Below are 56,109 nucleotides of genomic sequence, written 5' to 3'. Positions count from 1 at the left end.
GGGGTACCTTTTCGTGAAGCCCCTGTGGGCATTTGCATTCGGTCAACTTGCTCCTTCGCTCGATTCGAAAGTTTGTTCGAATAGAGTACCCACAGTCCACCGACATTGGTGACACTCAGCGAAACGCTGGCGAGTACGATGGCTACAGTTGTGGCTACAGTCGCGGCCGGAGTCGGCCCCTGAAACACAAAAAGCCCCCAGCAAGAACATGACGTTCAAGCTGGGGGCTTCGAGAAAAATGTGTTGCCATCAGGCAAAAAAGAACCCCCGCAAGTAGAAGCCTTGCGAGGGTTCGGAGTGGGCGTAATACTCCCACAGTGGCTCCGACCGGCATCGATCCGGTGACCTTTCGATTTTCAGTCGAACGCTCTACCAACTGAGCTACAGAGCCAGGCACTCACCTTATGGCGATCGCCGGGAGATGAAGAAGCCCTTCCGAAGAAGGGCTTCTCACCTTGGCGACCCTGACGGGACTTGAACCCGCGACCTCCGCCGTGACAGGGCGGCGCGCTAACCAACTGCGCCACAGGGCCATAGTGCATTGCTATTCAATTGTGTTTGGTAAAGCGTGACCCCAACGGGATTCGAACCCGTGCTGCCGCCGTGAAAGGGCGGTGTCCTAGGCCGCTAAACGATGGGGCCGAAGCAATTTCTCGCTTGCTACCGAGATGAAATCTTACGGGGGTTCTCCATGCACACGCAAATCGAGCCAGCAAAAGCGGGATCTCTGGCGTGTCGCACCGGCAACGGGGATGCGAATTTCACGCATCGAACGCCCGACATCCGCGGAAACACGGGCGACGCGACGGGGGTCACTCCCCCGTTCGGATCTTCCCAAATGTCCGTGGTCCGTGGCACTCTGAGAGCGATGCGACCGCGACGTCGCACCCCCGAGATCGCGAAAGATCGGAGCACCATGGCTTCCCACCCGCTTGACTCCCTGTCCGCCGATGAAATCGCCGCGACCTCGGCGCTGCTCACCGCCGAGCACCAGATCGATGGCGGGTGGCGGTACGCCTCGATCATCTTGCACGAGCCGCCGAAGGCGCAGGTGCTGGCGTGGGTCGAGGGCGACCCGATCGAACGCCGCTCCCTCTCCGTCGTCTGGAACAAGTCGAGCAATGAGGTCTACGAAGCGATCGTCAACCTCTCCGATTCCACCGTCGAGTCCTGGGAGCACCGACCCGGCGTCACCCCGAACTTCACCGTCGACGAGTACCACGATTGCGATGTCGCCCTGCGTGACAATGCCGAGGTGCGCGCGGTGCTCGAGGCGCGCGGCATCGATCCTGCCCTCGTGCTGTTCGACCTCTGGACGTACGGCAACGCCGTCATGCCGCCGCAGTGGCGCGACCGGCGCCTCGGCTGGGTCGACATCTGGAAGCGCGCAACACCGCAGGGCAACCCCTACGCGCACCCGGTGAGCGGCCTCAAGATCATCGTCGACGTCAACACCATGGAGGTGCTGCAGATCGACGACGGTCACGACCGCGGGTTCCCCGAGGTCGACGCCGAGTACGTGCCCGAGTTGCGCGGCGAGCCCGAGCGACAAGACCTGAAAGTGCTCGACATCGTGCAGCCCGACGGGGTGTCATTCGATCTCGAAGGATCCCGACTGCGCTGGCAAGACTGGGAGTTTCGGCTCGGCTTCAACTACCGCGAGGGCCCGGTCATCTACCAGGTGAAGTTCAAAGACGGTGACGAGTACCGCGACGTCGCGTACCGCATGTCGCTGGCCGAGATGATCGTCCCTTACCGCGACTCGAGCTTCGACCACTACCGCCGTACCGCGTTCGACATCGGCGAGTGGGGCCTTGGGTACATGTGCACGTCGCTCGAGCTCGGTTGCGACTGCCTCGGCGAGATCACCTACCTCGACGGGGTGCTGCCGAACACCGCGGGTGATCCGGTCGTCACGAAGAACGTCATCTGCCTGCACGAAGAAGATGACGCGGTGCTCTGGAAGCACGTCGACCCCGATGCCGGCACCGAGGTGCGCCGCATGCGCCGTTTCGTCGTCTCGGTGCACGCCACCGTCGCGAACTACGAGTACCTCGTCTACTGGCGCTTCTACCCCGACGGCAACATCGAGTGCGAGATTCGGGCGACCGGCATCATGGTGTCCACTCCGATGGAGGATCACGCCGCGACGCACGCCACCGGCGCCGTCATCGACCAGCGCACCTACGCGCCCCACCACCAGCACTTCCTGGTGGCTCGCCTCGACCTCGACGTCGACGGCGACCGCAACACCGTCGTCGAATCCGATTCGCTCCCAGCGCCCATCAGCGACGCGAACCCGTTCGGGCTCGACCTGAACACGCGGGGCACCGTGATCGCGTCGGAGAAGGACGCCGGGCGCCTGTACAGCTGGGATCGGCAGCGCGCGTGGAAGGTGCAGAACCCCAACCGCCTCAACGCGTGGGGCGCTCCGACCGCGTACAAGCTCGTACCCACCGGTTCGTTCCCGGCCATGTTCGACGAGTCGTCGCCGATTCTGCGCCGCAACCCCGTCATCGGCAACACGCTCTGGGTGACGCAGCACCACGACACCGAGATGTGGCCGGCCGGCGACTACCCCACCCAATCGGCGAACGACCAGGGCAACGGCATGAGCGCCTGGATCGCCGACGACGAGAACCTCGTCGACACCGACGTGGTGCTCTGGTACGTCTTCGGCATCCACCACATCACGCGCGCCGAAGACTGGCCGATCATGCCGGTCGACAAGGTCGCGTTCACGCTCAAGCCGTTCGGGTTCTTCGACCGCAACCCGTCGCTCGACGCCCCGCGCTCGCAGCCCAAGGGCGGTGGCGCGTGCTGCGTCGGTGGCGCCGCCGGCGGCGCGGGCTGCACCTGTGAACACGGGCACGGGGGTGGCGGGCACGCGCATGAACACGGGGGTGACGTGCCCGGCCATAGCCCAGACGCGTCGGGCGCGTAGAGCACGCGATTCACACGCTGAGCCCCTCTCAAGTTGCCGAGCCCCTCCAATCTGCACGCGCAGAAGGGAGGGGCTCGGCAACTTCGGAGGGGTTCGACGAGGCGATCTGGCACGACTCGCCGAGACAACCGCCAAGCAGACGGCGCCTCGACCTACCAGTGGCGGTGCTCGTGCGTCCCGGCGAGGTCGGCGCGGTAGTCAGGCCAGGGGAGGTCGATCGGCGGCTCGAAGTCGGCTGGCAGCAGCGCGGGCACCGGCTCGGCGGCGGTGCGCTCGGCGAACTCGCGCTGCGCCTCCTCCAACACCGAAGGCTTTGTCAGCAGGTCGAGGAACGTGCCGGCAACCGTCTTGCCCGCCGTCAGAATCGTCGGCGCGATCGTCTCGGGGATGCCGCCGAGCGCGTTCATCACCCACGACGGGTACGGGCCGGCTCCGGGCACGGGCTGCAGCGCCGGGCGCGACACGTAGAAGCGCACGAGCGGCGCATAGTGGCTCATCTCGACGTAGTCGTCGCTGGTCCAGTTGCGCTGCCAGGCGGGCATGTGCTCGCGCAGCCCGCGCTCGGCCTCCTGCGGGGTGACGAGCTGCTCGGTCTCGGCGAGGAACGGGCGCTCACTCGGCGTGAGCCCGAGCGAGCGCTGCACCTCCTGCGCCACCCCGATCGCCTCGGGCCCGTAGGAGGGCGCCCCGACCTCGGAGAGGTTCTCGAACAGCACCGTCGCCATCGCGTGGTTGGTGCGGCCGGGGCGGCTGCGGGCGATCCACCGCTCTTCGAGTTCGCAGTGACCCATCGTCGCCGCCGCGGCCGCGTTGCGGTCGAGCACGGCGAGGATGTGCTCGGCCATTTCGATGTCGGGCGTGCGCCACGAGAGCTGGATCCGGGCGACGCGCTGCGGCAGGTTGTCGGCTGTGGCCTGGCCGTCGCTCAGGATCGCGTCGGAGAAGCTCCACCCGCCCGCCGCGGGCAGCATTGCGTCAAGCATGCTGCGCGACGCCGAGTACATCTGCACGAGCGACAGGTTGGCTCCGGGCGCGCGGGCGGCCGAGTGCGATGCCGGGATCGGGGAGTTCGGGTCGGCGCTCGAAAGCTGCCATTGCTCCGGGTGGTCGCAGACGAACGAGTAGACCTTGCTGTAGTACGCGCCGCACTGGGTGTCCCAGCGCGCGGTGTTGCAGAGCGGCAGCATGTAGAACGGGTGGAACGACACGATGGCGTCGGCGTCGTCGTAGTAGCCGCGCAGGCCGTGCACGACCTTCGAGCCGTGCATTTTCTCGGCGGGCTCTCCGGTGTAGTGGAGGGTGCCGGTGATGCCGTGCTGCTCCATCGCGTGCTTCGTGGCGAGCACGCCGGCGAGCGTCGAGATGCCGAGCACCGAGTGCGGGTCGGTGTGGCCGGGGGCGAAGCGCGAGAGCCCCTCGCGCGGAGCCTCGGCGGTGGTTGCGGCCTGGCTGTTGCCGGGCACGGCGTCGTACTCGGCGTAGGTGAGCAGGGTGGGTCCGTCACCGTTCGACCAGCGCGCGCTGAACGCGGTCGGCATGCCCGCCGAGCCGTCTTCGACGTCGAACCCCTCGGCGCGGAGGCGCTCCACGTACCACTGCTGCGAGCGGTACTCGCGCCAAGCCGGCTCCGCGAGCTCCCAGATGTGCGTGTGCCACTCGGTGAGCTGCTGCAGGTGGTCGTCGATCCAGGTCTGCGCGGTGCGCTTCGCCTCGGCGGTGAGTTCGGCGGTGAGTTCGGTCACGATGACGGGTCCTTTCGAGATATGCGGGGTCGGTCGAGCAGCCCCGTCACTGATGGGGCGCAGGGCGGGCGGCAAACAGGGTGGGGCGGAAAGCGGGCGCCGGATCGCGGCGCGTCGCTCAGGAGACCCGGTTGACGGGCGAGTCCGGCGCTCCCGTCTCGGCGTAGGTCGCGGCGTTCTGGGCCTGGATGCGCACGTACTCGGTTTCCGTGCGGGCCGAGAAATAGGCGATGTGCGGCGTGAGCACGACATCGTTGCGGCCGACGAGCGGGTTGCCGGGAGCGGGCGGCTCTTCCGCGAGCACGTCGAGCGCGGCAGCCGACAGCTGCCCGGCGTCGAGGGCTGCGGCCAGCGCCGGTTCGTCGATCAGGGCGCCGCGCGACACGTTCACGAGTACCGATCCGCGGGGCATGTCGGCGAGAAACGCAGCGTCGACCATGCGCTCGGTTTCGGGAGTGAGGGGCAGGTGCAGCGACAGCGCGTGCGATTCGCGGCGCACGGTGTCGAGGTCGGTGCGGGTCACACCGAGTGCGTCGAGATCGGCGCGGATCTCCGGCGTATCAGGCAGCAGCGGATCGTACCCGAGTACGCGACCGAAGAGCGGGCCCGCGAGCCGCGCGAGCTCTCGCCCGATCTTGCCGAGGCCGACGATACCCAGGGTGGTCTCGCTGAGGCGCGGCGGGGCCACCTCGGCGCGCGAGTTCCAGTTGGCCGGAGTCGCCGACGCGAGGTAGAACGGCAGCTGCCGGGTCGCGTGGAGCAGGATCGCCAGCGCGTGCGTCGCGACCTCCTCGGTGGCGGCACCGGGCACGTTCGTCACCCAGACACCGCGCTCGGTGGCTGCGTCGAGGTCGACGTAGTCGAAACCCATCGACATGAGCGCGATGACCTTCAGATTCGGCAGTGCCTCGATGATCTCGCGGGTGATCGACGCGTAGCCGGGCAGCAGCACCTCGGCGTCACTGGCGCCCGCGATGATCTCGGCGGGGTCGCGGGTCTCGAGCAGGCGCACGGTGAATCCGGCGTCTTCGAGCAGCCGCACGCCCGCGGCCACATCGGTGTCGTCGGTGTCGGTGTAGACCGCGATGCGGGGGGCGGGGGTCGCTGACATGGGGTGCTCGCTTCCGCGCGGGTCGCTGCCGCGCCGGGTCGGGGTCGGTACCGGGGTTCGGGGTGGCGATCCGGGTCGGTGCGGTTCCGGATCGCGGTGAGATTCGGGGCGGGCCGAGCGGGGGCAGGGCCCGCCCCGAAACGGTTAGGCGGTGAAGGCCGCCTGGTCGATATGGATTAGCTGCAGCCCACCGCCGGCCGTCGCGGCTGCGATCGCGTCGGCGAGCTCGGCACCCGTCGACGCGCGTCGGCCGGTGCCGCCGAACGCGGTCGCCACGGCGGCCCAGTCGGGCTGCACAAGATCGACGCCCACGGGCGCGATGCCCGCGTCGGCCTCGTTCTGCTTGATCTCGGCGTAGCCGCCGTTATCCACGACGATCACGGTGACGTCGAGGCGCTGCTCGACGACGGTGATGAACTCCTGCATGGAGAACATCAGCGCACCGTCGCCGACCACGACGAACGCCGGGCGATCCGGAGCCCCGATGCGGGCCCCGAGCGCCGCCGGCAGACCGTACCCGAGGGTCGCGTACGTCGCCATGTACGGCGTCGAGTTCGGCTGCGCGACGCGCAGCGTGTTGAGCAGGCCCCAGTAGGCGATCTGCGACGAGTCGGTCGCCACGATCGCATCGGCGGGCAGTGCCGCCGCGATGCGCTCGGCGAGTACGGTGTTCGCCTCTGACAGCTCGGCCGACTCGGCGCGCACCTGGGCGATCGTCTCGGCGACGGACGCCTCCGCGCGAGCCCTGGCGGCGACGATCACGGCGGGCTCGGTCGCGATGCCGTCGAGCTCCGCGAGCAGCGCGTCGAGCGTCGCGGCCGCGTCGCCGACAAGACCGATCTCGATCTCTTGGTTTTTCGGCAACTGCGATTCGAGCAGATCGATGCGGATCACGCGGCCTTGCGCCTCGAGGCGCTCGACCCAGAGCTCGGCCTCACCGAGCTTCGAGCCGACCACCAGCAGCACGTCGGCCTGCTGGGCACGCGAGCGCGCTGCAGCGAGACGCAGGCTCGACCCGATCGCGAGCGGGTGCGACTCGTCGAGCACGCCCTTCGCGTTCAGCGTCGTGACCACCGGGGCACCGATGCGCTCGGAGAGCGCGCGCAGCTGCTCCCCCGCCCCGCGCGATCCGCCGCCCGCAAGAATCACGGGTTCCCGTGCCGCGGCGAGCAGTGCGGCCGCGGCCGCGACCTGCGCGGCGTCAGCTGCGGGTACCGGAGCGAATACGCGCGGCGCGAGTGCGGCGGCGTCGAGGTCGGTCTCCTCTTCGAGCAGGTCGAGCGGAATCTCGAGGTAGACCGGGCGCGGGCGCCCGGTGGCGAAGAGCTCGAACGCGTCGTGCACGGCGTCGACGGCCTCGGCCGCGGTCTGCACGCGGCGACCCCATTCGACGATCGCCGAGGCAGCGCTGAGCTGATCCTTCGTCTCATGCAGCGTGCCCACATCGGCGAACTCCGCGCCGCGGGCCGGGCCCGGCGACACGATGATCATGGGGCGCGACTCGCAGTACGCGGTGCCCGCGGCCGAGAGGGCGTTGAGCAGCCCGGGGCCGCTCGTCGTGATCACGACGCCCGGCAGCCCGGTCTGCAGCGACCAGCCGTCGGCGGCGTAGCCCGCGCCCTGCTCGTGGCGGGAGGTGACCGGGCGGATCCCGAGTGCACTCAGCGGACGGTACAGCTCGAGGTTGTGCGTGCCCGGAATACCGAACACCGTGTCGACGCCGTAACCGTGCAGGGCCTCGATGACGACCCAGCCGGTGGTGCGCTTGACCGCGGTCTCAGTGACGGCGGTCATCAGCGTGCCTCGTCGGCGGCGAAGCGGCGGCTGCCGTCGACCCAGGTCTCACGAACGGGGATCTGCGAGATCTCCGCGCCGTCGACCGTCAGCGGGTTGGCGCCGAGCACCACGAAGTCGGCGCGCTTGCCGGCGGTGATCGAACCGAGCTCGCTCTCGCGGCCCAGCGAGATCGCACCCTCGAGGGTGTGCCCGCGCAGGGCGGCCTCGGGTCTGATGCGCAGCGAGTCGGGGCCGAGCTGCGCGCCGCGGCGGGTCACGCGGGTCACAGCGGCCTGGATCGCCTCGAGCGGGCGAGGCTCGGCGACGGGGGCATCCGACGAGATCGTGACCGGCACGCCGGCCTCGATGAACTCGCCGAGCGGGTTGAAGCGCTCGCCCGGGGTGCCGATCGCCTGCTCAACGCCCTCGCCCCAGTTGTAGTAGTGCTGAGTCTGGTTCACCGGGCGAATGCCGAGCTGCGCCATGCGCGTGATCTCCTCGGGCGTGGGCAGCCCGCAGTGCTCGATGCGGTGACGCGCGTCGGCGTCAGGCCGCTCGATGAGCGCCTGCTCGATCGCGTCGACGACGAGCTTGATGGCGGTCGGCGACTGCGCGTGGGTGGCGGTCTGCAGGCCGGCGGCGTGCGCCTTGCTGACGAGCTCGGTGTACTCGCGCGGCTCGTGGTAGAGCTGGCCGGTTCGGCACGGGTCGCCCACGTAGCCCTCCGGGAAGTAGGCGGTCCAGCCGCCCAGCGTGCCGTCGGCGTACAGCTTGATGCCGGTCGCGGCGAGGAACGGGTTGCCGAACGGGCCGGTCAGACCGAGGTCGAGCACCTGGTCGAGCAGGTGCGACAGGAAGTACATGGAGACGCGCATGTCGAGCGCGCCGCGGTCGGCCGCCTCGAGGTACGCCGCGAACTCGCGCTTCGACACCTGGGCGTCGCCGATCGCCGTGACGCCGCCGCGCAGGAATTCGCGCTGCACCAGGTCGAGCTGGCGCTGGTGCTCTGCGGGCTCGTCGCCGAGGTGGAAGTTGGGGCCGTGGTGCCCGATCTTCACGCCGTGCAGGCCGGTGAGCACGTTGCACGCGGCGTCAGACAGTTCGCCGGTGAGGTCGCCGTCGGCGTTGCGGAAGAACTCGCCACCCTCGGGGTTCGGGGTATCGCGGGTGATCCCGAACTTCTCGAACGTGAAGGTGTTCACGACGCCGCCGTGACCCGACGCGTTCATGATGTACACCTCGCGGTCGGTCGCGATCTCGTCGAGCTCCTGGCGCGTGGGGTGGCGGCGCTCGGTCAGATTGCGCTGCTCGTAGCCGTAGCCGCGAATCGGCGCGCCCGCGGGCAGCTTCGCCGCTCCCTCGCGCATGAGCGCGACGATCTCAGGGATCGACCCGGCCTTCGCCGGCGAGATGTCAATCCAGGTGAGCATCTGCCCGTACATGAGCGGGTGCGCGTGGGGGTCGATGAAGCCGGGCACGATGGTGGCGTCCGGGTAGTCGGCCCGCTCGGGAGTGAGCCCCGCGTCGGCAGCCGCCGCCTCGACGTCCGCGACGGAACCGACGGCGAGAATGCGCCCGCCGGCGGTCAGGAACGCCTCGGCCTCCGGGCGTTCGGTGTCGACGGTCAGGATCCGCTGCGCGGTGACGATCGTGGGGATCGAATCGCGGGCGTCGTAGGTGGCGAGCTGTCGCACGGGGCTACTCCTTCAGTGGGTGTTCAGTGATGCGTCCAACCGACTAGCGGTTGGAGGTGGGTACAGCGGTGGTGTCGAGGCGAGCCTTGAGCGAGGCCGTCGCGGGAGCGGTGTCCGAGTGCTGCGGCGCGAAGATCGTGCCGAGGATCGCGAGCGCAGCCAGCACACCGAAGAATGCGATGACCGACCAGAAGTTGCCGGTCGCTGCCAGCAGACCGCTCGCGATCGTGGGCGACAGGCCACCCCAGACCGCGGCGCCGATGCCGTACGACAGCGACATCGAGGTGTAGCGCGACTGCGGGCGGAACATCTGAGCCATCAGCGTCGACAGCGGAGCCCAGGCGCCGCTCAGGGTCAGACGCAGCACCGAGACGAACAGGAAGATCATCGCGACGTTGTGCGCATCGATGAAGAGCACGAGCGGGATCACCGCGACGAGCGAGAGGCCCGACCCGAGAATCATGATCGTCTTCGCGCCGATCTTGTCGCCGAGCCACGCGAGCGGCAGGGTCACGATCGTCTCGACGAGGGATGCGATGAACATCGCGCCGATGATCACGCTGGCGGTGAGGCCGATCTCGGGGCTCGTCGCGTAGTTCTGCACGAACGTGGTGGCGAGCACGTAGCCGCCCGACGCCATCGCGATGATGCAGAACCCGAGCAGCATCGGCCACCAGTTGTTCTTCAGCGCGAACAGGAGCGGAGTCGACTGCTGCTGACCCTCGATCTTGGCCTCGAACACCGGGGTCTCCTCGACGCGGTAACGCACCCAGAAGCCGACACCGATGAGCACGATGCTGAAGAGGAACGGGATGCGCCAGCCCCAGCTGAGCAGCACGTCGTCGCCCATCGCGGCGAGCACCCAGAAGGCACCCGACGACAGGAGGGCGCCCAGCGGGTTGCCGAGCTGCGTGAAGCCGCCGTAGAAGGTCTTGAACTTCTCGGGAGCGCTCTCCACGGCCATGAGGCTTGCGCCGCCCCACTCGCCACCGACGGCGAGGCCCTGAGCGATGCGCAGCACGATGAGCAGGATCGGGCCCCAGATGCCGATGGTGGCGTAGCCGGGCAGCACACCGACGAGCGTCGTGGCGATGCCCATGACGAGCAGTGTGATGGTCAGCGCCGGCTTGCGGCCGAGCTTGTCACCGATGTGCCCGAAGATGATGCCGCCGAGCGGGCGGGCGAAGTAAGCGACCGCATACGTGCCGAACGACGCGAGAGTGCCGAGACCGCGGTCGAGTTCGGGGAAGAACACGCTCGGGAAGACGATGGCTGCGGCGGTCGCGTAGACGTAGAAGTCATACCACTCGATGGTGGTGCCGACGGCGGCGGCGAAACCGGACTTCAGCGCTCTGCGGTGAGAATTCACCGGGGCGGTGGCTGTGGACATGGAAGCTCCTTTGCTTAAGGACGGCGCACTTCGCGCGCAACTGCCTCGACTGTAGGTCAGACCGACGACATTCGCGCGCGGATGCATCGTGGATTTCGCCCCAATTACCGACGAATCGCGTCCACGTGCACGAGATGCGTCCGAATACGTGCGTGGGGATGTGGCATTTGCCATTGATTCGCGTGCAAGATTGCCCGGTTCCGCGTATTTTGGTTTCTGCAGTGCGCGAGACTCGGCACCTGCAGAAAGCGACCCATGCAGCCGATCACCCGACGCGCCGAGCCGGCGCGTAGCCAGCAGCGTGTCAGCGAACTCGACGACTTCGATGCCGCGCTCATCCGCGCGCTGCAGAGCGACGGGCGCGCGAGTACGCAGGCGCTCGCGGTGCAGCTCGGGGTGACGCGCGACTTCATCGCCGCACGCCTCCGACTGCTCACGGAGAGCGGCGGGCTGCGCATCGTCGCCGCACTCGACCCCGGGTTCGTCGGCCACAACCTGCTGGTGCACGCGAAGGCCGAGGTCGACGGGCCGGTCGCGCCCATCGCGCGCCGCATCGCCGAGCTCCCCGACGCCGTTTTTGTGTCGATGGCGAGCGGGCCACTCCCGCTCGTCTTCGAAACTCGGCACGGCGACAGCTCCGAACTGCACGACGTGCTCGACCTCGTGCGGGCGCTGCCAGGGGTGCGCCGCGTCATCGTGTCGACCTACGTCGAGGTGTTCAAGGGATTCTTCGTGTCTGAAGACAAGCGAGATATCGCACTGGATCGCATCGACTACGAACTCATCGCCGTGCTGCAGCAAGACGGGCGCACCAGTTACCGCGCCCTCGCCGAGACCGTGCATCTCTCCCCGTCATCGGCGCGGGCCCGCGTGCACCGCCTCATCGACGCCGGCGTGATTCGCATCTCGACGATCAAGTCGGGCGGCATTCTGCGCAGCCGCATCGCGATCGGCGTCGGCATCACCGTGAACGGTGACCCGGCGGCCGTGCGCCAGTACATCGTCGACTCCCCCGACATCGACTTCGCGGTGCGCGCGCACGGCAGCTTCGACTTCATCGCGACGATGGTGGGGCCGTCGCCCGCGCACCTGCTCTCCGTGATGGACGCGATGCGCGCCCTGCCGGGGGTCAGCGCGCTCGACTCGTGGACGCACTACGACGTCATCAAGGAGGATTACGCGCGCACGCTGGGCCGCGTGCTCGTCCGAGCCTGACGCCGGGCGCCGCGCCCCAGCGCGTTGCACGTCGCGGCGCGGATGCGAGGCTCGCGACCCACCGCTCGCATGGCCCCGAGCAGCGGTCACTCGGTGCGAGGACGGTCACTTGAGTGGGGAAGCCTGCGGGTCCACTGGCGCGAGCCCCTCCGAAGTCGCCGAGCGCACCCTTTCTGCCCGCGCACATAGCGAGCGTTCGGCGAGATAGGAGGCGCTCGGCGGAAGTCAACGAGCGCGAGGCAGCGAAGAGCCGTGCGTAAAGGTTCAACGGGTTCGTCAGCGCCCTCTCCCATGCGAACCACCGCCCATTTCGTGAGCGACCGCCTTCATGACGCATGGAAGCGGTCACTCGGGACGGGCACGGCCACTCAAGACGGGCATGGTCATTCGAGACGAGCGCAGCCACACGCGAGGGCCAGGCAAGGAGGCGCGAGGCGCGACGCGAGCCCCTCCGAAGTCGCCATCTGCACGCGCACATCGCGAGCGTTCGGCGAGATGAGAGGGGCTCGGCGAGCGCACGACACCGCAAGACAGTGTGGGCGCGGCCGCAACCGGCGCAGGCGCAGCCCGCTCAACCAGTGCAGGCGCAGGCGCGTTCGATGCGGGTCAGAAACCGCCGAGGGCGCGCTGTACGCGGCTGAGCGAGATGTTCTCGAGCAGCAGCACGCCTGAGCTGGTGCGCTGTTCGAAGTGGTACCCCATCTTGCCCTGGCGCAGCATGCCCATGAGCATGGGTTCGGCTGCGTTCCACATGATCCAGGTGGGCAGCCCGTCGGCATTTTTGCCGAGGTAGGTGATTTCGATGTCGCGAGTGCCGATGCGCTGAACGTCGGGCATCAGCTTGTTCTTGGAAAGGGCGACGCCCCCGTTCTCCGACTGCTGCATCTCGCTCATAGCACGATCCTAGCGAATCACTCCAGGTTCGGGCAGAGAAACGGCCGATCACGCGCAGATCAGTTGGTGGGATTGCGCATCGGCGACCGAAATGGCATCACGCGCGAGCGCGCGCAGGCCTCCGGCCGCCGATGCAGTGACTCATGCGCGCTGGAAGAAGGAGCTGGTGACCTTCGCCAGACCGTAGAGATCGTCGACGTGCGCGAGCTCGCGCGCGGAGTGCATCGAGAGCAGCGGTACGCCCACATCGACGGTGCGAATGCCGATGCGCGTCGCCGTGATCGGTCCGATCGTCGACCCGCAGGGCACCGTGTTGTTCGACACGAACTCCTGCGTGGGCACTTCCGCGTCGGCGCTGAGTCGGCTCCAGAGCGCGGCTCCGTGCGCGTCGCTCGCGTAGCGCTGGTTGGCGTTGCGCTTGAGCATGGGCCCGCGACCGGCGAGCGGTCGCACGCGCGGGTCGTGCTTCTCGCTGTAGTTCGGGTGCACCGAGTGACCGGCGTCGGCCGACAAGCACCACGAACCCGCCAGGGCGCGTGCAGCGTCTTCTCCGGTCGCGCCGAGCCCGAGGCGGAGACGGTCGAGCACGTCTGACAGGAACGGGCCGGCTGCGCCCGAGCGCGTATTCGAGCCCAGCTCTTCGTGATCGAATGCAGCGATCATCGAGATCGTGCCGGGTTCGGGTTCGGTCTCGAGCAGAGCGGCAAGACCGGCGTAGGTCGAGCTGAGGTTGTCGAGACGCGGTGACGCAAAGAGCTCTGCGTTGGCGCCGATGCGCTGCGGCGCCTGCGTGTCGTAGAGGCGCACGTCGAGACCGACGAGGTCGTCGACGGTGAGCGCTGCGCGCGCTGCCGATCGCGCGGCCGCGCGGCCGCGCCCGGAACCCGAGCGACCGCCGCCGAGCTCGCGTACGAGCAGGGCGAGCACCGACAGCTCTTCGCCGGCGAGGCCGATGATGGGTTGCGTGTGCCGCTGCTTGTCGAGCGACAGCTCTGCGTTCTGCGAGCGGTCGAGATGGATCGCGAGCTGCGGAATGCGCGCCACCGCGCCGGTGCGCACCAGGTGCTCGGCACCGTCACGGGTGACGATGCGCCCGGCGAACCCGAGGTCTCGGTCGAGCCACGAGGTGAGCAGCGGCCCGCCGTAGACCTCGACGCCGACCTGCGCCCAGCCGTCGGCGGTGAAGTCGGGTTCGGGCTTCACGACGATCCCCGGCGAGTCGGTGTGCGAGCCGAGCACGCGCACCGGGCTGAGCGCATCGACGTCGGCCCCGGCGCGCCAAGCGATCACTGCACCGTCGCGCCGCACGAAGCCGCGACCGCCCGCCTCGAGCGGAGCCCACCCCTGCGTTTCGTCGTGATCGGCGAAACCGGCTTTCGCGAGGGTTTCGGCGAGCGCACCAGCGGCGTGGTACGAGCTCGGCGACGCCGAGACGAAGTCGGCGAACGCACTGACGTAGGCGTCGCGGTCAGCGAGCACAGAACGGGCCACCGGGTTACTCCTTCGTTGCTGCGCCGGCAGACGGCGCGAAGTTGCAGGCGTACTCGGCGAGCAGGCGAGCACCGAAGCCGGTGGAGCCGACCGAGCGCCACAGGTCGTCGCTTTCGGCCTGCATGGTGCCGGCGATGTCGAGGTGACCCCAGGGGGTACCATCGACGAACTCGTTCAGGAACAGAGCGGCGAGGATCACACCGGCGTACTGCCCGCCGATGTTCGAGAGGTCGGCGACGTTCGACTTCAGCTGCTCGCGGTAGCGGTGGTCGAGCGGGAAGCGCCAGATGTTCTCATCGGTCGCGTCTGCCGCCGCCTGCAGCTGCGCTGCCACGTCGTCATCGTTGGCGAGCATCGCCGCGGTGCGCGTGCCGAGCGCCGCCATCGCGGCACCGGTGAGCGTGGCGATGTCGACGATCGCGTCGGGGCGACGATCGGCGATTGCGCGGTCTTCGGTGGCGAGCACGAGGCCGTCGGCCATGACCAGGCGCCCCTCGGCGTCGGTGTTCTTCACCTCGACGGTCTTGCCGCCGCGAATGGTGAGCACGTCGCCCAGCTTGGTGGCGCTGCCCGAGGGCATGTTGTCGGTGCACATGAGCCAGCCGGTCACAGCCGTCGTCGCGCCGAGATCGCGCAGCGCGGTCATCGACGAGAACACGGAGCCCGCGCCCATCATGTCGAACTTCATCGCTGCGTGCATCGCGTTCGAGGGCTTCAGGCTGATGCCGCCCGAGTCGTACATGATGCCCTTGCCGATGAGCGCGAGGTGCCCGTCGGCATCGGCGGGGCGGTAGGAAACCTTGATCATGCGCGGCTCTTCGATGCTGCCCGCGTTGACGCCGAGCAGACCGCCGGCGCCGAGCTCGATGAGCTGGGCACGGTCGAAGACCTCGACCTCGAGGCCGAAGTCGGGCGCGAGGCGCTCGATGACCTCGGCGAACTTCTCGGCGCTCAGGTGGCGCGGTGGGGTGTTCGCGAGATCGCGTGCGATGCTCGCGGAACGGGCCAGAATCAGGCCGCGCGCGACCCCCGAGCGGGCGGCCTCGGCGTCGGCTTCGGTCACGCCGATCGCGAGGGAGGCGAGTGCCACGGTGTGCGCGTCGCCCTTCAGCGCGTCGTAGCGGTACCGCGCGAGAATCGCGCCCTCGGTGACGGCGAGCGCCGCATCGGCCGCGCCGAGCTGGGCCGCGCCTGCGAGCACCTCGGTGACATCAACGCCGAGGTCGGCGACCTCGCGAGCGGCGCGCGTGAACGCGGCGACCGCGTCGCGCAGATGAGCGGCCGACTCGATGCCCGAGCCGGTGCCGACCAGCACGCGCAGTTGCTCGCCGGGCAGCACAAGGGTCTGGTTCTTCGCACCGGTGAAGCCGGCTGCGGCGAGCGCGTCACGCGTGACGCCGCCGAGCGTCTCGGGCAGGTCGCCCTCGCTGGGGACGAAGCTCGCGACGGCAGCGGCGCCGTCGAATGCGGCGCCCGCGACGACGCGCACGTCAGCGCTCGCGGAGAGAGAAGGGACGGGATCGAAAGCAGGGTCAATCACAACGGTCATGGCGATAAGCCTAGACCTCGCCGCCGACATTTCTGCGGGTCGCGCCGAGCGTTCACTCTCCGCTCAATCGCCTCGCGCACAGACCCCTGCCCCGCGCGACGACACCCGATCATTCCACTCCCAGCGCGGCGACCGGAGAGAGCCGAATTGCGCGCCTCGCCGGAGCCGCCGCGGCGATGATCGCGAGCGCGATCCCGAACGCCACGATCCCCGCCAGCACCGGCCAGGGAATCGTGGGCGGTGCGATGCCGGCCTGAGAACCGAGCAGTGACTGCGCCGCCACCCAACCGTAGAGAATGCCGAGCCCCAGGCCGAAGCCGAGCGCGGCGAGTGTCATCTGCGCACTCTCCGCCATGATCATGCGCCGCACCTGACCGCCGGTGAAGCCGAGCGCGCGCAGCAGGCCGAGTTCGCGGGTGCGCTGCAGCACGCTGAGCGAGAGCGTATTCACGAGCCCGACGGCGGCGATCACGGCGGAGAATCCGACGAGTCCCGTGAAAATGGCCGTGGTGATCGCGAGGGTCTGATCGAGCGTGTCGGCGAGCGCCGGATCGTTCGCGAACGCCCGGAGTGTCATCGAGTGGTAGCTCTCGAGCGCCACCGCGAACATCGTCACGAGTGTCACCCCGATCACGAGACCGATCGTCGAACGGGCACTGCGATCGGGGGTGCGGACGGCATTCGCTGCGGCGATCCGACCCGTCGGGCTGCCGCCGAGCAGACGACCCGTCGCCCGCAGCAGCGTCGGCATGATGAGGTGCGCACCGACCACGATGCCCGTGAACGAGCCGAGCCCGCCGAGAAACGCGACGAACAGCCCCAACGGGGTCACCATGCCGACGAGCAGCCCGAGTGCGAGGCAGCCGATGCCGGTGGCGATGAGGATCAGCGCCCACACCGTGCGTCCCGTCCGCTCACGCGCGGCCGACGGCGCAGGCTCCACCGCGGCTCCCGTCGCCGCGATCGGCGAGACGCCGGCGACGCGACGCGTGCCCACCCAGGCGGAGAGCCACGTGGTCAGCGTCACGATCACGACTGCGGCGAGCGCGAGCGGATCGAGCAGGGGGTACTCGCGGCCAAGCGGCAGCCACCCCCACGCCGGGCCGAAGCCGGTGAGCACCGCGACGAGTGCCTCGGCGACCACGAACCCGAGCAGCGATCCGAGCGCCCCCATCATGAGGCCCTCCCCCGCGACCCGCACGCGCACGTAGCGAGACGTCGCACCGAGCAACCGCAGCAGCGCAATGCTGCGCACGCGCCCGGCGATGACCGTCGCGAATGTGTTCGCGGTGACGACCGCGCCGACGTACAGCGCGATGAGTACGAAGATCGCACTGACCATCAGCAGCACGACGCGAAACGTGCCCGACTGCTCGATGAGTTCGGGATCGAGCGCGGCCGTCAGCACCCCGGTGCCCAGAATCAGGGTGACCGCGAACAGGGTCGCGAGCGCCGCGACAATAATGGTCGCCGCGTGCTCGCGTATCCGACCGCCGGTGTGGACTCGCGTGCGGCCACGGCCCCGGCTCGATGCCGCGCCCCGGCCCCGGCCCCGGCGCATCATGAGGCGACTCCCGGAGCATCCTGCGTCGCTTCGAGCCCGAGCATCGTCTCGGAGATCTGCGCCGCGGTCATTGCGCCGCGGTCGGCGACGATGCGCCCGTCGGCGAGAAAGAGGATGCGGTCGGCGTGGCTCGCCGCGATCGGATCGTGCGTCACCATAGCGATGCTCTGCCCGGAGTGGTCGACCGCCGACCGCAGCAGGCGCAGCACGTCGCGGCCCGTGCGGGAGTCGAGGGCCCCGGTGGGTTCGTCGGCGAAGATGACGTCGGGGCGGGTCGCGAGGGCGCGGGCGATCGCGACACGCTGCTGCTGACCTCCCGAAAGCTCGTGGGGGCGGTGATGGGCGCGGTCGGCGAGCCCGAGACCGTGCAGCAGTGCGTCGATGCGCTCGATTTCGGCGCGATCCGGTGCGACGCCATCGAGTTGGAACGGCAGCAGGATGTTGCCGCGCACGTCGAGGGTGGGCACGAGGTTGAATGATTGAAAGACGAAACCGATCCGGCGCCGCCTCAGCTGCGTGAGCGCGGCATCGTTCAGGCCGGTGATCTCGTCGTCGCCGAGCCAGACGCGCCCCGTCGAGGCGGTGTCGAGACCCGCCATGACGTGCATCAGTGTCGACTTGCCCGACCCCGACGGCCCCATGATCGCGGTGAACTGGCCGCGCTTGATGCCGATGGAGACGTCGTCGAGCGCGCGCACCCGCTGCTCGCCGTCGCCGTAGTGCTTGCCGAGGTTCGCGACGAGCGCGACCATTCCCATGTCGCTCGGTTGAATCTGCATGCTTCGAAGCTACGAGCGGGCGCGCCGATGCGGATCGTGCCCCGGTACCGACGCGGGTGGCCCCCTGGTGCCGTTTTCGGTGGGCGGGCACGGCGGGGCAGCGGGGTGCGGCGGCGGTCGGGGCGGATCGCTCGGCGCCCGGCGATCCCGAACTATATGCGCGGGAATATACTTCGTCGCCCGCCGTTATACCGGGCATGAGAGCATTCGGATTCCTGTCATTCGGGCACTACGGCCCCGTTCCCGGTTCGCGCGTGCGCACCGCCGGCGACATGCTGCGGCAGACCGTCGAGATCGCCGAGGGCGCCGACGAGATCGGCGTGAACGGTGCCGCCGTGCGCGTGCACCACTTCGCGCGCCAAGCCGCGTCGCCCATCCCCCTGCTGACCGCCATGGCAGCCCGCACGAAGCGCATCGAGGTCGGCACCGGTGTCATCGACATGCGCTACGAGAACCCCCTCTATCTCGCGGAAGAGCTGGCGGCGCTCGACCTGCTCGCCGACCAGCGCATTGCGATCGGAATCAGCCGGGGATCCCCCGAGCCCGCCCTCCGCGGCTACGAAGCGTTCGGCTACGGCGGATCCGAGGATCCCCGCGGCGCCGACCTCGCCCGAGACAAGTTCGACCTCTTCCTGCGCGCGATCGACGGCGAACCCCTCGTCGACAGCGACCCGCAGATGGCCCTTCCCGGCAAACTCGCCATCGAACCGCGGTCGCCGGGGCTGCGCGACCGCATCTGGTGGGGTGCCGGATCGCGCGAATCCGCCGAGCAGGTCGGCCGTCAGGGCGTGAACCTCATGAGCTCAACCCTGCTCACCGAGGCCACTGGCCAACCGTTCCACGTGCTGCAGCGCGAGCAGATCGACCGCTATCGCGAGGCGTACCGCGAGGCCGGGCACACCGGCGCTCCCCGTGTTTCGGTCAGCCGCAGCGTGTTCCCGATCGTGACCGCTGAGGACGAGGCGTACTTCGGCCTGCGCTCGCGCGAAAACATGGACCAGGTCGGCATCATCGACGGATTCCGCTCAACCTTCGGCAAGACCTACGCCGACGAGCCCGACCGGCTCATCGCGCAGTTGCAGGCCGACGAGGCCGTCATGGCGGCCGACACCCTGATGCTCACGATCCCGAACCAGCTCGGCCCCGAGTACAACCTGCACGTGCTGCAGGCGTTCGCGGAGCACGTGGCGCCGGCGCTCGGTTGGAAGCCGAACACCGAGGGCCCGGTGCAGGGAGACGCGGCGTAGGGCTCGCCCGTAGCCGCCCTGCGGAGTGGGCTTCCGCAGCTCCGCAGGGCAGCGTTACGGTGAATGTATGAGCAGCAGCGTGATCTTGGGGATGGGCTCGGCCGCGGTGCTCGCGCTCGCGGGTGCGGCGCTGCTGGTGATGGGGCGATCCGCCGCACGTGGCTCACTGCCCCGCAATAACTCGTTCGGCATCCGCACCCGCTGGACCCTCGCCTCCGACGCCGCATGGGAGGCGGGGCACCGAGCAGCGGGCAATCAGGTGCGCTCCGGATCACTCGGCGCATTGATCGGTGCCGTGATCGGGGTAGGGTGCGGTTTCCTTCCCCTCGCGGGCGTCTCGGAATCCGCGACGAACACCGTGATCACCGTCTGCATCCTGTCGTCGTGCGCCTGGATGCTCGCGTGGCTGCTCGCGGCAGGCACGGTCGCGAATCGGGCGGCCCGCGCCGCCGATGCGGCACCTGACGCGTGATGCGTGGGCGATTACCGCCCCAAACGCGCTGCCAGCTCCGAGAGTCCCGGGCCCGAGAGCTGCGGGAGGAACGCGGGGCGCCCCGCCATCACCATGACGAGTGCCAGCAAGGGGCCGCTCACCTCCGGTCCGTCTCCCGAGACGAAGTCGGCGTCGCTCGCGACGAGGCGCAGGCCGCGGACCATCTTCTTGCTGTTGACCGCGAAGTCGCGCGTGGAGAAGAAGCGCGCAACCTCCAGCACCCCGGCCTGGTGCGGTTCGAGGGCGATGCCGAGCGGAAATGCGATGTCTTGCCCGTGCACCACGACCTCGCCGAGGAACGCGGCGTAGTCGCGGGTCGGAGCAACCTGGCTCGGCACGGCATCCCGGAAGCGGGCGAGCGTGCCGGGCGCATCCGCTCCGCGGTAGCGCTCGATCAGTCGATCGTTGTGCTTGGCCGGGTCGAACCCGGCGCGGACGATACTCACGATCCACGCCACCGTGCCGGTATTCGCCGCAGCGGTGAGGTGCGCGACGACCTCCTCGATGGTCCACCCGTCACAGAGCGACGTCGAATCCCACTGCGCCTCGGTGAGGCTGGAGACCGCGGCAGCCAGGTCGGCCCGTTCGCACCGAATGAGGTCCCAGTAGTCCGCTGCGTGCATGCCGTACCCTCTCCTCGATCGACGCTGCTCGACCCGAGTGCGCCGGTCGATATTCTGGCACGGTGATCCGACATCTCGAGCGACACGACCTGGCGACTCCGGCGTTCCGGGCGCTGCTGTGGCTCGCCTGCGAGGTCGATGCAGACGAACTCGATCGCATCATTCGCGCGGAGCTGCCTGAGCTGCAGGTGCTCGGCTGGTACGCGGGCGGTGAGCTCACCGGTTTCGCGGCGTACCACGATGCACTCGAGCGAGCGACACTCGAGTACATCGCGGTCGCGGAGTCAGCACAGGGCAGAGGAGTCGGCCGCTCGCTCATCGCACACGTCGCCGAGTCTGTCTCAAGTGCATCGATCGTCGCGGAGACCGACGATGACGCGGTCGAGTTCTATCGCCGTCTCGGGTTCGACGTGCAGCCGTTGCTCGAGATCGATCCGCGATGGCCGCAGCGCCGCCGCTACCGATGCACGCGGTCGACGAACCTCAGCCGCGCGCGGGGTACACAAGCGTGAATCGCTCACAGATCACGGGCATATCGGCAGCGAACCCCCGCGGATTCTCGGAGTAGGCGCGCCAATAGCGCTCGTGCGCGGCCCGCCAGTACTCCAGCGAACGATCGCCTTCGCCCTCCGAATGCGCATGCTCGGCTGTGACCTCATCAAATGGCACGATCTCGATCTCGGTCGTCACGAGCACCGCACGGGCAACCCCGCGCCCGTCGAGAATGACACTGTAGTCCCCGACAGCGGGCACCGGATCGCCCGTAGCCTCATAGTCCCAGAGCGACGAGGCGGTGCCGGTCTTCACTCCAGCCAGCACGAGATCGAGCAGCTCGTCAGCGTGCTCGGGCGTCGCTCCGAACGCCCAAACCTCGGGGATCTGTTCGGGCAGCCCGGGCGAATCCGTGCGGCGTGCACCCCAAAACGCGATGACCGACGGGTCGGAGGCTCCCGAGGTCACGGCGTCGGGCGATGAGTCAACGGCCATGTCGTGTGCTCTCCTCGCCCCTCACATCGCCAAGTAGGCCTCGCGGAGCGCGGGGTAGTACTGATCCCACCCCGGCCGCTCGGTGCCCTCGGTCGCCGCGACGAGCAGGTCGAGGTAATACTCCCACCCCGGCCCGATCTCACCGACTTCGTCGTCGGCGTCGAGGTGATGCACGAACGTCAACAGAGCGTCTTCGTCTCCATCGGCTTCGAGGTGCAGTTCGAGACGCCACCCGCCGACCTCGGCATCCGCCTGCAACGCGAGGAAGCGGGGTTCGTCGCACGCCAGAATCTTCATGCTGATCGCCGGCTCGTGCTCTTCGAAGCGCATGCGCACGCGCACGGCTCCCCCGGGCCGGTCGTCGCCCTCCCAGGGCCCGAACCATTGCTCAGTGAGCTCGGAGTCGGTGAGAAACTGCCAGGCCTCGTGGTCGGAGAGCGCGAGGGAGCGCACCAAGATGAGGTCGCGGCCTCCGACCGTGGGCACGACGCGTCCGCTGGTTTCGGTCATGGCAGTCTCCTGTCGCTGATTCGCGGCCCGTGCCGCACCTCTCCAGCGTAGAGGGCGCCACCGACGCAACCGAAAAGTTCGTGACCTCGAACTCCGGGAGGCGGGTCGCACGAGGTCTCGACCCGGCTTCTCCCTCGCGACGAGAACTTGCTACGGTAGCGGGTCGGGCATCGACTCAGGGGCCGAAGGGAACGCAATCATGAGCGACATCAACCTCGCCAATCCGCACGAGTACGATCATCGCCACGCCGATGTCACGTCGGGCTGGCTGCGTGCCAGCGTCTTCGGGGCGATGGATGGCCTCGTCTCGAACCTCGGCCTCATCGCCGGCATCGCGGCCGCGGGCGCGGCACCGCACATCGTCGCGATCACCGGTATCTCCGGTCTCATCGCCGGCGCCATCTCGATGGCGCTCGGCGAATTCACCTCCGTGCGCACCGCGAACGAGCAGCTCGACCACGAGGTGCGCACCGAGCGCGAGGCGCACCTGCGCAACCCCGAGGGCGAGAAAGCCGAGCTCACCGCGCTGCTCGAGAACTTGGGAGTCGAACCCGGCATCGCGGTCACCGCCGCGGAGCAGGTCCACGCGAATGCTGATCAGGCCGTGCGCGTGCACCTGCTCTCCGAGCTCGGGGTGAGCCCCGAAGAGAAGCCGTCGCCCTGGGTCGCGGCGTTCTCGTCACTCGCGGCGTTCGGCATCGGCGCACTGATTCCGATTCTGCCCTTCATCTTCGGCTTCGGCACGCTCGGCTTCGGCCTGGCGTTCGGCGGCGTCGGCCTGCTCATCGCGGGCGGGCTCGCCGCCCGCTTCACGAAGCGCAATTGGATCATGGGCGCCGTGCGTCAGCTGGTGTTCGGCGGCATCGCGGTCGCCGTCACCTACACGATCGGCTCGTTGCTCGGGGTCTCGACCTCGTAGTCTGCGCGTGGGGCGGCCCGACGAGTCCGAGTGTCGGCGGCACCGCGTAGTCTGGTCGCATGCCGTCCGCTGAATTCGTCGAAGCCGTGCTCGACGTCGTGACGCGCATCCCCGCGGGTCGCGTCATGACGTACGGCGACGTGGGTATCGCGATCGGATCCTCGGCTCCGCGTGCCGTGGGTCGGGTGATGGCTCTCTACGGTCACGCCGTACCCTGGTGGCGTGTGATTCCGGCGAGCGGCAATCCCCCGCAGGGGCATGCAGAGCTCGCCCTGCCGCATTACGCCGAAGAGGGCACTCCCATTCGGCTCACCGGAGCCGCCCGGGCCGGCACCGCGGCCGCAGTGTCACAGGCCGAGATCACGGCGCGCGCTGCACGCACGGGCGAGTATCGCATCGCCCTCTCGGCAGCCCGTCTGCCCTACACGCACGAGATTTTTGGAGAGGTGGCGCTGTGAGCGACACGACGATCGACCCCACATCCGGCGCAACAGCGCTCTCGGCAGACGCCGGCGCGCCCCTCGGCGCTCCGACCCCGATCAGGCTCGGCTTTGCCCGCGGCATCGCCCCGAGCAAATGGGCACGACGCTGGAAGGCGGCGACGCCGGGGCGCAAGCTCGAACTCGTGCCGCTCGAGGTCGCCTTCGGATCAGGCCTCGACGCACGCAATGCTGACACCCGTGCCACGGCGGAGGCCTGCGACGTGCTCATCGAGCGCACGGCCCCCGACGGCCGCCCCGCCGGCGCCTCAGCCGGCGCTGGCCCCGATGGCGCCCCGCAGACGCGGCACGCAATCCGGCTGTACGCGGAGTCGATGGCCCTGGTGGTGCCCGTCGATCACGAACTCGCGAAGCAAGAGTCGGTCAGTCTCGCGGAGATCCAGTTCGTCACGCTCCTCGACCATCCCGACCACCACGCCTCCTGGCCCGCGGCGGCGCCCTGGGAGAACCCGGAGTGGATGCCGAAGCACCCTCGGGCGGCCCTCGCACTCGTCGCGACCGGGGCGGGCGCGATCCTGCTGCCCATTCCGCTCGCTCGCCACCTCGTCTCCAAGCGCGAACATGTGGTGCTCCCCGTGCGCCCCGAAGTGGGCGACACCCCGCTCGACGGTCCGGTCGTCTGGGCTGTCTGGCGCACCGAGCGCGACGACGACACGGTGCAGCACCTCGCCGGAATCCTGCGCGGCCGCACGGCCAATAGCTCCCGCGAGTCTGCGCAGGCCGAGGCCGAGCAGACGCGCCGCACGCCGCGCGTGCAGACGCAACCGAAGAAGCAAGCGCCGAAGCTCAAGCCAAATTCTCGGGGTGCACAGTTGCAGGCGGCCAAAGAGAAGGCCGAGCGCAAAAAAGCGGAAGCCCGGCAGGCCAAACGACGCAAGCGCCGCTGACCCGACCGGGCTCGGGTGCCCCAGGCGAGATGCCCGGGGCTGCCGCACTTACAACTGCGAAGCGCTCACGTCGAAGGTGCCACAGGCGGTCGGGCCGTTCTCGTAGCCCGTCATGAACCAGCGCTGGCGCTGCTCCGACGTGCCATGCGAGAAGCGCTCGGGGTTCACCTGCACCCCGGCCGATTCCATGATGTGGTCGTCTCCCACGGCTTCCGCCGCACTCATCGCGTCGGCAATCTGGCGCTGCGTGACGGGCTTCAAGAACGAGACCCCATTGTCGTCTGTCACGTTCGACGCATTCTGTACCCAGGCGCCCGCGAAGCAATCGGCCTGCAACTCGAGTCGCACCGAACCCGACGACGCGCCGGTCTCTCGGCCGGCGCCCTGCAACGAGCCGATCAAATTCGAGATGTGGTGTCCCCATTCGTGCGCGAGCACGTACATCTGCGCGAGTGAACCGTCTGACGCGCCGTAGTCCTTGCTCAGCGTGTCGAAGAACGCAACGTCGACGTAGATCGTCTCGTCACCCGGGCAGTAGAACGGCCCGGTCGCCGACGATGCGGTGCCGCACGGCGACTGCGTCTGACCGCTGAAGAGCACTACCGGGCCGGGGGCACGGTAGTTGCCGACCTGCGTCGCCCAGTAGCGATCGAGCGAGTCGGCAGTGGCGGCCATGCGGCACTCGACATCGGTGTTGGCGTCAACGCCATGCTTACACGAATCCGAGATTTCAACGGCCTGCTCCGAAGTCGGCCCGGCACTGGTGACCTGCTGCACCGCCGGAGCGAACTGTGTGAGATCGAACCCGAGCAGCTGCGAGCCGATCGCGAGCAGCAGGGCGATACCGATGCCACCGCCGGCGATCATGCCGCCCTTCGCGGCTCCGCTGCGCTTCGAGACCTTGCTGGTGTCGATGCTCACATTGTCATTGAACGTCACGGCGGTTCCTGTCCGTCAGTTGGGCGGTGGAGCGCGCGCGATCAGCGAGCCCGCAACGCATCCGTTGATCCAGATTGTACTGAGAATTCACCGTACGCGCCGCCTCGTTCGCGCGCTCCTACCGAGGTCAGTCTCGACGCACGTTGAGCAGCTGCCACCCGTCGGGCACCTGCGCGCGCAGCTGATCCAGCGTCTCCGCTTCGATTTCACGCAGCCCGTCGCGACGAGCATAGGTACCGACGGCCGAGATCGCGGTCTGCCCTTTCAGCATCGCCACCGGCGCCAGGATGAGATCGAAACCCTCAGGCCGCGCGGCCGCGAGCTTCTCCTGCACCTCAGGCAGGCCCTCGCCCGTAACTTCGGCCTGAACCTGTTCAATCTGGCGGATGGTGGCGTGCAGCATGCTTCGAGACTATCGTCGCAGGCTCCCCGCCCGGTACCACCGGGGGTTACGCGTCGGCGAATCGGTCGGTGGCGCGCACCAGGGCGTCGACGATGCCGGGTTCGCTGGCCGCGTGGCCGGCATCGGGGATCATCTCGAAGTGCGCTTCGGGCCAGGCACGATGCAGATCCCATGCCGTCTGCGGCGGCGTGCACGCGTCGTATCGCCCCTGCACGATGACCCCGGGAATACCGTTGAGCTTCGTGGCCGCATCCCGGATCAGCTGCCCGTCTTCCATCCACCCGTCATTGCTGAAGTAGTGGTTCTCAATGCGCGCGAACGCGACTGCGGCAGCCTCATCGGCGCGCGCTGCCGCGATGCTTTCGGTATCGGGAATCAGACGGATCGTCGAGTTCTCCCACACGGTCCAGGCCACTCCGGCGGGCACGTGCACCGCGGGGTCTGCGTCGAAGAGACGGCGGTGATAGGCGGCCACGAGTTCACCGCGCTCCGCTTCGGGAATCACCGACAGGTACTCCTCCCAGACATCCGGGAAGAGGTTCGAGGCGCCCTCCTGGTAGAACCAGTGGATCTCGCTCTGGCGCAGCGTGAAGATGCCGCGCAGCACGAGTTCAGTCACCCGATCGGTGTGCGTCTGCGCGTACGCGAGCGAGAGCGTCGACCCCCACGAGCCACCGAAAACCTGCCATCGGTCAATACCGAGGGACTCCCGCAGACGTTCGATGTCGGCGACGAGATGCCACGTCGTGTTCGTCGAGAGGTCGGCATCGGGGGCACTCGCGTGCGGAACGCTGCGCCCGCACCCGCGCTGATCGAAGAGCACGATGCGATAGCGCTTCGGGTCAAAGTACCGGCGGTGGTCGGGTGAGCACCCGCCGCCGGGGCCGCCGTGCAAGAACACGACGGGCTTCCCGTCGGGGTTGCCGCAGGTCTCCCAGTAGATCTCGTGGCCGTCACCGACCGCGAGCATTCCCTGCGCGTACGGTTCGATCGGCGGATACAGTTCTCGCAGCGTCTCGGTCATGACTCCACCCTAACGAGCCGCCGCGGCCACCGCCTCGGGAGCCACCGCCGACTGCACACCGGCACGCTGATCCCCCTGCTGCTGCTTGCGCAACTCCTTCTCATGGATCGGCCAGGTGCCTGCAGCTCGCTGGGCCTCGACGTAGGCGTGCGCTTCTTCTTGGCGCTCGGCTTCGATGCCGGTTGCGATCTCTGCGCGGAGCAGCTCGGGCGTCAACCCGAACGGCTCGATGAGGTCGAGCGCGTGGGGGCGCAAGCGGCCGATGAGCCGGTCGATGTAGGCGGTCACCGACTCGGCACGGTGCGCCGAGATGCGCCCGGCGATGAGATACCACGCCGCGTGCTGCTCGATGAGCCCGAGACCGAAGAGGTCTCGCAACCAGGTGAGCACCTGGCGCGAACCGGGGTCGGCGATCTTGTCGAGCGCTTCCGTGAAGGCCTCCCACTGCAGCAACTCGCCGTGCGCACGAGCGGCCTCGATCAGCTTGTGCTGCTGGGCGTTGAACACCTCCTCGTTGGCGATCGCCCGAGCGCGCTTGTCGCTCTTCGCAATACCCTTCGTCGCGTCGCGCAGTGCGAGCGCGATCTCGGCGACCATCGTCTGCACACGGTCGGCGAGCAGCTCACGCTGGGCTTCGGGGGTGCGCATGCTCTCAACCGAGCGCGCCACCTGGCCGAGGTCGGCGATGCTCTGCCCGACCTGGCGCAGCCCGAAGCGGCTCACGCGATCCCCCAGCTGCGTCGCAGCAGCCTTTGCCAACGTCGCGCGGTCGGCATTCTTGAACTGGGCCGCGTAATCCGTGAGCAGACGCTTGCCCACGAGCTGCAGCAGCACGTTGTTGTCGCCCTCGAAGGTCACGTAGATGTCGAGATCTGCCCGCAACCCGACGAGGCGGTTCTTGGCGATAAACCCCGAGCCGCCGCAGGCCTCGCGGGCCTCCTGCAACGTGTCGAGCGCCGCCCAGGTCGACAGCGGCTTGAACGCTGCGGCAAGCGTCTCGAGATCTTCGCGATTCTCGTCTGTGTCTTTGGCCCCTGAGAAGACCTCGTCGAACACGGTCAACAGGCGCTCGTCGGCGAACGTCATGGCGTAGGTCTGCGCGAGACGCGGCAGCAGGCGACGCTGATGCTGACCGTAGTCGATCAGCACCGTTTCGCGCCCTGAAGCACCGGGGAACTGACGGCGCTCGCTGCCGTATCGGATCGCGATGCCGAGCGCGGCCTGCATGGCGCGCACCGCCGAACCGTCGAGCGAGACACGACCCTGCACCAGCGTGCCGATCATCGTAAAGAAGCGACGCCCGGGGCTCTCGATCGCCGATGAGTACGTGCCATCGGCGGCGACATCGCCGTATCGGTTCAGCAGGTTCTCGCGCGGTACGCGAACGTGCGAGAAGTGCAGACGACCGTTGTCGATGCCGTTCAACCCGCCCTTCACGCCATCGTCTTCGCTGCCGACTCCCGGCATCATCTCGCCGTCTGCGGTGCGAATCGGCACGAAGAATGCGTGCACACCGTGGTTTACCCCGCGGGTGATGAGCTGCGCGAAGACGACCGCGGCGCGACCGTGCAGTGCAGCGTTGCCCAGGTAGTCCTTCCACGCTCCACGGAACGGCGTGTGGATCTCGAATTCTTCGGTGTCGGCGTCATAGGTCGCCGTGGTGCCGATCGAGGCGACGTCTGATCCGTGGCCGATCTCCGTCATCGCGAATGCGCCGGGCAGCGCCAGACTCATCACGTCGGGCAACCACTGCTCGTGGTGCTTCTCAGTACCCAGGTGCAGAATCGCCGCGCCGAAGAGCCCCCACTGCACCCCGCTCTTGATCTGCAGCGACGGGTCGGCGAGCACGAGCTCCTGGAACGCGGCGATGTTGCCACCGTGGTTGTCGCTGCCGCCGAGCGCCGTCGGGAACGCGCGCTGGATCGCGCCGGCCTCGACGAGAATGTCCATCTGCTCGAGGGCGCGCTCACGGTGCGCATCCATCGCCTGACCGGGAATGGTGTGCAGTCGGGGATCGCTCGCCAACGCACGCGAGGCGAGGCGTTCGGCCTTCCAGGTGCCGAGCAGGGCGTCGCTGACGACGTCGACATCGATGCGGGGCTGTGACGACGGGGTGGTGTCGGCCATCGGTTCTCCTTCGAGATGACGTTCGGGAGCCGGCCGCGGCGGCCGCGCACCCTCGTCACGCCAGCGTAGAGAAGCGCCGCGACGACGCCAAGCAGTCCCCCGCCCGTGCACAATGTGCACCGACAACGCACCCCAGTCGAGTTGTGGAAAATCTCTAAACACTCAGCCCCGCGACTATCAGAACCCTCCCACGAGAGGCGACGTCAGAACCGCTTTGCAAACCCGGGCTCGATGTCCCCGAAGAAGCTGGGGCTGATGCCGGCCTCATCGAGAAGGTCGCGCAGGCGCTGCCGTCGCGCTCGCGGAACCAGCACGACGACCTGGCCCGCTTTTCCGGCGCGCCCCGTACGGCCGGATCGGTGGAGATAGATCTTGAAATCGATCGGGGCATCCGCCTGCACGACCAAGTCGACATCGTCGATGTGCAGACCCCGGGCGGCGACATCGGTGGCAACAAGCACCGCCGCCTTGCCCGTTGCGAACTTCTCGAGGTTTCGCTCCCGTCGCGCTTGGCTGAGATTGCCGTGAAGCTCGACCGCGCGCACTCCGGCTTCGGTGAGCGTCTCGGTAAGTCGTGCTGCGTACTCGCGGGTGCGGGTGAACACCATAATGCGCCCGCGTCGCCTGACGAGCTCGGCGACCACCTCGTCCTGGTGTTCACGAGACACGACAAAGACGCGATGATCCACCGGCATTGCCGCGGCTTCCTCCGCCTCGCGCACGGAGGGGTTGCTGAGAAACTCTGACACGAGAGTCGACACTGATGCATCGAGCGTTGCCGAGAAGAGCAACCGCTGCCCATCGCGCACCGTGTCACGAAGCACCTGTTGCACGGGCTCGAGGAACCCCAGGTCACACATGTGGTCGGCCTCGTCGATGACCGACACTCGCACGTCGCGCAGGTCGAGTCGACGGCGCTGCACCAGATCGAGCACCCGACCCGGGGTACCGATGACGATGTCCACCCCGCGCTCGAGCGCGTGCAGTTGCGGCTCGATCGGCATGCCGCCCACCATCTGAGCGGTGTAGAAGCCGACCGAGCGAGCCAACGGCTGCACGGTGCGATCGATCTGCAATGCGAGCTCGCGGGTCGGTGCGAGGATCAAAGCTTTGGGGGTGCGCACCTGCCCTTTCGGGGCGCGCACGCCACGCTGCGCCCGGTGCTTCGTCGGCGCCGGATCCGTCGAGAACGCCCCTTCGGCTTTGAGCCGCAGCAGACGTTCCACGATTGCAGCGCCGAACGCAATCGTCTTCCCCGACCCCGTGCGGGCTCGGCCCAGCACATCGCGCCCAGCAATGGTGTCGGGAATGGTGGCCGCTTGAATGGGGAACGGGCTCTTCGCCCCCAGTTCGCCGAGCACGCGAATCAGATTGCCGCCGAGTCCGAGATCACTGAACGACAGCGCTGCGGCCTCTGCAGCGGTCGTCAGCTGAGCATCGAGTCGCTCCGGAGCCTCGCTCGCCGCCGCAGGGGCCGCCCCGGAAGATGCGCGAGGCGTCCGCTTCGCCGATCCTTCGCCGTCGAAGGCATACACCCGGGCGCCACCTCTGGTGTTGCCGCTGGCGTCGCCCCGCGATGTCTCGCGCGAGTTGTTGCGCCGGCCCGCGTCTGCGCGAGGCGCCGAATGACGACCCTGCACTGCACCGCCGGCGCGAGACTCGGCCCGCGCCCCGCCGCCCCGTGAATCGCGTCGCGCAGCGCCGGCAGACTGCTCCCGCCCGCCTCGCGGCGCCAACGGATCCTGCGGCTCCGAGGCTCCGCGCCGCCCCGGCGTACCGCCTGACCGCTTACGCCCTCGATTCGGGTCGTAGTTGGCGGGTGGTTTGAATCCGCCGCGCTTCTTCTGCGCCATCTCAGCGTTCCTCGGTGGAGTCAGTCGGTTGGGGATCGTCGGTCGGTGTGTGTTCGGTCGCGCCCGGATCTGCAGCATGACCGGCCGCCTCGTCGACCTCCTGCGTCGCCTGCCACATGAGCTGCTCCCAGTTGAGCTCGCCGGTCACCGGCGGAGCGGGTTCCTGCGTCTCAGCGGCAGCTTCGGGCTGCGGCAGCACGAGCGGCGTCGTCGCAGCATCGATGTCGGAGTGCGCGAACAACGGGGCGACCGCATCAACCGACTCCGTCAGGTCGGGCTCGGGCTCCGGCTCGGCTGAAGTCTCGACGTTCTCGGGCTGCGACTCGCCCCCGGCGTCATGCGCGGGATTCGGCGCGATGTTCTGGGCGGGGGCCGGCTCTGGCACGGGCCAGGGGTCTGGTGCGGTCCACGGTTCCGGATCGATCTGCGTCGGTGCGTCGGGTACCCCGTGTGCACCGGCGGCCCGAATCGGTGCGTCGTCGACGGCGTCTGCGTCAGTACCGTCGGGCTCGCTCGCCAAATCGCTCAGTGGGTTATCCGTGCCCGTAAACCCGAGATCAGAGAGATCCATCGACATCTGCTGCGTCGACGGCCCCATCGCTTCGTGACCGTTTTCGGGAACACGACCGAACTCGTGCGGTTCGGGATCGACTACTGGCGCCGACGGGGTTTCCGACGCAGCCGGCTCCGACGGCGCAGCGGTCTCCGGCTGCACACCGGGCACCGGCATCGCAGCCGGCTCCGACGACGCAGCGGGCACCGGCGACACTGATACTTCGGGATCGAGCTCGACGCCTTGTGTCGGCTCCACGTCGACGACGTGATCGGGTGCGAGCAGTTCCCACCCGGATGGCGCAGAAGATGCGATGGGAGCGGTGGCCCCGACGTGGTCAGTGCGCACGGAATCGTCGGCGGGATCGGTGTTCACCGATGCCGGTTCGATCGTGACGGGTGCGGTCGTCGGGGCAGGAGCAATCACGGAGTCGGAAGCGATCTCCGACTCAGGCCCGGGCGTCGGCAGAGACGCTGACATCGGCGGAGCTGCCGTCATCGGCTGACCGAAAGCGGCAGACACCTGACCCTCGGGTGACGCCTCGGGCACCCCGTGGGCGAGATACCCCGCGTCGCCCAATCCGCTGGCGGCGCCGATACCCAAGCCCATCGCTCCAGCACCAGCGCCAGCGCCAACACCGGCGCTCGCGCCAGCACCCGCAGCGCTGACAGCGGTGCGCCCGAAGGTACCGCGTCGACGGCGCGGCTGCGGTGCCGACGCCGCGTCTCCGGTCGCGACGGCAAGCGGACCGGTCGGGTCGCGCGGATCCGGCGCAGCATTGCCGCTCCGTCGCCGAGGCCCGGTCTCCCGACGCCGTTCAACGAGGTAGTAGAGCGTGGGGAGCACCACGAGCGTCAGTACTGTCGACGACAGCAGACCACCGATCACGACGACAGCGAGGGGTTGCGAGATGAACCCGCCCTTGCCGGTGATTCCCAGAGCCATCGGTGTGAGCGCGAGAATGGTCGCCAGGGCAGTCATCACGATGGGCCGCAGACGTTGCAGTGAGCCGTGCAGCACAGCGTCGCGCAGTGCATCACCGCGCACGCGGTATTGGTTCACGAGGTCGATGAGCACGATCGCATTCGTGACGACGATGCCGACGAGCATGAGCACGCCAATGAGCGATGCCACCCCGAGCGGGATGCCGGTGGCGATCAGCAGGAGAATCGTGCCGGTCGCGGCGAATGGCACCGAGATCAGCAGCAGCAGCGGCTGCAGCAGGCTGCGGAACGTCGCCACCATGACGACATACACGATCAAAATCGCGGCGAGCAGCGCCAGGCCGAGCTGCTGGAAGGCATCGGACTGCTGCGAGAGCACTCCCCCGACCTCGGCTTTCGCCCCCTGCGGCAGATCGATGCTCTCGAGCGCGGCGCTCACCTGCGCACCGGCGGAGCCGAGATCATCGGCCTGGGGCAGCGCGGAGACCGTCACCGATCGGGCACCGTCCTGGGTGCGCACGGTGACCGGGCCGTCGGCGACCTGAACGGTTGCGAGACTGCTCAGCGCCTGGGGGCCGCTGGCGGTTTGAATCGTCAGTGCCGAGACTCCCGCCGCATCGGTCGGCGCAACGCCGTTCGCCAGGTAGACCGCGACGGTGTTGGCATCGATCGTGATCTGGCCGATCTGCGCGGGCTGCATCTGCTGCGCGACTTGCCCGGCGACTCCCGCCTCGGTCAGGCCTGCCTGGGCGGCGAGCGTGCGATCCACCGTGATGGCAAGGTACTGGCGTGAGACGCCGAGATCGCTCTCCACCTGCTGCAGTGCCGAAATGTCTGACAGCGCCTGAACCACGGCATCGCTTGCCTGTGCGAGCGAATCCTGGTCGGGAGCGGTGACATTGACTTCGATCGCACTCGACCCGGTCACGCCTCCGCCCGACTGGCTGATCGAGAATGTTCCGGCGTCGTCGAGAGCGTCGACGGCGGCGCGAATGTCGTCTTGTGCCTGCGCCTGGTTCGCGTCGGCGTTCGTGGTGATGGAGTAGTTCACCGCACCGTCTCCGCCGCCTCCGAACAACGCCGCGGCCCCACCGGCGCTGCCGATGGTCACCTGCACACTCTCGATCGAGCTGATGGGGTCGAGTGCCTGCTCCACTTTCTCGGCCTGCGCCAACTGCGTGTCGAGGCTCGTTCCCGGAGCAAGATTCTGCACGAGCCCGACAGAGTTCTGCTCATCAGAGCCGATGAAGTTCGTCTTGAGCAGCGGTGTCGCCGCCAGGCCGACCGTGCCGATGAAGATTGCGAGCGCGATAGCGAGCGTCTTCAACGGGCTGTGCAGCGTCCATTCGATGATCGGGCGATACCAGCGCTGCAGGCGCGTCGGGTGCGCATCGATTTCGGCGCCGGCCTGGTACTTCGCATCTTCGCCGCTGCCGGCCGTGATGAAGCCGTCGCGACGTCGCGCGGGCCCGGTGCGCAAGAACCAGTAGGCGAGCACCGGCACGATCGTGAGCGAGACGAGCAGCGATGCGATGAGGGCGATGGTGACGGTGAAGGCGAAGGGGCGAAAGAGTTCGCCGACCATGCCGCCAACGAAGGCCATGGGCAGGAAGACCGCGACTGTGGTGATCGTCGACGCGGTGATCGCACCGGCGACCTCTCGCACTGCGGCAATGATGACCGGGGCCCGGTCTCCGCCATCCGTCAGGTGCCGTTTGATGTTCTCGATCACCACGATCGAGTCGTCGACGACGCGACCGATCGAAATGGTGAGCGCGCCCAGCGTGAGCAAGTTGAGCGTGTAGTCGGCGAAGTTCAACCCGACAAACGTGAGCAGCACAGAAGTCGGAATCGAGATTGCCGTCACCAGCGTTGCGCGAATCGACATCAGGAAGACCAGAATGACGAGCACGGCGAAGACGAGACCGAGCAGACCCTCGGTCGTGAGCGTCTCGATCGACTGCTCCACGTAGGGCGCCTGATCGAAGATCACGGTCAACTGGGCGCCGCCCAACTGATCTTCGAGATCGGAGAGCTGGGCTTGCACCGCGTGCGAGACGTCGACGGTGTTCGCCGCCGACGTCTTCGTCACGGCGATCGTGAGCGCCGAGGCGCCGTTCACCCGCGAAATACTCGTCTCGGGCCCGGGTTCGAGCGACACCGTCGCGACCGCACCGATGGTGGCCGGAACCGGCGCCGCTGCCGCGTCATCCGCGAGCCCCGGCGCCTGCGCGGCGGCCTGCTGCGCAGCGAGCTGTTCGGCGCTCACCGCGAGCGGCAGCGCGGCGATCTCATCGGCGGAGTGCAGCTCGGTACCCGCTTGCACCGCGAGCGTGCGATCGCCCTCGGTGACCGATCCCGCCGCGATGAGCACGCCGCTCTGCTGCAGGGTGTCGGTGATCGTCTGCGCGCTGAGCCCCTGGGCCGCGAGCGCTTCGAAGTTCGGCGTGATGGTGATGCGCTCCGTGCGTGCACCGGTGATCTGCGCGTCGCGCACCCCATCGATATCGGAGAGGTCGGGAATCGCCGTGCGCTCGGCGAGTGCCGCTGTCGATTCCGGAGTTTCGCCCTCGGCAGGCGTGACGGCGATCTGAATGATCGGGAAGTCGTCGATGCTGCCCGAGACCACCTGGGTGTCCGCTGCGTCTGGGAGCATCTGCGAGATCCGACTGATCGCACGCTCCACTTTCTGCTCGGTCGATGCGAGGTCGACCCCGTACGTGAACTGGGCAAGCACGGTGGACGTGCCCGTGCTCGACGTAGCCGACGACGACTCAAGCTGGGGCACGCCGCGCAGCGCGGTTTCGATGGGCACCGACACGTCTTTATTGACGACCTCGGGTGAGGCTCCCGGGTAACTCGTGACCACCGCGATCGTCGGGAACTGCACCGAGGGCATCAGCTCCTGCTTGAGCGATCCGACTCCGATCAAGCCGAACACGGCGGCAACGATCGTGACAAGCGCGATCAGTGCACGGTTTTTGAGGCTGAGCGCGGTGAGCAGATGCATGGGCACGATTATCCCACGCGGGCTGCGACATTCCGGGGTTCCCAGCTCCCCCGTGGAAGGCCGTCGTGCAAAGGAGGATAATACTGGGATGCCGCAGCCCCGCACGCGCCGCACTCTCGGCGCCGTCTCCGACGCCGATTTCCAGCGCCTCGCCGAGCTCCGCCGTATGCAGACCATCGCGGTGGCGCTGCTGATCGCGATGGCGGTGCTCTTCGTCATCTCGTTCGTGCTGCAAGCGCGCTTCCCGGCCTGGGGGTTCGTGCGTGCGGCGAGCGAGGGCGGCATGGTCGGCGCACTCGCCGACTGGTTCGCGGTCACCGCGTTGTTCCGGCATCCCCTCGGCATCAAGATTCCACACACCAACCTCATCTCCCAGAAGAAGAACGACATCGGCGAGGGGCTGGGCTCGTTCGTCGAAGAGAACTTCCTCGCCGACGAGGTCGTGCACAACAAGCTCTCGGAGATCAGCGGTGCACGCCGGGCCGGCGAGTGGCTGTCGGATCGCCGCAGCGCAGAGCGGGTCGGCGAGATGGTGGCGAACGCTGGTCTCGGCACGCTTGCCGTGCTTGACGACGACGACGTGCAGGAGCTGATCGAGGTACTCGTGCGGCGACACGTCGTCGAACCCGAATGGGGCCCGCTGCTGGGCCGCGCAACCGAGACGTTCGTGGCGGGCGGTCATCACGGCGCACTGCTCGACATCGCTGCGGATCGCCTCGCCGAATGGCTCATCGCCCACCCGGCAGCCTTCGACCGCGTCATCTCTTCTCGCCTCCCGTCATGGGTGCCGAGCGTCGTCGATCGCTTCGTCGATAATCGGCTGCATGCCGAAGCCGTGAAGTTCGCGCAGAACGTGGCCCGCGACCCCGAGCACCCCGCACGCATCGCAATCGCCCGGTTCCTCACCGACCTCGCCGGCGACTTGCAGCAGCAGGAGCACTTGCAGCAGCAGTTGGAGTCGTTCAAGCGCGAGGTCTTCGACAGCCCCCGTATTCGTGCGCTCGCTGCGAGCACCTGGCGCACGGCGCGCGCGGCGATCGTCGAGATGCTGCAGGATCCGCAGAGCGATCTGCGCGTGCGTATGGTCAGCGCCGCGCAAGACTTCGGGCGCAAGCTGCAAGAGGACGCAACCCTGCAGTACAAGATCGATGTCTGGGTCATGGAGGTGGTGGAGCACCTCGTGCGCACCTACCGCCATGATCTTGCGAATGTGATCACGGAAACGGTGCAGCGCTGGGATGCGCAAGAGGCCGCGGAGAAGATCGAACTGCAGGTCGGTAAGGATCTGCAGTTCATCCGCATCAATGGCACCGTAGTGGGCTCCCTCGCGGGTCTCGTCATCTACACGATTGCCACGCTGGTGATCTCTCCATTGGCCGGGATCTCGCACTGACGCCGCGCGGCGCGGTCGATCACTCGCGATAGGCGACGGGCAGCAGCAGGTCTTGCACCCGGTCTGACGACGCGGTGTGATCCGCTCTGGTCGCGATCGCACAGCGCTGCACTCGGCAGTCGAGGCCGTCGATCTCAGGCTCTGGCACCGTGAGTTCGACCGAGAAATCACCGTCGTCGGTGAACGTATGCGTGGCGAAGTTCCGCCACGCCCAGTCGTTCGTCACCCATGCACTCGACAGGTGGCTGAGATCGGCATCACCCGATTGGGCCCCCTCGGGGATGCCCCCCAGGCACGGCCCCGGCTTCTCGTCAGCGGTGGCCGGGATCGCGCAGATCGCAACGTATATGCCGATGCCTGCATCGAAACCGCCGCCGTCAATTTGCAACTGCTGCCCGGGCTCGAGCGCGTCAAGAGCGGCCGGCGCGCCGTCGGCGTTCTGCGCGGTCAGCGTGCGGGTGCGGTCGTCGGCGCCGGTGGCGGTGACCGCCGACACGATGGTGTCGGGCACCGCCTGGCCTGACCCGCCAGCACTGCGATGCAGCAGGATCGGCGCGACCACTGCGGCCACCGCGACGAGCACGAGCGCCGCAACGATCAGCAGCGCGATGAGCGCGATTCGTACGGGGCGTGATCGCGTCGAAAGCATGACCTCATGCTAACGCGCACGGCGTAGTGAGCAGACTCATCATGCTAGAATCTGCACCATACGTCTATGAACTGGTATCTGCCTCGGGGAGCATATCCCGCGGGGCCCGAATGTGTAAGGGGGTCACGCATGGGGCGCGGCCGTCAAAAGGCAAAGCACACCAAGGTCGCCCGGGAGCTGAAGTATTTCAGCCCGGATACGAACTACTCTGCGCTGCAACGAGAACTCTCCGCGGCCGAGGCCGCTGAGGCATCGCGCGTTCGCGAGGAAGATCCTTGGGCGGAATATGCCAGCAAGTACAACGCGGAAGACGACGACGAGGATTAAGTTCCACGCGTCGCATCGCTTCGCGGTACACGAGTAAGGGCCCCTCCTCTGGAGGGGCCCTTACTCGTGCCTGAACGCACGATCATGAGTTACCGGCGCCGGGTATCGAGGCTGCCGGCAATCGGTGTCAATTTCTGCACGAAATCGTCGTTCATTTGCGCAGAAATCGACACCGATTCGGCTGGTTGCGTCTAGTGGCCCTTGCCCTGCGCGGCAACGGCCGCGGCGCCGGCGGCGGCGGCCTCAGGGTCGAGGTACCGGCCCGGGCCGGTCGGCGTGCCGTCGTCGTTGATCTCGTAGACCAGCGGCATGCCCGTCGGGATGTTGACGCCGGCGATGTCTTCGTCTGAAATGCCGTCGAGGTGCTTCACGAGCGCGCGCAGCGAGTTTCCGTGTGCGGTGACGAGCACCGTGTTGCCGGCGCGGAGGTCGGCGAGAATGTCGCTCTCCCAGTAGGGCAGCATGCGATCGATCACGTCAGCGAGGCACTCGGTCTGCGGCCGCTCACCATCGATGTGCGCGTATCGGGGGTCGCCCGCCTGCGACCACTCGCTCGAATCGTCGAGCACGGGAGGCGGGGTGTCGAACGAGCGTCGCCATTCCATGAACTGCTCTTCGCCGTACTTCTCGAGCGTCTCCGCCTTGTCGAGACCCTGCAAGGCCCCGTAGTGGCGCTCGTTGAGCCGCCACGAGCGGCGCACCGGCACCCAGAGTCGATCAGCGGTCTCGAGTGCGAGATGAGCCGTCTGAATCGCCCGGCTGAGCACCGAGGTGTGCAGCACGTCGGGCAGCAGGCCGGCCTCGGCGAGCAGCTCGCCGGCCCGTGCGGCCTCCGCGCGGCCCTGGTCGGTGAGTCGCACATCGACCCATCCGGTGAAGAGGTTTTTCTGGTTCCAGTCACTCTGCCCGTGACGCAGCAGGATCAGCGTATTCGTCATACGCCCCAGTCTATGGGCGCACGATCACGGCTGTGCAGTCAGAGCCGCTGCAATCGGGGAATGTCTCGCGTCGCCCCGGCTTCGGGCGGCACGATCGTCTCTTGCGTCGCCGCGATGGGCTCTTCCGCCGCCGCGCTCGCATCGTTCCCGCTCGGCCCGCTGCGCACTTCGAGGATCGCGTTTTCAGGAACCGAACGCTTCAGCAGCGCGAGCGCGATGCCGCCCCACTCGTAGTGCAGCGCCGCACGGGTCACGCGGCCAACCGGCCGGGCCGCTGAATCGTTCGCGGATCCGGAACCCGCGAACACCAGCGCACCGGCGACCGGGAGTTCCCCTGCCAGCCCGTCGAGATGCAGCAGTGCGAGGCGACGCGGCGGGTGCCCGAGGTTGTGCACTTTCGCGACCGTCTCTTGCCCGCGGTAGCAGCCCTTCGTGAGGTGCACCGCCGTACGCATCCAATCGAGTTCGTGCGGGATCGCCCGCTCATCGGCGTCCCCGGCCTGCGACGGGCGCCAGGCGCGCACCTCGAGCGCGTCGAGCGCGAGTGACCCCGCAGCGCGCACAGTGCCGGAGCGCACCAGCGCCGTCACGGCATCGATTCGATCTCGAGGGAAGACGAAGTGGGTCGCCGACCATTCGGCGCCCGCGTGCGGGGCGTCGGAGCGGGCGTACTGCACGCCTCCACGGCTCACCGACGCCCAGGGGTCGTTCCATTCGACCTCGGGCTCGAGCGCACGTACCGCATCGGCGGCGTCGCCCGCGAACGCGAGCACCGCGGCATGCGAGGCGCTGACGTCTTCGACGGCAACGCGGAGCGCGAATCGCATGCGCTGAAGAAACTCGGTCAGCGGTGCCGCAGAGCCCTGGTCGACGAGCAACCAGGTGTGCTCGCCATCGTCGATGACCCGCGCCGCACGCTCGATGCGACCGTTGGCGTCGAGCAGCAATGTCTCGGTGCTCTCGCCCGGCGGCAGACTGAGCAACTGCTGACTCGTCATCGAGTGCAACCAGCTCAGGCGATCTTGACCCGAGACCAAGACGATGCCGTGGTGCGAGAGATCGACGACCGCCTTCCCCTCGTCGAGCGCACGCTGCTCGACGAGGGGCTCACCGTAGTGCCGAGCAACGCCCGAGTCTGCATCGGTGATCGCGCCGGGCAGCGCGGCGAACGGATTCATGCGAGAGGCCCGGGCGTCACAGCAGGCGTGCGCTTAGCGCTGACCCTTGAAAAGCTTGTAGATGACCGTGCCCGAGACCCAGGCGATCGCGAGCGACGCCAGGCCGAGCAGTCCGAGGAAGAAGAGTTCGAGCGCGAGAAGCATGCTGTCAGTCTATACCGTCGAGCAAACAGGGAGCGCGGCAGGGGCGGCAGGAATCAGCGCGAGAACAGCAGCCCGATCACGTCGATGACGGCAATGACCACCACAGACCCCGCGACGCTGAATGCGACACGGGTGATGAAGCCTTCGCGCTGCGCCGTGCCGAGCTGCAGCCCGAACGTGACCAGTGTCGAGACGCCGATGGCGAGCACCAACCATGAGAAGCGGTGCTCAGGGGCGACGAGCACCGAGACGAGAACGCCGATGACCGCGGCGACCGCCCACGCGATGATCAGTCGCGAAACGTGCCACGAGTGCGCGTCGGGCATCTCGGAAGTCGGAGGCGGCGTCTCGGTCATCAGACCATTGTTCCACACCGGTGGTTTTCGACCGCTCCGCAACATTCAAGGCCGTGAAACATGAACGAAACGGCCGCGAAACAGGGCGCTGAGTACTATGAATCCAGACCAACCGGACAAGGAAGGGAGCGAATCGATGCAGCTGCTCTGCCTGTCGGATCGTGATCCTGCGGACTCGCTCCCGGGCCTCGATCTCCTGCCGCACGATGTGCGAACGTCTCCGCTCTCACTGCGCGTGCCCGAGACGATGGCCGATCGCTTCGATGCGATCCTGATCGATGGCACACTCGATGCCCGGCGTGCGCGCGCGGCGTGCCTCAGCCTCACTGACGGCAGCGAAACACCGCGCGTCGTCGTGCTCCCTGAAGTCGCGCTGACCGCACTGACCCCGGATTGGGGAGTGCAAGAACTGCTCCTGCCCACCGCCAGCCCGGTCGAGATCGAATTGCGCCTCCGACTCCTCGAACGCCCGCAAGCCGCCGAGCAGCCCTCGGCGGTGCACGCGGCCGGTGTCGTCATTGACGAGTCCAACTTCACCGCGCGCCTGTTCGGGCGCCCGCTCGACCTCACCTACAAGGAGTTCGAGCTGCTCCACTTCTTGGCCGGCAACCCCGGTCGCGTGTTCACCCGCGAGCAGTTGCTCAGCGATGTGTGGGGCACCGACTACTTCGGCGGCACGCGCACCGTCGACGTGCACGTGCGGCGGCTCCGTGCCAAGCTGGGCGAACACGAGGGCCTGATCAGCACGGTTCGCGGCGTCGGGTACGGCTTCGCTCGGGCTCGCACCGAGGAGGAGAGCCCCGAATGACGCGTCTCGAGTCGCACATCGCCGAACGATCGTCCGACTTCGAGACCGCCCGCGCGATCGCCCACGCTGCCGAGGCGCACGACGGCTCGGCCCCCGTTTCTGACCAGGCGATGCTCGCAGCTACTCAGGGCGAGCGCACCCTCCTGCTCTTCACCGATGCTGGCGATCCGGATCCCGTGGCCTTCGGCATCGTCGGCGATGGCGAGGTCGATCTCGCCGTGCTTCCTGAGGCCCGCGGCCGCGGGGTCGGTCGCGCCGCGCTCAGCGTGCTGCTCGAGACTGCCGGAGACGAAGCTGCGTTCCTCGCTTGGGCGCACGGGGTGAACCCTGCCGCCGAATCGCTGCTGACGGGAGCGGGCTTTACCCCCGTGCGGTCGCTGTACCGCATGGCGCTCGATCCGGCGCTGCTTCCCGACCGAGGTCAAGATCCGCTCACCCTCGATGTTCCCCCGGGGTTCACCCTGCGCCCCTTCGACCCGGCGCAGACCGCTGACGCCGGAGTGTGGGTGCGCGCAAACGCCTCGGCATTCGCGACCCACCCCGAGCAAGGGCGCATCACCGAGGCCGACTTCGCGCTGATCTGCGCGGAACCGTGGTTCGACGCCGACGATCTGCTGCTGCTCATCTCCGACGCAGGCGCCGATTCGGGACTCGAGGCTGGCGAGGCCGCCGGCTCCACCTGGATCAAGACGGTGCGCGGCGAAACCGTCGAGACCGAGCTCTATGCCGTCGGGGTTCGCCCGGAATTCGCCGGCCGCGGCATCGGCCGCCTGCTGCTCGAGGCCACCCTCGCGCGCATGGCGCAGCATTCGCCCGATCGCGTCTCGCTCTATGTCGATGGCGAGAACACCCGGGCAGTCGAGCTGTATGAACGCGCGGGGTTCACCATTGATTCACGCAGCCGCCAGTGGCGGCGACCCCCAGTGTCGGTGCCGGGTGCCACAATGGACGCATGAACGACGACATCAGCGAGATTGCCGACGGCACCATCGAGCTTCCGGCCGATCGATACATCGACCGCGAGCTGAGCTGGCTCGCGTTCAATCAGCGCGTGCTCGAGCTCGCCGAAGATCCGTCGACGCCGCTGCTTGAGCGTGCGAACTTCCTCGCAATTTTTGCGGCGAACCTCGACGAGTTCTTCATGGTGCGCGTGGCCGGCCTGAAGCGCCGCATTGTCACGGGCCTGGCCGTACCGACCAATGTGGGGCGCGCGCCGACCGAGGTGCTCGCCGACATCAACCGGCGGGCGTACGAGCTCCAGTTGCGGCACGCCGAGTGCTTCCGCGGCGATGTGATGCCGGCGCTCGCCGAAGCCGGCATCAAGATCGTCGAGTGGGAAGATCTCGACGACGCCGATCGCGAGATCCTCACCGACTACTACGAGCAGCGCATCTACCCGGTGCTCATGCCGCTCGCCGTCGATCCGGCGCACCCCTTCCCCTACATTTCGGGGCGCGCACTGAACGTCTCCATCCGCGTGCGCAACCCCAACACCGACAAGGTCGAGTTCGCCCGCCTCAAGGTGCCCCAGATGATTCCGCGGTACGTGCGCGTCGACGGGCGCGAGAGCGTCGACGACGTTCGCTACATCCCGCTTGAAGCGCTCATCGCGAACCAGCTCGACGGTTTGTTCCCCGGCATGGAGGTCATCGACCACCACGTCTTCCGCGTGACGCGCAACGAAGACGTCGAGATCGAAGAGGACGAGACTGAGAACCTGATTCAGGCGCTTGAGAAAGAGCTGCTGCGGCGCCGATTCGGGCCGCCCATCCGCCTCGAGATCTCCGACGACATGGACGAGGCAACGCTCGAGCTGCTCGTTCGCGAGTTCGATATCGACGAGCAGCAGGTGTACACCCTGCCCGCGCCGCTCGACCTCAGCGGTCTCTTCGCGTTGACCCGCGTCGCGCGCCCCGACCTCAAGTTCACGCCCCACATCCCGGTGACGCACCCGCAGTTCCGATCGAGCTCGCCGAGTGAGAAGCCCGATACTTTTGCCGCAATCGCGCGTCGCGAGGTGCTCGTGCACCACCCGTACGAGTCGTTCTCGACCAGCGTGCAGGCGTTCGTCGAGCAGGCGGCGACCGACCCCGATGTGCTCGCCATCAAGCAGACGCTGTATCGCACGTCAGGCGACAGCCCCATCGTCGCTTCGCTCATCAAGGCAGCCGAAGCCGGCAAGCAGGTGCTCGCGCTCGTCGAAGTCAAAGCACGATTCGATGAAGAGGCGAACATCACCTGGGCCCGCAAGCTCGAGCAGGCGGGTGTGCACGTCGTCTACGGCCTCGTCGGGCTCAAGACCCACTGCAAGCTCGTCCATGTGATTCGCGAAGAGGGCGGGCGCCTCGCCCACTACTGTCACATCGGCACCGGCAACTACAACCCGAAGACGAGTCGCATCTACGAAGACTTCGGCCTGTTCACCTCGTCGCCCGAGGTGGGTCGCGATGTGACGAAGCTCTTCAACGTGCTCTCGGGGTACGCCATCGAAACCGACTACGACCGCCTGCTCGTCGCTCCCCTGCAGCTGCGCAGCGGGCTGCTCGAGCGCATCGAGCGCGAGGCCGAGCACGCACGTGCCGGCCGGCCGAGCGGCATCAAGCTCAAGGGCAACTCGATGGTCGACGAGACGATCATCGATGCGCTGTACCGTGCGAGCCAGGCCGGCGTGCCGATCGATGTGTGGATGCGCGGCATCTGCTCCATCCGCGCCGAGGTCCCCGGGCTCTCCGAGACCATCCGTGTGCGCTCCGTGCTCGGCCGCTATTTGGAGCACTCGCGCATCTTCTCCTTCGAGAACGACGGCGAACGCGAAGTCTTCATCGGCAGCGCGGACCTCATGCATCGCAATCTCGACCGTCGCATCGAAGTGCTCGTGCGCCTCGAAGAGCGGGAGCACCTCGCGCGCATCGATCGGTTCTTCGATTTCGCGTTCAGCGACGACGTATCGTCGTGGCGCATGCTGCCCGACGGCAACTGGCACCGCTCAGTGGTCAATGCAGCCGGCGAGAAGCTCCCCGACCTGCAAGACCTCGTCATGGACGACCGCACCGAGGCGCGTCGCGCGCGCCGGGCACGGTGACCCGGCGGGTGACGGGGGAAGTCTTCGCAGCGGGCACGATCTGCTGGCGACGCGAAGCGACCCCTGAAGGAGGGGCTCGCACGCTTGTGCTGGTGATCCACCGCCCAAAGCGCAACGACTATTCCTTTCCGAAGGGCAAGCTCGACCCCGGCGAGAGCATGCCCCAGGCCGCCGTGCGCGAAACGCGCGAGGAGACCGGCTTCAAAGTGCACCTCGGGGCGCACCTCGGCACGATCCATTACAACCTCAGCGGCGGGCGCCGCAAGACGGTGCAGTACTGGGCCGCACAGGTCTCAGAGCGGCTCGCGCAAGCGGGCCGGTTCCGCCCGAACAGCGAGGTCGACGCCATCGAGTGGGTGCCGCTCGATGCGGTGCGCGAGCGGCTCACCTATGCAGCCGACCGCGAGCTCTTCGACGTCTTCCTCGACCTCGCCGGCCGCGACCTGCTCGACACGTACTCGATCACGCTGCTGCGGCACGCGAAGGCGTTGCCGCGCTCATCCAGCACCATGGCCGACCACCTGCGACCGCTGACCCCGTTCGGGCAAGACCAGGCCGAGACGCTTGTGCCGACGCTCGAGGCCTTCGGGGCAAAGCGCTTCTACTCGTCGACCGCCGTGCGCTGCCGGTCGACGATCGCGCCCCTCGCGCATCATCGGGGCAAGCTCGTGCGCGAGACCGACGCGTTCAGCCACGATCGTTGGGACACGGGCGACCTGTCCGAACTGCGCGCCCTCCTGACGCGCATCGTCTCTCGACGCAAGAGCGCGGTCATCTGCAGCCACCGCCCGGTGCTGCCCGATCTCGCGCGCGAACTCGCACTCGCCACCGGCAGCCCGAGCGGTGCGTACCTGAACGCGGCGGCCGCACTCCCCACCGCTGGTTTCTCCGTCTTCCACTTCGCGAAGCACCACCCCGAAGCCGGCATTCTGGGGGTCGAAACCTACCCGCTGCAGCACTGACCCGTACCGGCGAACCGCTTCGTCGCAGCGTAGACAAGCTGAGCGGCAACGCGCACGAATGCGTGTGCATCATCTGACCTGGCGGCTTTCAGACGGCGTGAGTTCACCTGTTGTTCACCCACTGGCAGACATCGCGTCATGCGGGGTGCTTAGCGTGGTGTCGTGGTCGTTCGAGACCATCACCTCACATCCGTTTTCCAGATTGGATCACCCTCAAGTGAAGCTTTCCGCATTCGCCAAGGTCGCCGCTATCGGTGGCATCGCCGCACTCACGCTGACCTCTTGCGCCGCGAACGAGGGCGGCAGCTCCTCCAACGAAGAGACCTCTGCCGGTTCGAGCCTCTCGGGCGAGCTCGTCGGCGCCGGCGCTTCGTCGCAGGGCTCGGCACAGGAGGCCTGGGTCGCCGGCTTCCAGACCGCCAACGCTGACGTCACCGTCAACTACGAGCCCTCGGGTTCGGGTGCAGGTCGCGAGACCTTTCAGCAGGGCGCCAGCGCGTTCGCCGGCTCGGACCGCGCGTTCAAGACCGACGAGATCTCGGCCGGCCCCTTCGAGGGCTGCGCGACCGGCGACATCGTCGAGTTCCCCGCCTACATCTCCCCGATCGCGATCATCTTCAACGTCGACGGTGTCGATTCGCTGAAGCTCGATGCGTCGACCGTCGCGCAGATCTTCTCGGGCAAGATCACCAAGTGGAACGACGCGGCGATCACCGCGCAGAACGAGGGCGTTGAGCTCCCCGATGCGAACATCACCGCTGTGCACCGCTCCGATGACTCGGGCACCACCGGCAACTTCACCGATTACCTCGGTGCAGCGGCTGCCACCGACTGGACCGTGGGCTCGGTCGAGACCTGGCCGACCGAGTTCGGCGGCGAGGGTGCACAGGGCACCTCGGGCGTCGTCTCGGCAGTCAAGAACGGCACCGGCACCATCGGCTACGCCGACGCATCGCAGGCAGGCGACCTCGGCACCGTCGAGATCAAGGTCGGCGAAGAGTACGTCGCGTACTCCCCCGAGGCCGCAGCTGCCGTCGTCGACGCGTCGCCGCTCGAGGAGGGTCGCACCGACCACGACCTCGCGATCGCTCTCGACCGCACCTCGACCGAGGGCGGCGTCTACCCGATCGTGCTCGTGAGCTACCTCGTCGGTTGCGAAGAGTACGCTGATGCTGCGAACGCTGAGCTCGTGAAGTCGTACTTCAGCTACATCGTGAGCGAGGACGGCCAGAACACCGCCGCCGAGGCTGCGGGCAGCGCACCGATCTCGAGCGATCTCCGCACCAAGGTGCAGACCGCGATCGATTCGATCAAGTAATTCCCGTGAGAGCGGCGGGCACGATGCAGATCGTGCCCGCCGCTCTCCGCAGGTCGGGCTCCCTCGACCACCCTCGACTCCCTCTCCCCTCTACCCCGGAGACACAGTGACCGCCACTTCCGCCCCTGCCAAGCCGGTGCTCAGCCTCGGCGACCGCGTGTTCTCACGCTCCGCGGTCTTCGCGGGCAGCATGATTCTCGTCACGCTCGCCGCCGTCGCCATCTTCCTCATCGTGCAGAGCATCCCCGCGTTCGTCGCCACCGACGAAAGCGCTTCTCTGCTCACCAGCAACTTCTGGGCCTACGTCGGTCCGCTCGTCTTCGGCACTGTCTGGGCCGCGGCTCTGGCGCTGCTCATCGCGCTCCCGCTCGCCATCGGCATCGCACTGTTCATCTCGCATTACGCGCCCCGCCAGCTCGCGCAGGTGCTCGGGTACATCGTCGATCTGCTCGCCGCGGTTCCGAGCGTGGTCTTCGGTCTCTGGGGTATCGGCGTGCTCGCGCCGGCTGCCCGCCCGATCTTCGAGTGGCTGAACACCTACCTGGGGTGGATCCCGCTCTTCGGCGGCACCGTCAGCGGCACCGGCCGCACCATTCTGACCGCGGCGCTCGTGCTCGCGGTGATGATCCTGCCGATCATGACGGCGATCTGCCGCGAGATCTTCCTGCAGGCTCCCCGCCTGCACGAGGAAGCCGCGCTCGCGCTCGGCGCGACCCGCTGGGAAATGATTCGCATGGCCGTGCTGCCGTTCGGTCGCCCGGGCATCGTTTCGGCCGCCATGCTCGGCCTCGGCCGCGCGCTCGGCGAGACGATGGCCGTCGCTATGGTTCTCTCGGCGACCGGCCTCGTCACGTTCCGGTTGCTCACCTCTGAGAACCCCTCCACGATCGCTGCGAACATTGCGCTTTCGTTCCCTGAGGCCTACGGCGAGAACATCAACGTGCTGATTGCTACCGGCCTCATCCTGTTCGTCGTCACCTTCCTGGTGAACGCACTGGCTCGCTGGATCGTGAGCCGCCGCGCCGAGTTCTCGGCGGCGAACTGATGCTCCAGACGACCGAACCGACTCAAGAGGGGACCACTTCCGTGGCCATCACCGTTCGCCCCGTCCGTGCAGGGTCTTCCCTCGCCGGCAACCGGCTCTCGCGTTCCACGCCGTGGATCGTGCTCGCCGCGTGCCTGGCTGCCTCGCTCGCGCTCTTCGGACTGCTCGCTGCGGCGAGCGGCGCCGAATTCTCGCCCGTCGGGGCGATCCTGGTCGGCGCCATCGCCTTCGTGATCGTCATCACGATCATGTCGGCGACCGTCGAGGGCTCGCGCCAGGCGATGGATCGCTTCATCACCGCGATCGTGTCGGGAGCCTTCCTGCTCGCGATGGTGCCGCTCGTCTCAGTGGCGTTCACGGTGGTCTCGAACGGCGTCGCACGCTTCGACTCGGAGTTCTTCAACTCCTCGATGCGCAACGTCACCGGTGAAGGCGGCGGCGCGCTCCACGCGATGATCGGCACGCTGCTCATCACGCTGGCGGCCACCATCATCTCGGTGCCGCTCGGCCTCATGACCTCGATCTACCTGGTCGAGTACGGCCGCGGCAAGGTCGCGAAGACCATCACCTTCCTGGTCGACGTGATGACGGGTATCCCCTCGATCGTCGCGGGTCTCTTCGCCTACGCGCTGTTCGCGCTCTTCCTCGGGCCGGGCGTGCGCATGGGCATCGTCGGCGCCGTGGCGCTCTCCGTGCTGATGATCCCGGTCGTCGTGCGTTCGAGCGAAGAGATGCTGCGCCTCGTGCCCAACGAACTGCGCGAGGCCTCGTACGCGCTGGGCGTGCCGAAGTGGCGCACCATCATGAAGGTCGTGCTGCCCACCTCGATCGCGGGTATCACCACCGGCATCATGCTCTCGATCGCACGCGTCATCGGCGAGACGGCCCCGCTGCTCATCACCGCCGGGTTCACGGCATCGATGAACTACAACCTCTTCTCCGACCGCATGCAGTCGCTGCCCGTCTACGTGTACACGCAGTTCATGAACCAGGGCAACCCGGCCGAAGCATTCATCGACCGTGCCTGGGCCGCCGCCCTCGTGCTGATCCTCATCGTCATGGCACTCAACCTGCTCGGCCGCCTCATCGCCCGCTGGTTCGCCCCAAAGTTCGGCCGCTGACCCGCGGCCCTGCAGACCCACACCGACTCCCGAACGAAAGAATCACCATGTCGAAGCGCATCGAGGTCAACGACCTCAACGTCTACTACTCGAAGTTCCTGGCGGTCGAAGGGGTGTCGATCAACATCGAGCCCCGCAGCGTCACCGCCTTCATCGGCCCCTCGGGCTGCGGCAAGTCGACCTTCCTGCGCACGCTGAACCGCATGCACGAGGTCATCCCCGGCGCGCGCGTCGAGGGCGAGGTGCTGCTCGACGGTGAAGATCTGTACGGGCAGGGCGTCGATCCGGTGCTCGTGCGCCGCCAGGTGGGCATGGTGTTCCAGCGCCCCAATCCGTTCCCCACGATGTCGATTCGCGAGAACGTGCTCGCCGGCGTGCGCCTCAACGACCGCCGCATGTCGAAGAGCGACTCTGACGCACTGGTCGAGAAGTCGCTCATCGGCGCGAACCTCTGGAACGAGGTGAAGGATCGCCTCGACAAGCCGGGCTCGGGCCTCTCGGGCGGGCAGCAGCAGCGTCTCTGCATCGCACGCGCGATCGCGGTGTCGCCCGACGTGCTGCTGATGGACGAGCCGTGCTCGGCGCTCGACCCGATCTCGACCCTCGCCATCGAGGATCTCATCGATCAACTCAAGCAGGAGTACACGATCGTGATCGTGACCCACAACATGCAGCAGGCCTCGCGCGTCTCCGATCGCACGGCGTTCTTCAACATCGCGGGCACCGGCAAGCCGGGCAAGCTCATCGAGTTCGACGACACCTCGACGATCTTCTCGACCCCGTCGGTGCAGGCCACTGAAGATTACGTCTCGGGCCGCTTCGGGTAAATCCGAGCTCGGGATCGCGAAAGCCCCGGTGCACGCCAGTCGATGGCGACACCGGGGCTTTCGCGTTCCCCGCTCAGTTGTCGCCGCGGTTCGGCATCTCGTCGGCGGTCGGCATGCGGTCGCGATCGTACGTGATTTCGGTGTAGCCGTGGGGCGCCGGGCTGCCGTCGGGGCCGATGTTCACGAACACGATGCGCTCAATCGAAAGAATCGTCTTGCGCGTGATCATGTTGCGCACGACCGCGCGCATCGTGAGCGACGTGCGACCGAACTCGGTGGCGACGAGCCCCATCTCGATGAGGTCGCCCTCGCGTGCCGACGCTTCAAAGTTGATCTCCGAGATCAGCTTCGTTACCACGTGCGGGTTGCCAAGCTGAATGATGGCGTAGATCGCGGCCTCTTCGTCGATCCATTTGAGCAGGCTGCCGCCGAAGAGCGACCCGTTCGCGTTCATGTCTTCGGGGCGCACCCACTTGCGCGTCGAGAAGTTGATGCCGTCTGCGTGCTGAAGCGGAGATCTCATACACCGAGCTTAGAACGCGCGTGTTTCGAGATCGCGACCGGTTCGCGGCGGGCAGCCGTCGCAGTGACAAGTGGCGCCTGGCAGCAAAGACCGAGCCGCAGAAACGCCTCTCGGCGGAAGGCCGCTCGAAGCGGCGAAAATTGGAGCCCGGGGTTACTGCGGCCCGGCGTGCATCAGTTTATCAAACGGGCTCTGGGCCGGATCGGCGTGGCGTCAGCGGAGGGCGAACACTGCGAGCGGGGTGCGCTGCGGCTTGCGGCGCTACGAGAGCGTGCCGTCTCGCCAGCGACGGGCACCGCCGTGCAAGTCGTGGGCGAGCGTCGAGTAGCGCAGAGCGCGGCGCGTCAGTTCTTCGGCGTGCGCGTCGTCGAGCACGTCGCGCGCGTCGGCGAGATCGGCGGCGCCGAGCGACATGATGCGGCAGTAGCTCGCGGCGCGATCGAGCGCTCCCCCGAGATCGCCGGCGAAGACTCCGCGCAAGATCGTGTCGCACAGGTGCGAAATCGAGTCGGGCGTCACGGGCTCGACGGCACCTGCGACGATGGGGTCGATCGTGACGGTGACCGCGGCGCCGCGACGAAAGAGGTCGGCTGATCCGGCAGGATCTGCATCGACCACGCGACGCAGCAGGTACAGGCGCCAGAGCAGGCCCGCGAGCGAGTGCGCGCTCTCCCCCGCCCACAGCTCCGCGATGTCGTCGAGGCCCGAGCCCGCCGCGAGTCCGACGACGCGCTCGACGACCTCGGGGTCGGCGACGCGGCGCACGCGATCGAGCAGCGCCCAGGAGGTCTCCTGGGCGAGGCGCTGAGCGGCTCCGGGTTCATCGGAACCAATGATCCAGTCAAAGGTGAAGCTCGGCTGCAGCACGGGGCGCTGGTGATCGCGGGACATCGGCCTCTTCTCGAGTTCGGGGTGACAGACCACGCGAGTCTACGCCGCAGATGTCGCGCGTGCGCACATCTCGCACGCGGACTCGAGCGGTATCCTGAAAGGAACAGCGCGCACCGGTGCAGCGTCGCGTTGCAGACCGGTCGCCGGGGTTGCAACCCCCTGGGGCTGTGAACCGATCGATGACAGGGTAGAACGTGTTCTCGCACCGAGAATGTTCCCCAATCACCGAGGAGGATCAGTTGAGCGCATCAGACAAGATTTCTGCCGCAGCCGACAAGCTGAAGGGCAACGCGAAGGAAGCCATCGGCCACGTGACCGGTGACGACGAGAAGGTCGCCGAGGGCAAGCTCGACCAGGCGAAGGGCGATCTCAAGAGCGCCGGCGAGAAGGCCAAAGACACCGCGAAGGATGTCTTCGGCAACTGAACCGCCGCACGACAAAACGGCCCCGCTCTCCCATCCGGGAGCGGGGCCGTTTCGTGTGTGGTACTCGTGCCCCCAGTAGGGATCGAACCTACGACCTGCGGATTAAAAGTCCGTAGCTCTACCGCTGAGCTATAGGGGCCAACCCGATCAAGCTTAGCGGATCGCGCGGCCTCGCTGTCGCCCCGGCGACACGAGCACGCAAGGCTCAGTGAATGAAAGCCAGCAGCGCAGCGACGCCGATGAAGAGCGCACCGAAGACGGTGTTGAGTACGCGCTGACCGCGCATCGTCGCCGAGTACCGTCGGAATGGGCGCGCCGCAACTGCGAAGAACCCCCACATGACGGCAATGTCAACACACACCACGGTCGCTGCCAGCACCGCGTACTGCGGCGCGAGCGGCAGATCCGACCGGATGAACTGCGGCACGAACGCGAGGAAGAAGACGATCGCCTTGGGGTTCAGCAGGTTGACCCAGAATCCGCGACGCAGCATGGGCCAGTGCCCACTCGAATCCACGGCGTCTTCGCCGCGGTCGACGACCTCACTAGGCTTCGTCAGGATGAGCCTGACACCCAGGTACACGAGGTACGCCGCCCCCGCGTAACGAATCACGTTGAACAGCACGGGGCTGCCGGCCACCAGCACCCCGACGCCGGCTGCGACAATCACGAGATGCACCAGCAGAGCGAGCTGCTGCCCCGCGATACCCCAGATCGATCGACGCCAACCGAAGGTCATCGAGTTCGACATCGTGTTGATCGCGCCGGCTCCCGGCGTCAAACTGATGACCACCGATGCCGTGAGCAGGGAGAGCCAGATCGCAGGAGCCACCCAGTCAGTGTAGGGCCGCACAGGGCACCGCGATTTCACTTCGCCTCAGCACGACTGATAGAGTGAAGCGCTGTTAGGGTCTGTGGCGCAGTTGGTAGCGCGTCTCGTTCGCAATGAGAAGGTCAGGGGTTCGATTCCCCTCAGATCCACCAGATACGGCCTCAGTTTCTTCGTGAAACGGGGCCCGTTTTCTTTCGCTTCGTGCCCTTTGCGAGGGGGACGTATCGGCCCACATTGATGCCAGAGCTCTCCAGACGCAGACGCCGCTGGCACCGTAGAGTGATGGATGTGCCCATTCCCAATGCATCCAAGCCCAAGATCGCCCGTCGACTCCTCCGCGACGAAGCGCACGATCTGATCCGCGCCGCGATACTCGACGGCACCCTCGCGCCCGGCGAGCAACTCGATGACTCGAGCCTGCAGAACTGGCTCGGGATCTCCCGCACCCCGATCCGCGAGGCGATCATTGCCCTGCAGGTCGAAGGCTTTGTCGAGATCGCCGCGCAGACACACACCCGCGTGGTCGACCCGACCCCGCAAGACGTGATCTACGCAATCCAGACCGTGGGCACCGTCTTCGGCGGCGTTCTGCGTTCGATCGTGCCGGAGCTCGACGACCTCACTCGAGCTCAGATCTTCGAGATCGTGGAACGCGCGAAAGCAGCAATCGCTGCGGGCGACGCACGCACGCACATGGACACGACGATCGAGTACTACCGGCTCATGATTGAGCGGTGCCAGAACCCGACCCTGAAACTGGTCGCCGACTGGGCCGTCACGTCGCTCAGCTTCAAGTACAGCATCACCGTCGACCAGCGCGAGCCCAATTGGGACATGCTCACACACGGTTGGGAGCACATGCATCAGGCGATCGTTGACGGTGACGCAATCGCTGCGGAGCTCGCTTGCGAAGACATGCATCTTCTCCCCGGTTCTGGCACCGATTGGGCGCCGCCGTCTTGGAAGTCGGACTCGGGAGCATCCGCATGATGCGATGTCGACCCCTTCGGTGCGGGAGCATAGGCAGCAATCAACCTCCAGTAGCAAATGTGTGACTCACATGATTCGTAGATTCCACGGTCCGGCAATGCTGTGCCTCGCAGCATCTCTGCTTCTCACGTCATGTGTAGCCGAGAACAGTGTCTCCTCGGCAGGCTCTGCTCAATCTGCGGCAGCGAGCGCGGATACGATCGTCGGCTCGTGGGAATCGGACTCGGTAGACGTCGTCAGATTATTCGTACACAACGGCTCCTTCAGCTTCGCGGGCCTGTGCCCGGGAAGCGGCACATGGGCCGAACACGGCGGGAAAATAGTTCCCACAGTGGAATCAATCCCTGGCATCGGCGGCTGCCCTTCGGAGTGGACGGTCGAAACTGCGGATGTAGCCGAATTCCGGCTGTTGGATGACGGCAAGCTTCTCGTCGTTGATGAAGCAGGTCACGAAGAACGGCTCTCCCGCTTCGACCTCTAAGCAGGCTGGATTGTCGGTGTCGGGGTGAAAAGGATCAGACCCGTCGCCAATAATCCATGAGCATGGATTCGGAGCGCGCTCCTTGCTGAACGAATGAGCGACGATCACGACGCAGGCCTAGGCCCCATACGCTGTTCTGTCGACCCTCATGACGGGCCGGCCCCGACTGCGCTTTGCCGAGTCGTCCGATAGCGCACTCGAGTGCGCGCAACGACCTCACTCTCAGTTGCAGCGTTCTCCGCGTCCGACTTTGCCAACGCCCTAGCAACCGATGATTTCCCGACGCCAAGCGCTCCCGCAATGTGTACGATCCTCTTCTTGTTCTCGCCCATGGCGATCGCCGCGTCGATACGTTCCTGTGTCATCACCGCGGCACGCCCCATTGGTGTGGTGGTGTCGAACGGCGACTCGATGCCACGGAACATGCTCTCGCGCGGGGCAGAGCCTCAACGCTCTGCTGCGATCCGGGTCACACCTGCCTCGTCCTCGAGGCCGCGCAGTGATCCCTCCGACAACAGCTCCCCTGCGGCGGAATCTGCTGCTCGTTCGATAAGCGAGTTCCGACCCGGTGTCTGCGGGCGTGGGGTGCCTCAGAAACCCCGTGGCGAGATCCAGAGATACGGGTCTACGAAGTCAAGCGAGGCCATAGCGAGCTCGAGCCCGGGCGACCAACTCACCCGAGTCGATCTTCCCGTCGATGTACTCCCCCGCATCGCGCTGAGTGTCAGCGTCGACCGTCAGCCCTTCCATCTCTCCGCTGTGGATCGCTTCATCGACACGACGTCGACGCTGGGCTTCTGCGGCTGCAGCTGAGACTCGAGATGCCATAAGCAGATCCTCTCGCGGGTGAACGGGTACCCCAATTCCACCAGATTTCCCCAAAATCACTTCAAGGGAGCTTCGGGCCAAATGGTTTCGGGAGGGATTTTGGGAAGATTCATTCCGCGGAATTCCGCGAGCTCACTTTCTCGACCCCGAGTCCGATTCGACTTCCCACAAACGATCGTTTATGAACCGCGTGCAGCGACCGTCATGCCGTTCGCTGATCATGCGGCGATGCGTGCACTGCGGCATTCACAAAGGGTGTGGGGCCACGGAGTTTTCCCGTGGCCCCACACCCTTTGTGTGTGCGCTTACCGCTGTCTGCGTCGGTTCATCGCGATGGTGAGTGCACCACCGGCGACCAGTAGCGCGAGCGCCGTGAGCGTCATCGCGGTCAGGTCGCTTCCACCGGTGTTCACGAGCTTGCCGCCACCGTTGCCGTTGGCCGTGCTCGTTCCGTTCGCGGTGCCGCCGTTGCTTGACCCGTTTGCATTCGCTCCGGCATTCGCGTTGCCAGTGGCGCCGCTATCGAACGGATCGATCTCGACAGTGATCGGGGTCGATTCATTGCCCGCAGGATCGCGCACGATGATCGTGAGCGGCCCGGTAACGGGCCCCGTTGAGGTGCATTCCCATGCCCCCGTGTCTCCGATCGTGACACTGCAGACCGGGTTCCCGTCACCGTCACTGATGACGACAGTATCTCCTGGGGTGCCGGTGCCTGTGCAGGTGACAGTGCCGTCAGCGTTTTCCACACAGATGACATCGCTGGGGTCCAGCGGCGCGGGGGGTGTGGTGTCGATCACGATCTCGTAGGGAGCACCAGCCAGTTCGCTGCCGCTCGCATCAATCGCTACTGGAACGACTTCAGTGCTGCCTTCAGGGAGCGCGGTCGTAGGCGTGCAGGACCACGCACCCAAGGCGTCAGCCGAGGTCGTGCAGAGCACGGTGCCGTCGGGCAGTCGCAGCTCGACCGTGTCGCCCGGCCCCGCCGCCCCGGTAAAGGTCGGGGTCGGATCGTTGATCGGGGTACCAGCGCCTGGCGACGAGATCACCGGGTACGCAGGGGTTGCGATCGGCGTAGATTCGTTACCTGCACCGTCACGAATGACGACAGCGATCGGGAAATCTTCGGGAGCGATCGGTGCGTCGGTGACGCACTCCCACTGACCCGATACCGGCACCTCAACCTCGCACACCGTGTCGCCATTCTTGTCACGCACAACCACGGTGTCTCCGGGGGTGCCTGTGCCCGCACAGGTGACAGTGCCGTCGGCTGCGACCGTACAGGTAACGTCGCCGGGCTCAGCCGGGGGCGTTACATCGATGATGATCGTGATCGGGCTGCCCTCAGTTTCGTTCCCCGCGGGGTCGATCGTGACCGGAGTGAACGTGTGTGTTCCTTCAGGTAGATCGGCCGGCAGGATGCACGACCAGTCGCCACTCGTGGGGACGGTCACCGAGCACACCACGGTACCCGTGTCATCACGGATCTCAACGGTGGAGCCTGGCTCCGCGGTGCCTTCAAACGTCGGAGTCTGCGTATTCACCGCATCACCATCCGCAGGAGACGTCACAACCGGAGCCGCCGGAGGCGTCACATCAACATCAATCGTGACCGGAGTACCCTCCGTCTCGTTCCCAGCCTCATCAACCGTCACCGGAGTGATCGTGTTCTCACCCTCAGGAAGCGGATTCGTGGGCGTGCAACTCCACACCCCACCAGCCGGAATCTCAATCGAGCAGATCACCGCACCAGACGCATCACGAAGCTCGACCGTGTCACCCTCATCACCGGTACCCGCAAACGTCGGAGTCTGCGTATGCAC

At 67.3% G+C, this 56,109-nt stretch carries 49 protein-coding genes and 5 tRNA genes; 21 read left to right on the top strand and 33 right to left on the bottom strand.

Going from position 1 to position 56,109, the window contains the following annotated elements:
• Positions 1 to 318: 318 nt before the first annotated feature.
• The 3 genes from AMS67_RS12355 to AMS67_RS12345 all read right to left on the bottom strand — a co-directional run bounded on the left by AMS67_RS12355 (position 319) and on the right by AMS67_RS12345 (position 642).
• Positions 319 to 391: transfer RNA gene (locus AMS67_RS12355), tRNA-Phe, on the bottom strand.
• A 65-nt stretch (positions 392 to 456) separates the two neighbouring features.
• Positions 457 to 533, bottom strand: a tRNA-Asp gene (locus AMS67_RS12350).
• 36 nt (positions 534 to 569) lie between these two features.
• Positions 570 to 642, bottom strand: a tRNA-Glu gene (locus AMS67_RS12345).
• Between AMS67_RS12345 and AMS67_RS12340 the strand changes: the two genes are divergently transcribed.
• Positions 635 to 2,944, top strand: coding sequence for a primary-amine oxidase (locus tag AMS67_RS12340; RefSeq protein ID WP_306455252.1), 2,310 nt, complete (start codon positions 635 to 637; stop codon positions 2,942 to 2,944). The two genes, AMS67_RS12345 and AMS67_RS12340, sit on opposite strands and share 8 nt — an antisense overlap.
• 152 nt (positions 2,945 to 3,096) lie before the next feature.
• Here the strand turns inward: AMS67_RS12340 and AMS67_RS12335 are convergent, their stop codons facing one another.
• The 5 genes from AMS67_RS12335 to AMS67_RS12315 all read right to left on the bottom strand — a co-directional run bounded on the left by AMS67_RS12335 (position 3,097) and on the right by AMS67_RS12315 (position 10,657).
• Positions 3,097 to 4,686 carry a zinc-binding metallopeptidase family protein gene (locus AMS67_RS12335; RefSeq protein WP_053387663.1) on the bottom strand — a complete coding sequence of 530 codons (1,590 nt, stop codon included), beginning with the start codon at positions 4,684 to 4,686 and terminating at the stop codon, positions 3,097 to 3,099.
• A 118-nt stretch (positions 4,687 to 4,804) separates the two neighbouring features.
• Complete coding sequence (locus tag AMS67_RS12330) at positions 4,805 to 5,797, bottom strand: C-terminal binding protein (RefSeq protein ID WP_053387662.1); 993 nt, start codon at positions 5,795 to 5,797, stop codon at positions 4,805 to 4,807.
• A gap of 144 nt (positions 5,798 to 5,941) precedes the next feature.
• The gene (locus AMS67_RS12325; RefSeq protein WP_053387661.1) at positions 5,942 to 7,591 is read right to left on the bottom strand and encodes a thiamine pyrophosphate-dependent enzyme; all 1,650 of its coding nucleotides are present in this window, start codon (positions 7,589 to 7,591) and stop codon (positions 5,942 to 5,944) included.
• The gene (locus AMS67_RS12320; protein WP_053387660.1) at positions 7,591 to 9,267 is read right to left on the bottom strand and encodes an amidohydrolase; all 1,677 of its coding nucleotides are present in this window, start codon (positions 9,265 to 9,267) and stop codon (positions 7,591 to 7,593) included. The genes AMS67_RS12325 and AMS67_RS12320 overlap by 1 nt, the downstream gene beginning before the upstream one ends.
• 43 nt (positions 9,268 to 9,310) lie before the next feature.
• Entirely contained in the window at positions 9,311 to 10,657 is a 1,347-nt protein-coding gene (locus AMS67_RS12315; protein ID WP_053387659.1) for an MFS transporter, read from the bottom strand.
• A 255-nt stretch (positions 10,658 to 10,912) separates the two neighbouring features.
• Between AMS67_RS12315 and AMS67_RS12310 the strand changes: the two genes are divergently transcribed.
• Positions 10,913 to 11,872, top strand: a complete 960-nt coding sequence (locus AMS67_RS12310; protein WP_053387658.1) for an Lrp/AsnC family transcriptional regulator — start codon at positions 10,913 to 10,915, stop codon at positions 11,870 to 11,872.
• A 606-nt stretch (positions 11,873 to 12,478) separates the two neighbouring features.
• On the opposite strand, the gene AMS67_RS12305 is transcribed toward AMS67_RS12310, so the two are convergent.
• The 5 genes from AMS67_RS12305 to AMS67_RS12285 form a co-directional block, all read right to left on the bottom strand.
• Complete coding sequence (locus AMS67_RS12305) at positions 12,479 to 12,766, bottom strand: hypothetical protein (RefSeq protein ID WP_053387657.1); 288 nt, start codon at positions 12,764 to 12,766, stop codon at positions 12,479 to 12,481.
• Positions 12,767 to 12,907: 141 nt separating this feature from the next.
• Positions 12,908 to 14,257, bottom strand: a complete 1,350-nt coding sequence (locus AMS67_RS12300) for a M18 family aminopeptidase (RefSeq protein ID WP_241488073.1) — start codon at positions 14,255 to 14,257, stop codon at positions 12,908 to 12,910.
• A 4-nt stretch (positions 14,258 to 14,261) separates the two neighbouring features.
• Positions 14,262 to 15,806 carry a leucyl aminopeptidase family protein gene (locus AMS67_RS12295; protein WP_053387656.1) on the bottom strand — a complete coding sequence of 515 codons (1,545 nt, stop codon included), beginning with the start codon at positions 15,804 to 15,806 and terminating at the stop codon, positions 14,262 to 14,264.
• Between the two features lie 109 nt (positions 15,807 to 15,915).
• On the bottom strand, positions 15,916 to 17,370 hold the full coding sequence (locus AMS67_RS12290; RefSeq protein WP_241488072.1) for an FtsX-like permease family protein: 1,455 nt from the start codon (positions 17,368 to 17,370) through the stop codon (positions 15,916 to 15,918).
• Positions 17,367 to 18,149: an ABC transporter ATP-binding protein gene (locus AMS67_RS12285; protein WP_053387655.1), complete on the bottom strand. Its 783-nt coding sequence runs from the start codon at positions 18,147 to 18,149 to the stop codon at positions 17,367 to 17,369. The genes AMS67_RS12290 and AMS67_RS12285 overlap by 4 nt, the downstream gene beginning before the upstream one ends.
• A gap of 197 nt (positions 18,150 to 18,346) precedes the next feature.
• Between AMS67_RS12285 and AMS67_RS12280 the strand changes: the two genes are divergently transcribed.
• Both AMS67_RS12280 and AMS67_RS12275 read left to right on the top strand, forming a co-directional pair.
• A complete protein-coding gene (locus AMS67_RS12280) occupies positions 18,347 to 19,396 on the top strand; it encodes an LLM class flavin-dependent oxidoreductase (RefSeq protein ID WP_053387654.1) in 1,050 nt (349 codons plus the stop codon).
• Between the two features lie 67 nt (positions 19,397 to 19,463).
• Positions 19,464 to 19,868 (top strand): SdpI family protein, encoded by a 405-nt coding sequence (locus AMS67_RS12275; RefSeq protein ID WP_082305501.1) that lies wholly within the window; start codon positions 19,464 to 19,466, stop codon positions 19,866 to 19,868.
• Between the two features lie 11 nt (positions 19,869 to 19,879).
• Here AMS67_RS12275 and AMS67_RS12270 read toward each other — a convergent pair whose 3' ends face one another.
• The gene (locus tag AMS67_RS12270; protein ID WP_053387652.1) at positions 19,880 to 20,512 is read right to left on the bottom strand and encodes a maleylpyruvate isomerase family mycothiol-dependent enzyme; all 633 of its coding nucleotides are present in this window, start codon (positions 20,510 to 20,512) and stop codon (positions 19,880 to 19,882) included.
• A gap of 62 nt (positions 20,513 to 20,574) precedes the next feature.
• Between AMS67_RS12270 and AMS67_RS12265 the strand changes: the two genes are divergently transcribed.
• Complete coding sequence (locus AMS67_RS12265; RefSeq protein ID WP_053387651.1) at positions 20,575 to 21,024, top strand: GNAT family N-acetyltransferase; 450 nt, start codon at positions 20,575 to 20,577, stop codon at positions 21,022 to 21,024.
• Here the strand turns inward: AMS67_RS12265 and AMS67_RS12260 are convergent.
• Together AMS67_RS12260 and AMS67_RS12255 are read right to left on the bottom strand one after the other, a co-directional pair.
• A complete protein-coding gene (locus AMS67_RS12260; protein ID WP_053387650.1) occupies positions 20,996 to 21,499 on the bottom strand; it encodes an ASCH domain-containing protein in 504 nt (167 codons plus the stop codon). The two genes, AMS67_RS12265 and AMS67_RS12260, sit on opposite strands and share 29 nt — an antisense overlap.
• A gap of 21 nt (positions 21,500 to 21,520) precedes the next feature.
• Complete coding sequence (locus AMS67_RS12255; protein WP_053387649.1) at positions 21,521 to 22,009, bottom strand: SRPBCC family protein; 489 nt, start codon at positions 22,007 to 22,009, stop codon at positions 21,521 to 21,523.
• A gap of 199 nt (positions 22,010 to 22,208) precedes the next feature.
• Here AMS67_RS12255 and AMS67_RS12250 point away from each other — a divergent pair, with 199 nt between their 5' ends.
• From AMS67_RS12250 to AMS67_RS12240, 3 genes are read left to right on the top strand one after another with little or no spacing between them, the layout of a single operon-like run.
• On the top strand, positions 22,209 to 22,928 hold the full coding sequence (locus AMS67_RS12250) for a VIT1/CCC1 transporter family protein (RefSeq protein ID WP_053352220.1): 720 nt from the start codon (positions 22,209 to 22,211) through the stop codon (positions 22,926 to 22,928).
• Between the two features lie 59 nt (positions 22,929 to 22,987).
• On the top strand, positions 22,988 to 23,386 hold the full coding sequence (locus tag AMS67_RS12245; protein WP_053387648.1) for an MGMT family protein: 399 nt from the start codon (positions 22,988 to 22,990) through the stop codon (positions 23,384 to 23,386).
• Positions 23,383 to 24,315 carry a LysR substrate-binding domain-containing protein gene (locus AMS67_RS12240; protein WP_053387647.1) on the top strand — a complete coding sequence of 311 codons (933 nt, stop codon included), beginning with the start codon at positions 23,383 to 23,385 and terminating at the stop codon, positions 24,313 to 24,315. Before AMS67_RS12245 ends, AMS67_RS12240 begins: the two co-directional genes overlap by 4 nt.
• Before the next feature lie 48 nt (positions 24,316 to 24,363).
• On the opposite strand, the gene ypfJ is transcribed toward AMS67_RS12240, so the two are convergent.
• The 6 genes from ypfJ to AMS67_RS12210 form a co-directional block, all read right to left on the bottom strand.
• On the bottom strand, positions 24,364 to 25,254 hold the full coding sequence (ypfJ, locus tag AMS67_RS12235) for a KPN_02809 family neutral zinc metallopeptidase (protein WP_053387646.1): 891 nt from the start codon (positions 25,252 to 25,254) through the stop codon (positions 24,364 to 24,366).
• 127 nt (positions 25,255 to 25,381) lie between these two features.
• On the bottom strand, positions 25,382 to 25,657 hold the full coding sequence (locus AMS67_RS12230) for a hypothetical protein (protein ID WP_053387645.1): 276 nt from the start codon (positions 25,655 to 25,657) through the stop codon (positions 25,382 to 25,384).
• Positions 25,658 to 25,703: 46 nt separating this feature from the next.
• Entirely contained in the window at positions 25,704 to 26,681 is a 978-nt protein-coding gene (pip, locus tag AMS67_RS12225; RefSeq protein WP_206541766.1) for a prolyl aminopeptidase, read from the bottom strand.
• Between the two features lie 9 nt (positions 26,682 to 26,690).
• Positions 26,691 to 28,808 carry an acyl-CoA dehydrogenase family protein gene (locus AMS67_RS12220; protein ID WP_053387644.1) on the bottom strand — a complete coding sequence of 706 codons (2,118 nt, stop codon included), beginning with the start codon at positions 28,806 to 28,808 and terminating at the stop codon, positions 26,691 to 26,693.
• 203 nt (positions 28,809 to 29,011) lie between these two features.
• Positions 29,012 to 30,661, bottom strand: coding sequence for a DEAD/DEAH box helicase (locus tag AMS67_RS12215; RefSeq protein WP_053387643.1), 1,650 nt, complete (start codon positions 30,659 to 30,661; stop codon positions 29,012 to 29,014).
• Between the two features lies 1 nt (position 30,662).
• A complete protein-coding gene (locus tag AMS67_RS12210) occupies positions 30,663 to 35,168 on the bottom strand; it encodes an efflux RND transporter permease subunit (protein ID WP_053387642.1) in 4,506 nt (1,501 codons plus the stop codon).
• Between the two features lie 88 nt (positions 35,169 to 35,256).
• On the opposite strand from AMS67_RS12210, the gene AMS67_RS12205 reads away from it, so the two are divergent.
• The gene (locus AMS67_RS12205; RefSeq protein WP_053387641.1) at positions 35,257 to 36,561 is read left to right on the top strand and encodes a DUF445 domain-containing protein; all 1,305 of its coding nucleotides are present in this window, start codon (positions 35,257 to 35,259) and stop codon (positions 36,559 to 36,561) included.
• A gap of 19 nt (positions 36,562 to 36,580) precedes the next feature.
• Here the strand turns inward: AMS67_RS12205 and AMS67_RS12200 are convergent, their stop codons facing one another.
• The gene (locus AMS67_RS12200) at positions 36,581 to 37,210 is read right to left on the bottom strand and encodes a hypothetical protein (protein ID WP_053387640.1); all 630 of its coding nucleotides are present in this window, start codon (positions 37,208 to 37,210) and stop codon (positions 36,581 to 36,583) included.
• Positions 37,211 to 37,339: 129 nt separating this feature from the next.
• Here AMS67_RS12200 and AMS67_RS12195 point away from each other — a divergent pair, with 129 nt between their 5' ends.
• A complete protein-coding gene (locus tag AMS67_RS12195; protein WP_053352243.1) occupies positions 37,340 to 37,537 on the top strand; it encodes a DUF3073 domain-containing protein in 198 nt (65 codons plus the stop codon).
• A gap of 191 nt (positions 37,538 to 37,728) precedes the next feature.
• Here AMS67_RS12195 and AMS67_RS12190 read toward each other — a convergent pair whose 3' ends face one another.
• From AMS67_RS12190 to AMS67_RS12180, 3 genes are all read right to left on the bottom strand, one after another.
• Positions 37,729 to 38,475 (bottom strand): phosphoglyceromutase, encoded by a 747-nt coding sequence (locus tag AMS67_RS12190; protein WP_053387639.1) that lies wholly within the window; start codon positions 38,473 to 38,475, stop codon positions 37,729 to 37,731.
• A gap of 38 nt (positions 38,476 to 38,513) precedes the next feature.
• Positions 38,514 to 39,653, bottom strand: coding sequence for a CAF17-like 4Fe-4S cluster assembly/insertion protein YgfZ (gene ygfZ / locus AMS67_RS12185; protein ID WP_053387638.1), 1,140 nt, complete (start codon positions 39,651 to 39,653; stop codon positions 38,514 to 38,516).
• Positions 39,654 to 39,850: 197 nt separating this feature from the next.
• Entirely contained in the window at positions 39,851 to 40,153 is a 303-nt protein-coding gene (locus AMS67_RS12180) for a hypothetical protein (protein ID WP_053352246.1), read from the bottom strand.
• Positions 40,154 to 40,289: 136 nt separating this feature from the next.
• Here AMS67_RS12180 and AMS67_RS12175 point away from each other — a divergent pair, with 136 nt between their 5' ends.
• From AMS67_RS12175 to pstB, 8 genes are all read left to right on the top strand, one after another.
• On the top strand, positions 40,290 to 40,961 hold the full coding sequence (locus tag AMS67_RS12175; protein ID WP_053387637.1) for a winged helix-turn-helix transcriptional regulator: 672 nt from the start codon (positions 40,290 to 40,292) through the stop codon (positions 40,959 to 40,961).
• Positions 40,958 to 41,917 (top strand): mycothiol synthase, encoded by a 960-nt coding sequence (gene mshD / locus AMS67_RS12170; RefSeq protein ID WP_053387636.1) that lies wholly within the window; start codon positions 40,958 to 40,960, stop codon positions 41,915 to 41,917. Before AMS67_RS12175 ends, mshD begins: the two co-directional genes overlap by 4 nt.
• On the top strand, positions 41,914 to 44,043 hold the full coding sequence (locus tag AMS67_RS12165; protein ID WP_053352249.1) for an RNA degradosome polyphosphate kinase: 2,130 nt from the start codon (positions 41,914 to 41,916) through the stop codon (positions 44,041 to 44,043). The genes mshD and AMS67_RS12165 overlap by 4 nt, the downstream gene beginning before the upstream one ends.
• The gene (locus AMS67_RS12160; RefSeq protein WP_306455251.1) at positions 44,040 to 45,005 is read left to right on the top strand and encodes an NUDIX hydrolase; all 966 of its coding nucleotides are present in this window, start codon (positions 44,040 to 44,042) and stop codon (positions 45,003 to 45,005) included. Before AMS67_RS12165 ends, AMS67_RS12160 begins: the two co-directional genes overlap by 4 nt.
• Before the next feature lie 217 nt (positions 45,006 to 45,222).
• Positions 45,223 to 46,323, top strand: coding sequence for a phosphate ABC transporter substrate-binding protein PstS (locus AMS67_RS12155; RefSeq protein ID WP_053387635.1), 1,101 nt, complete (start codon positions 45,223 to 45,225; stop codon positions 46,321 to 46,323).
• A 106-nt stretch (positions 46,324 to 46,429) separates the two neighbouring features.
• Positions 46,430 to 47,368, top strand: coding sequence for a phosphate ABC transporter permease subunit PstC (gene pstC, locus AMS67_RS12150; protein ID WP_053352251.1), 939 nt, complete (start codon positions 46,430 to 46,432; stop codon positions 47,366 to 47,368).
• Positions 47,368 to 48,489: a phosphate ABC transporter permease PstA gene (pstA, locus tag AMS67_RS12145; RefSeq protein ID WP_053387634.1), complete on the top strand. Its 1,122-nt coding sequence runs from the start codon at positions 47,368 to 47,370 to the stop codon at positions 48,487 to 48,489. The genes pstC and pstA overlap by 1 nt, the downstream gene beginning before the upstream one ends.
• 47 nt (positions 48,490 to 48,536) lie before the next feature.
• Positions 48,537 to 49,316: a phosphate ABC transporter ATP-binding protein PstB gene (pstB, locus tag AMS67_RS12140; protein ID WP_053387633.1), complete on the top strand. Its 780-nt coding sequence runs from the start codon at positions 48,537 to 48,539 to the stop codon at positions 49,314 to 49,316.
• A gap of 73 nt (positions 49,317 to 49,389) precedes the next feature.
• Here the strand turns inward: pstB and AMS67_RS12135 are convergent, their stop codons facing one another.
• Positions 49,390 to 49,839, bottom strand: a complete 450-nt coding sequence (locus tag AMS67_RS12135; protein ID WP_075201373.1) for an acyl-CoA thioesterase — start codon at positions 49,837 to 49,839, stop codon at positions 49,390 to 49,392.
• Positions 49,840 to 50,100: 261 nt separating this feature from the next.
• The gene (locus AMS67_RS12130; protein WP_053387632.1) at positions 50,101 to 50,730 is read right to left on the bottom strand and encodes a hypothetical protein; all 630 of its coding nucleotides are present in this window, start codon (positions 50,728 to 50,730) and stop codon (positions 50,101 to 50,103) included.
• 239 nt (positions 50,731 to 50,969) lie between these two features.
• Between AMS67_RS12130 and AMS67_RS12125 the strand changes: the two genes are divergently transcribed.
• Positions 50,970 to 51,155: a CsbD family protein gene (locus AMS67_RS12125; protein ID WP_053387631.1), complete on the top strand. Its 186-nt coding sequence runs from the start codon at positions 50,970 to 50,972 to the stop codon at positions 51,153 to 51,155.
• A gap of 67 nt (positions 51,156 to 51,222) precedes the next feature.
• On the opposite strand, the gene AMS67_RS12120 is transcribed toward AMS67_RS12125, so the two are convergent.
• Together AMS67_RS12120 and AMS67_RS12115 are read right to left on the bottom strand one after the other, a co-directional pair.
• Positions 51,223 to 51,294: transfer RNA gene (locus AMS67_RS12120), tRNA-Lys, on the bottom strand.
• A gap of 66 nt (positions 51,295 to 51,360) precedes the next feature.
• Positions 51,361 to 51,987, bottom strand: coding sequence for a LysE family transporter (locus AMS67_RS12115; protein ID WP_053387677.1), 627 nt, complete (start codon positions 51,985 to 51,987; stop codon positions 51,361 to 51,363).
• Between the two features lie 76 nt (positions 51,988 to 52,063).
• Between AMS67_RS12115 and AMS67_RS12110 the strand changes: the two genes are divergently transcribed.
• A tRNA-Ala gene (locus tag AMS67_RS12110) sits at positions 52,064 to 52,139 on the top strand.
• Between the two features lie 136 nt (positions 52,140 to 52,275).
• Entirely contained in the window at positions 52,276 to 52,977 is a 702-nt protein-coding gene (locus AMS67_RS12105; RefSeq protein ID WP_082305503.1) for a GntR family transcriptional regulator, read from the top strand.
• Between the two features lie 337 nt (positions 52,978 to 53,314).
• Here the strand turns inward: AMS67_RS12105 and AMS67_RS17405 are convergent, their stop codons facing one another.
• From AMS67_RS17405 to AMS67_RS17640, 3 genes are all read right to left on the bottom strand, one after another.
• Entirely contained in the window at positions 53,315 to 53,566 is a 252-nt protein-coding gene (locus AMS67_RS17405) for a hypothetical protein (protein ID WP_156316649.1), read from the bottom strand.
• A gap of 525 nt (positions 53,567 to 54,091) precedes the next feature.
• Positions 54,092 to 54,286 (bottom strand): antitoxin VbhA family protein, encoded by a 195-nt coding sequence (locus AMS67_RS12095; RefSeq protein WP_053387628.1) that lies wholly within the window; start codon positions 54,284 to 54,286, stop codon positions 54,092 to 54,094.
• A gap of 305 nt (positions 54,287 to 54,591) precedes the next feature.
• The coding region (locus AMS67_RS17640; RefSeq protein ID WP_241488070.1) for an Ig-like domain-containing protein at positions 54,592 to 56,109 on the bottom strand (1,518 nt) is incomplete at its 5' end.

Source organism: Leucobacter japonicus (assembly GCF_001273855.1).
GTDB classification, from domain to species: Bacteria; Actinomycetota; Actinomycetes; order Actinomycetales; family Microbacteriaceae; genus Leucobacter; species Leucobacter japonicus.
Note: the sequence above shows the minus strand (reverse complement) of the source record. Positions and strands in the feature narration are given on the sequence as shown.

What these genes read in the sequence shown, in the direction of transcription:
- AMS67_RS12190 (WP_053387639.1), bottom strand. Translation starts at nt 38,475, where the DNA reads ATGACGAATACGCTGATCCTGCTGCGTCACGGGCAGAGTGACTGGAAC.
- AMS67_RS12165 (WP_053352249.1), top strand. Translation starts at nt 41,914, where the DNA reads ATGAACGACGACATCAGCGAGATTGCCGACGGCACCATCGAGCTTCCG.
- AMS67_RS12095 (WP_053387628.1), bottom strand. Translation starts at nt 54,286, where the DNA reads ATGGCATCTCGAGTCTCAGCTGCAGCCGCAGAAGCCCAGCGTCGACGT.
- AMS67_RS12230 (WP_053387645.1), bottom strand. Translation starts at nt 25,657, where the DNA reads ATGCTGCACGCCACCATCCGCCAGATTGAACAGGTTCAGGCCGAAGTT.
- AMS67_RS12135 (WP_075201373.1), bottom strand. Translation starts at nt 49,839, where the DNA reads ATGAGATCTCCGCTTCAGCACGCAGACGGCATCAACTTCTCGACGCGC.
- pstA (WP_053387634.1), top strand. Translation starts at nt 47,368, where the DNA reads ATGCTCCAGACGACCGAACCGACTCAAGAGGGGACCACTTCCGTGGCC.
- AMS67_RS12290 (WP_241488072.1), bottom strand. Translation starts at nt 17,370, where the DNA reads ATGATGCGCCGGGGCCGGGGCCGGGGCGCGGCATCGAGCCGGGGCCGT.
- AMS67_RS12130 (WP_053387632.1), bottom strand. Translation starts at nt 50,730, where the DNA reads ATGTCCCGCGATCACCAGCGCCCCGTGCTGCAGCCGAGCTTCACCTTT.
- AMS67_RS12295 (WP_053387656.1), bottom strand. Translation starts at nt 15,806, where the DNA reads ATGACCGTTGTGATTGACCCTGCTTTCGATCCCGTCCCTTCTCTCTCC.
- pstB (WP_053387633.1), top strand. Translation starts at nt 48,537, where the DNA reads ATGTCGAAGCGCATCGAGGTCAACGACCTCAACGTCTACTACTCGAAG.
- AMS67_RS12285 (WP_053387655.1), bottom strand. Translation starts at nt 18,149, where the DNA reads ATGCAGATTCAACCGAGCGACATGGGAATGGTCGCGCTCGTCGCGAAC.
- AMS67_RS12180 (WP_053352246.1), bottom strand. Translation starts at nt 40,153, where the DNA reads ATGACCGAGACGCCGCCTCCGACTTCCGAGATGCCCGACGCGCACTCG.
- AMS67_RS12325 (WP_053387661.1), bottom strand. Translation starts at nt 7,591, where the DNA reads ATGACCGCCGTCACTGAGACCGCGGTCAAGCGCACCACCGGCTGGGTC.
- pip (WP_206541766.1), bottom strand. Translation starts at nt 26,681, where the DNA reads ATGACCGAGACGCTGCGAGAACTGTATCCGCCGATCGAACCGTACGCG.
- AMS67_RS12250 (WP_053352220.1), top strand. Translation starts at nt 22,209, where the DNA reads ATGAGCGACATCAACCTCGCCAATCCGCACGAGTACGATCATCGCCAC.
- AMS67_RS12245 (WP_053387648.1), top strand. Translation starts at nt 22,988, where the DNA reads ATGCCGTCCGCTGAATTCGTCGAAGCCGTGCTCGACGTCGTGACGCGC.
- AMS67_RS12195 (WP_053352243.1), top strand. Translation starts at nt 37,340, where the DNA reads ATGGGGCGCGGCCGTCAAAAGGCAAAGCACACCAAGGTCGCCCGGGAG.
- AMS67_RS12255 (WP_053387649.1), bottom strand. Translation starts at nt 22,009, where the DNA reads ATGACCGAAACCAGCGGACGCGTCGTGCCCACGGTCGGAGGCCGCGAC.
- AMS67_RS12260 (WP_053387650.1), bottom strand. Translation starts at nt 21,499, where the DNA reads ATGGCCGTTGACTCATCGCCCGACGCCGTGACCTCGGGAGCCTCCGAC.
- AMS67_RS12305 (WP_053387657.1), bottom strand. Translation starts at nt 12,766, where the DNA reads ATGAGCGAGATGCAGCAGTCGGAGAACGGGGGCGTCGCCCTTTCCAAG.
- ygfZ (WP_053387638.1), bottom strand. Translation starts at nt 39,653, where the DNA reads ATGAATCCGTTCGCCGCGCTGCCCGGCGCGATCACCGATGCAGACTCG.
- AMS67_RS12215 (WP_053387643.1), bottom strand. Translation starts at nt 30,661, where the DNA reads ATGGCGCAGAAGAAGCGCGGCGGATTCAAACCACCCGCCAACTACGAC.
- AMS67_RS12310 (WP_053387658.1), top strand. Translation starts at nt 10,913, where the DNA reads ATGCAGCCGATCACCCGACGCGCCGAGCCGGCGCGTAGCCAGCAGCGT.
- AMS67_RS12340 (WP_306455252.1), top strand. Translation starts at nt 635, where the DNA reads ATGGGGCCGAAGCAATTTCTCGCTTGCTACCGAGATGAAATCTTACGG.
- AMS67_RS12275 (WP_082305501.1), top strand. Translation starts at nt 19,464, where the DNA reads ATGAGCAGCAGCGTGATCTTGGGGATGGGCTCGGCCGCGGTGCTCGCG.
- AMS67_RS12270 (WP_053387652.1), bottom strand. Translation starts at nt 20,512, where the DNA reads ATGCACGCAGCGGACTACTGGGACCTCATTCGGTGCGAACGGGCCGAC.
- AMS67_RS12220 (WP_053387644.1), bottom strand. Translation starts at nt 28,808, where the DNA reads ATGGCCGACACCACCCCGTCGTCACAGCCCCGCATCGATGTCGACGTC.
- AMS67_RS12315 (WP_053387659.1), bottom strand. Translation starts at nt 10,657, where the DNA reads ATGTCCACAGCCACCGCCCCGGTGAATTCTCACCGCAGAGCGCTGAAG.
- mshD (WP_053387636.1), top strand. Translation starts at nt 40,958, where the DNA reads ATGACGCGTCTCGAGTCGCACATCGCCGAACGATCGTCCGACTTCGAG.
- AMS67_RS12205 (WP_053387641.1), top strand. Translation starts at nt 35,257, where the DNA reads ATGCCGCAGCCCCGCACGCGCCGCACTCTCGGCGCCGTCTCCGACGCC.
- AMS67_RS12210 (WP_053387642.1), bottom strand. Translation starts at nt 35,168, where the DNA reads ATGCATCTGCTCACCGCGCTCAGCCTCAAAAACCGTGCACTGATCGCG.
- AMS67_RS12280 (WP_053387654.1), top strand. Translation starts at nt 18,347, where the DNA reads ATGAGAGCATTCGGATTCCTGTCATTCGGGCACTACGGCCCCGTTCCC.
- AMS67_RS12330 (WP_053387662.1), bottom strand. Translation starts at nt 5,797, where the DNA reads ATGTCAGCGACCCCCGCCCCCCGCATCGCGGTCTACACCGACACCGAC.
- AMS67_RS12175 (WP_053387637.1), top strand. Translation starts at nt 40,290, where the DNA reads ATGCAGCTGCTCTGCCTGTCGGATCGTGATCCTGCGGACTCGCTCCCG.
- AMS67_RS12200 (WP_053387640.1), bottom strand. Translation starts at nt 37,210, where the DNA reads ATGCTTTCGACGCGATCACGCCCCGTACGAATCGCGCTCATCGCGCTG.